This window comes from Kitasatospora sp. NPDC085879, from assembly GCF_040686255.1.
Taxonomy (GTDB): domain Bacteria; phylum Actinomycetota; class Actinomycetes; order Streptomycetales; family Streptomycetaceae; genus Kitasatospora.
Genome location: NZ_JBFBJZ010000025.1, coordinates 57,672 through 115,342 on the forward strand (window position 1 = coordinate 57,672; position 57,671 = coordinate 115,342).

44 protein-coding genes and 1 tRNA gene (2 of these 45 cut by a window edge) are annotated in these 57,671 nt (G+C 72.9%); 36 read left to right on the forward strand and 9 right to left on the reverse strand.

The annotated features are described in order from the left end of the window. The 9 genes from AB0P35_RS20380 to AB0P35_RS20420 form a co-directional block, all read left to right on the forward strand. Positions 1-2,604, forward strand: partial view of a beta-ketoacyl synthase N-terminal-like domain-containing protein gene (locus AB0P35_RS20380; protein WP_363512386.1) — the end only. Its footprint begins 4,734 nt before the window's first position; only the last 2,604 of its 7,338 coding nucleotides appear in the window; the start codon falls outside the window, past its left edge; the stop codon is at positions 2,602-2,604. A gap of 31 nt (positions 2,605-2,635) precedes the next feature. Beyond that, positions 2,636-4,267, forward strand: coding sequence for a PfaD family polyunsaturated fatty acid/polyketide biosynthesis protein (locus AB0P35_RS20385; RefSeq protein WP_363512388.1), 1,632 nt, complete (start codon positions 2,636-2,638; stop codon positions 4,265-4,267). Next, entirely contained in the window at positions 4,264-5,973 is a 1,710-nt protein-coding gene (locus AB0P35_RS20390; RefSeq protein ID WP_363512389.1) for an acyl-CoA dehydrogenase, read from the forward strand. The genes AB0P35_RS20385 and AB0P35_RS20390 overlap by 4 nt, the downstream gene beginning before the upstream one ends. A gap of 34 nt (positions 5,974-6,007) precedes the next feature. Beyond that, a complete protein-coding gene (locus tag AB0P35_RS20395) occupies positions 6,008-7,798 on the forward strand; it encodes an acyl-CoA dehydrogenase family protein (protein ID WP_363512391.1) in 1,791 nt (596 codons plus the stop codon). Between the two features lie 57 nt (positions 7,799-7,855). Beyond that, positions 7,856-8,074, forward strand: a complete 219-nt coding sequence (locus AB0P35_RS20400) for a hypothetical protein (protein WP_363512392.1) — start codon at positions 7,856-7,858, stop codon at positions 8,072-8,074. Beyond that, positions 8,061-8,765 (forward strand): 4'-phosphopantetheinyl transferase superfamily protein, encoded by a 705-nt coding sequence (locus tag AB0P35_RS20405; RefSeq protein WP_363512394.1) that lies wholly within the window; start codon positions 8,061-8,063, stop codon positions 8,763-8,765. The genes AB0P35_RS20400 and AB0P35_RS20405 overlap by 14 nt, the downstream gene beginning before the upstream one ends. 17 nt (positions 8,766-8,782) lie before the next feature. Further along, entirely contained in the window at positions 8,783-10,078 is a 1,296-nt protein-coding gene (locus AB0P35_RS20410) for an FAD-dependent oxidoreductase (protein ID WP_363512395.1), read from the forward strand. Positions 10,079-10,216: 138 nt separating this feature from the next. Beyond that, positions 10,217-10,627, forward strand: a complete 411-nt coding sequence (locus tag AB0P35_RS20415; RefSeq protein ID WP_363512397.1) for a DUF3291 domain-containing protein — start codon at positions 10,217-10,219, stop codon at positions 10,625-10,627. A gap of 140 nt (positions 10,628-10,767) precedes the next feature. Beyond that, on the forward strand, positions 10,768-12,240 hold the full coding sequence (locus tag AB0P35_RS20420; protein WP_363512398.1) for an MFS transporter: 1,473 nt from the start codon (positions 10,768-10,770) through the stop codon (positions 12,238-12,240). 84 nt (positions 12,241-12,324) lie between these two features. On the opposite strand, the gene AB0P35_RS20425 is transcribed toward AB0P35_RS20420, so the two are convergent. Then, on the reverse strand, positions 12,325-13,035 hold the full coding sequence (locus AB0P35_RS20425) for a MerR family transcriptional regulator (protein ID WP_363512400.1): 711 nt from the start codon (positions 13,033-13,035) through the stop codon (positions 12,325-12,327). Positions 13,036-13,115: 80 nt separating this feature from the next. Here AB0P35_RS20425 and AB0P35_RS20430 point away from each other — a divergent pair, with 80 nt between their 5' ends. Further along, the gene (locus AB0P35_RS20430; protein ID WP_363512402.1) at positions 13,116-14,156 is read left to right on the forward strand and encodes a UDP-N-acetylmuramate dehydrogenase; all 1,041 of its coding nucleotides are present in this window, start codon (positions 13,116-13,118) and stop codon (positions 14,154-14,156) included. Here the strand turns inward: AB0P35_RS20430 and AB0P35_RS20435 are convergent. Together AB0P35_RS20435 and AB0P35_RS20440 are read right to left on the reverse strand one after the other, a co-directional pair. After that, positions 14,061-15,200 (reverse strand): adenosine deaminase, encoded by a 1,140-nt coding sequence (locus AB0P35_RS20435; RefSeq protein WP_363512404.1) that lies wholly within the window; start codon positions 15,198-15,200, stop codon positions 14,061-14,063. The genes AB0P35_RS20430 and AB0P35_RS20435 overlap by 96 nt on opposite strands. Before the next feature lie 121 nt (positions 15,201-15,321). Beyond that, positions 15,322-16,560: a pyridoxal phosphate-dependent aminotransferase gene (locus AB0P35_RS20440; RefSeq protein WP_363512406.1), complete on the reverse strand. Its 1,239-nt coding sequence runs from the start codon at positions 16,558-16,560 to the stop codon at positions 15,322-15,324. Positions 16,561-16,828: 268 nt separating this feature from the next. Here AB0P35_RS20440 and AB0P35_RS20445 point away from each other — a divergent pair. The 13 genes from AB0P35_RS20445 (at position 16,829) to AB0P35_RS20505 (ending at position 33,340) form a co-directional block, all read left to right on the forward strand. Beyond that, positions 16,829-16,901 (forward strand) — tRNA-Trp (locus AB0P35_RS20445). A 143-nt stretch (positions 16,902-17,044) separates the two neighbouring features. Next, positions 17,045-17,404: a preprotein translocase subunit SecE gene (gene secE / locus AB0P35_RS20450; protein ID WP_095874409.1), complete on the forward strand. Its 360-nt coding sequence runs from the start codon at positions 17,045-17,047 to the stop codon at positions 17,402-17,404. A 321-nt stretch (positions 17,405-17,725) separates the two neighbouring features. Next, complete coding sequence (gene nusG, locus AB0P35_RS20455; protein ID WP_363512453.1) at positions 17,726-18,511, forward strand: transcription termination/antitermination protein NusG; 786 nt, start codon at positions 17,726-17,728, stop codon at positions 18,509-18,511. A gap of 175 nt (positions 18,512-18,686) precedes the next feature. Continuing rightward, the gene (rplK, locus tag AB0P35_RS20460; protein ID WP_095874411.1) at positions 18,687-19,121 is read left to right on the forward strand and encodes a 50S ribosomal protein L11; all 435 of its coding nucleotides are present in this window, start codon (positions 18,687-18,689) and stop codon (positions 19,119-19,121) included. Positions 19,122-19,197: 76 nt separating this feature from the next. After that, positions 19,198-19,920, forward strand: a complete 723-nt coding sequence (rplA, locus tag AB0P35_RS20465; RefSeq protein ID WP_095874412.1) for a 50S ribosomal protein L1 — start codon at positions 19,198-19,200, stop codon at positions 19,918-19,920. Positions 19,921-20,130: 210 nt separating this feature from the next. After that, positions 20,131-20,958 carry a hypothetical protein gene (locus AB0P35_RS20470; protein WP_363512409.1) on the forward strand — a complete coding sequence of 276 codons (828 nt, stop codon included), beginning with the start codon at positions 20,131-20,133 and terminating at the stop codon, positions 20,956-20,958. Positions 20,959-21,302: 344 nt separating this feature from the next. Continuing rightward, complete coding sequence (gene rplJ, locus AB0P35_RS20475; protein ID WP_095874414.1) at positions 21,303-21,857, forward strand: 50S ribosomal protein L10; 555 nt, start codon at positions 21,303-21,305, stop codon at positions 21,855-21,857. 88 nt (positions 21,858-21,945) lie between these two features. Next, complete coding sequence (rplL, locus tag AB0P35_RS20480; protein WP_095874415.1) at positions 21,946-22,332, forward strand: 50S ribosomal protein L7/L12; 387 nt, start codon at positions 21,946-21,948, stop codon at positions 22,330-22,332. Positions 22,333-23,057: 725 nt separating this feature from the next. Continuing rightward, on the forward strand, positions 23,058-26,534 hold the full coding sequence (rpoB, locus tag AB0P35_RS20485) for a DNA-directed RNA polymerase subunit beta (RefSeq protein WP_095874416.1): 3,477 nt from the start codon (positions 23,058-23,060) through the stop codon (positions 26,532-26,534). Positions 26,535-26,636: 102 nt separating this feature from the next. Beyond that, entirely contained in the window at positions 26,637-30,530 is a 3,894-nt protein-coding gene (locus AB0P35_RS20490; protein ID WP_095874417.1) for a DNA-directed RNA polymerase subunit beta', read from the forward strand. A gap of 193 nt (positions 30,531-30,723) precedes the next feature. Further along, positions 30,724-31,404 (forward strand): DUF4097 family beta strand repeat-containing protein, encoded by a 681-nt coding sequence (locus AB0P35_RS20495; RefSeq protein ID WP_095874418.1) that lies wholly within the window; start codon positions 30,724-30,726, stop codon positions 31,402-31,404. Between the two features lie 67 nt (positions 31,405-31,471). Then, positions 31,472-32,650 carry a histidine kinase gene (locus tag AB0P35_RS20500; protein WP_363512412.1) on the forward strand — a complete coding sequence of 393 codons (1,179 nt, stop codon included), beginning with the start codon at positions 31,472-31,474 and terminating at the stop codon, positions 32,648-32,650. 15 nt (positions 32,651-32,665) lie between these two features. Continuing rightward, on the forward strand, positions 32,666-33,340 hold the full coding sequence (locus AB0P35_RS20505) for a response regulator transcription factor (protein ID WP_363512414.1): 675 nt from the start codon (positions 32,666-32,668) through the stop codon (positions 33,338-33,340). A gap of 18 nt (positions 33,341-33,358) precedes the next feature. Here the strand turns inward: AB0P35_RS20505 and AB0P35_RS20510 are convergent, their stop codons facing one another. Both AB0P35_RS20510 and AB0P35_RS20515 read right to left on the reverse strand, forming a co-directional pair. Next, the gene (locus AB0P35_RS20510) at positions 33,359-35,170 is read right to left on the reverse strand and encodes a hypothetical protein (RefSeq protein WP_363512416.1); all 1,812 of its coding nucleotides are present in this window, start codon (positions 35,168-35,170) and stop codon (positions 33,359-33,361) included. Further along, the gene (locus AB0P35_RS20515; protein ID WP_363512418.1) at positions 35,167-36,231 is read right to left on the reverse strand and encodes a MoxR family ATPase; all 1,065 of its coding nucleotides are present in this window, start codon (positions 36,229-36,231) and stop codon (positions 35,167-35,169) included. The genes AB0P35_RS20510 and AB0P35_RS20515 overlap by 4 nt, the downstream gene beginning before the upstream one ends. Positions 36,232-36,427: 196 nt before the next feature. Between AB0P35_RS20515 and AB0P35_RS20520 the strand changes: the two genes are divergently transcribed. The 7 genes from AB0P35_RS20520 to AB0P35_RS20550 all read left to right on the forward strand — a co-directional run bounded on the left by AB0P35_RS20520 (position 36,428) and on the right by AB0P35_RS20550 (position 47,289). Then, positions 36,428-41,470 carry an AAA domain-containing protein gene (locus AB0P35_RS20520; RefSeq protein ID WP_363512420.1) on the forward strand — a complete coding sequence of 1,681 codons (5,043 nt, stop codon included), beginning with the start codon at positions 36,428-36,430 and terminating at the stop codon, positions 41,468-41,470. Between the two features lie 212 nt (positions 41,471-41,682). Continuing rightward, positions 41,683-43,041, forward strand: coding sequence for a hypothetical protein (locus AB0P35_RS20525; protein ID WP_363512422.1), 1,359 nt, complete (start codon positions 41,683-41,685; stop codon positions 43,039-43,041). Then, positions 43,038-43,553 (forward strand): hypothetical protein, encoded by a 516-nt coding sequence (locus AB0P35_RS20530; RefSeq protein WP_363512424.1) that lies wholly within the window; start codon positions 43,038-43,040, stop codon positions 43,551-43,553. Before AB0P35_RS20525 ends, AB0P35_RS20530 begins: the two co-directional genes overlap by 4 nt. Before the next feature lie 47 nt (positions 43,554-43,600). After that, entirely contained in the window at positions 43,601-44,257 is a 657-nt protein-coding gene (locus AB0P35_RS20535; protein WP_363512426.1) for a VWA domain-containing protein, read from the forward strand. Between the two features lie 17 nt (positions 44,258-44,274). Next, complete coding sequence (locus AB0P35_RS20540; RefSeq protein WP_363512428.1) at positions 44,275-45,495, forward strand: PP2C family serine/threonine-protein phosphatase; 1,221 nt, start codon at positions 44,275-44,277, stop codon at positions 45,493-45,495. Between the two features lie 8 nt (positions 45,496-45,503). Further along, a complete protein-coding gene (locus AB0P35_RS20545; protein ID WP_363512430.1) occupies positions 45,504-46,469 on the forward strand; it encodes a hypothetical protein in 966 nt (321 codons plus the stop codon). Positions 46,470-46,545: 76 nt separating this feature from the next. Continuing rightward, positions 46,546-47,289, forward strand: a complete 744-nt coding sequence (locus AB0P35_RS20550) for a Sir2 family NAD-dependent protein deacetylase (RefSeq protein WP_363512432.1) — start codon at positions 46,546-46,548, stop codon at positions 47,287-47,289. Positions 47,290-47,298: 9 nt separating this feature from the next. Here the strand turns inward: AB0P35_RS20550 and AB0P35_RS20555 are convergent, their stop codons facing one another. Next, complete coding sequence (locus tag AB0P35_RS20555) at positions 47,299-48,522, reverse strand: hypothetical protein (RefSeq protein ID WP_363512434.1); 1,224 nt, start codon at positions 48,520-48,522, stop codon at positions 47,299-47,301. A gap of 160 nt (positions 48,523-48,682) precedes the next feature. Between AB0P35_RS20555 and AB0P35_RS20560 the strand changes: the two genes are divergently transcribed. Next, complete coding sequence (locus AB0P35_RS20560) at positions 48,683-49,894, forward strand: cytochrome P450 (RefSeq protein WP_363512436.1); 1,212 nt, start codon at positions 48,683-48,685, stop codon at positions 49,892-49,894. A 10-nt stretch (positions 49,895-49,904) separates the two neighbouring features. Further along, positions 49,905-50,903 carry an ADP-ribosylglycohydrolase family protein gene (locus tag AB0P35_RS20565; RefSeq protein ID WP_363512438.1) on the forward strand — a complete coding sequence of 333 codons (999 nt, stop codon included), beginning with the start codon at positions 49,905-49,907 and terminating at the stop codon, positions 50,901-50,903. A gap of 7 nt (positions 50,904-50,910) precedes the next feature. Here AB0P35_RS20565 and AB0P35_RS20570 read toward each other — a convergent pair whose 3' ends face one another. The 3 genes from AB0P35_RS20570 to AB0P35_RS20580 all read right to left on the reverse strand — a co-directional run bounded on the left by AB0P35_RS20570 (position 50,911) and on the right by AB0P35_RS20580 (position 54,140). Next, on the reverse strand, positions 50,911-51,630 hold the full coding sequence (locus AB0P35_RS20570; RefSeq protein WP_363512440.1) for a VWA domain-containing protein: 720 nt from the start codon (positions 51,628-51,630) through the stop codon (positions 50,911-50,913). A gap of 4 nt (positions 51,631-51,634) precedes the next feature. Continuing rightward, complete coding sequence (locus AB0P35_RS20575) at positions 51,635-52,762, reverse strand: ADP-ribosylglycohydrolase family protein (protein ID WP_363512442.1); 1,128 nt, start codon at positions 52,760-52,762, stop codon at positions 51,635-51,637. Between the two features lie 73 nt (positions 52,763-52,835). Further along, on the reverse strand, positions 52,836-54,140 hold the full coding sequence (locus AB0P35_RS20580; protein WP_363512444.1) for a DUF2786 domain-containing protein: 1,305 nt from the start codon (positions 54,138-54,140) through the stop codon (positions 52,836-52,838). Positions 54,141-54,384: 244 nt separating this feature from the next. On the opposite strand from AB0P35_RS20580, the gene AB0P35_RS20585 reads away from it, so the two are divergent. The 4 genes from AB0P35_RS20585 to fusA all read left to right on the forward strand — a co-directional run. Further along, positions 54,385-54,942 (forward strand): DUF1707 and DUF4190 domain-containing protein, encoded by a 558-nt coding sequence (locus AB0P35_RS20585; RefSeq protein WP_257019163.1) that lies wholly within the window; start codon positions 54,385-54,387, stop codon positions 54,940-54,942. Positions 54,943-55,351: 409 nt separating this feature from the next. Continuing rightward, positions 55,352-55,723, forward strand: a complete 372-nt coding sequence (gene rpsL, locus AB0P35_RS20590) for a 30S ribosomal protein S12 (protein WP_014144289.1) — start codon at positions 55,352-55,354, stop codon at positions 55,721-55,723. Between the two features lie 2 nt (positions 55,724-55,725). Continuing rightward, positions 55,726-56,196, forward strand: coding sequence for a 30S ribosomal protein S7 (gene rpsG, locus AB0P35_RS20595; RefSeq protein ID WP_030263556.1), 471 nt, complete (start codon positions 55,726-55,728; stop codon positions 56,194-56,196). Positions 56,197-56,235: 39 nt separating this feature from the next. Then, a protein-coding gene (fusA, locus tag AB0P35_RS20600) for an elongation factor G (protein WP_095874436.1) crosses the window boundary here: on the forward strand, positions 56,236-57,671 show its 5' portion. 670 nt of this gene lie beyond the right edge of the window; 1,436 of the gene's 2,106 nt are visible here — the first part of the coding sequence; the start codon lies at positions 56,236-56,238; its stop codon lies beyond the right edge, outside the window.

Below are 57,671 nucleotides of genomic sequence, written 5' to 3' on the forward strand. Positions count from 1 at the left end.
ACCCAGCGCGTCCTGCAGGACAGCACCCTGGCCCGCACCGAGGCACTGCTCGCCGCCCCGCCCGCGGACACCGCGGCGCTGCCGGCGCCCGAGCCGCAGGCCATCGAGGTCGCGCCCCGGCTCGAACTCCCGCCGGCGCCCGAGCCGACGGCACCCGTCCTGGAGCCGACCGCACTGCAACCCGCCGCGGTGGCCCCGGCGAAGGAGCCCGGCGTGATCTGGGACGAGGCCGATCTGCTGGCATTCGCCACCGGCCGGATCGCCGACGTCTTCGGACCCTCCTTCGCCGAGATCGACGGCTACGCCAAGCGCGTCCGGCTGCCCGCACCGCCGTACCACTTCGTCACCCGGGTCACCGAGCTGCGCGCCGAGACCGGCGTGTACAAGCCGTCCTTCATCCGCACCGAGTACGACGTGCCGAAGGACGCCTGGTACACCGTCGACGACGGTGTGCCGCCGGCGGTCGCCATCGAGGCCGGCCAGTGCGACCTGCTGCTGATCAGCTACCTCGGCATCGACTTCCGCAACAAGGGCGAGCGGGTCTACCGGCTGCTCGACTCCACCCTGGTCTTCCACGGCGACCTGCCGCGGGCCGGGCAGACCCTGCGCTACGACATCTCGATCAACCGGTTCGTCACCCAGGGCGACACCACGCTCTTCTTCTTCAGCTACCTCTGCTACGCCGACGGCGAGCTCATCCTCGAACTCAAGGACGCCTCCGCCGGGTTCTTCAGCAAGGCCGAACTCGACACCCCGCTCGGCGTGGTCGTCACCGCCAAGGAGAAGGCCGCCCGCGCCGCCCTCACCAGGACCTGGTTCAAGCCGCTCGCCGGGACGGAGCGGAACCACCTCACCGCCGCCGACCTCGAACTGCTCGCCCAGGGCCGGCCCGGCGAGGTCTTCGGCCCCGAACACGCCCAGGACGAGGGCCTCAACCCCGCCCTGCGCCTCCCCGACGCCCGGCTGCGGATGATCGACGACCTGCGGATCGACCGCACCGGCGGCCCGCGCGGCCTCGGCGCCCTCACCGCGACCAAGCGACTGCAGCCCGACGCCTGGTACTTCGAGTGCCACTTCCCCGACGACCCGGTGCTGGCCGGCTCGATGGTCGCCGAGGGCGCCGTCCAGGCCCTGCAGGCCTACCTGCTGCACCAGGGCATGCACCTCGTCCTGCCGGACGCCCGCTTCCAGACCATCATCGGTCTGCAGACCGAGGTGCAGGTCCGCGGCCAGATCACCCCCGAGCACCGGGAGATCCGCTACGAGATCGAGGTCATGGAGCTGACCCTGCTCCCACGGCCCTCGGTGATCGCCGACATCCTGGTGTACCTGGGCGACAAGCCGGTCATCCGGATGCGCAACTTCGGCATCCAGATCCGGGAGAAGGAGGGCACCCCGTACCGCCCGGAGACCGGTGGCGTCCCCGTCTTCCTCGGCCGCCGCAACCGCTCCGGCGAACCCGCGATGATCAACGAGCTGCACCTGGCACACGCCGCCAAGGGCGACCTCGGCACCGCCATGGGCCCCGAGTTCGACGTCTACCGGAACGGTCGCGCGCCCTACATCCCCAACGGGGACTTCCAGTTCGTCGACCGGATCATGCAGCTCAAGGGCGTCCGCGGCGACCTCGGCCCCGGCTCCGAGATGGTCACCGAGTACGACTCCCCGGCCGACGCCTGGTACTACACGCAGAACGCGCACCCCCACATGCCGAACTGCGTCTACATGGAGACCTCGCTGCAGGCCGCCATCCTGCTCGGCTACTACCTCGGCGCCACCCTCAAACGGCCGGACACCGAGTACGCCATCCGCAACCTGGACGGGCGGGCCACCCTGGTCAAGGACCTCGACCTGCGCGGGAAGACCGTCCGGCACCGCTCCAAGCTGCTGATGACCAGCGCCGTCCAGGGCGCCGTGCTGCAGAACTTCAGCTACGAACTCTCCGCCGACGGCGAGGTGTTCTACACCGGCGAGTCCCTCTTCGGGTACTTCAGCGACGCCGCGCTCGCCAACCAGGCCGGTCTGGACGCCGGACAGTACGCCGCCCCCTGGATCGAGCAGGAGAAGCCCGCCGCCGAACGCGTCCACCGGATCGAACTCCCCGACGACGCACCCGCGTTCACCGACCCGGCAGGCGGCCGGCTGCACCTGCCCGGCGGCCACTTCCACCTCGTCGACCGGGTCGACCTGGTCCGCGACGGCGGCCGGTACGGCCGCGGCTACGTGCACGGCCACCGCGCGGTGCGCCCCGACGAGTGGTACTTCGACTGCCACTTCCACCGCGACCCCGTGATGCCCGGATCGCTCGGCGTCGAGGCCGTCCTGCAGGCCCTGCGGCTGTACGTACTGGAGGAGGGCATCGCCGAGGGCATCGAGCGGCCGCACTTCGCCCTCGCCACCGACATCGAACTCGGCTGGAAGTACCGCGGCCAGATCCTCCGCCACGACGAGGAACTCCGCTTCGACGTGCACATCCGCGAGGTGCGCCGCGAGGACGGCCGGCTCCTGGTGGTCGCCGACGCCGACCTGTGGAAGCCCGGCCTGCGGATCTACGAGCTCACCGGCGTGGCCGTCGAGGTCCGGTCCCAGCAGGCCACCCCCTGACCCCGCCCCGCCCGAGGAGACGGAACCCACCATGAACCACCCCCAGACCCCACTGCTCTGGCAGGGCGAGCAGTACCCGAGCACCGACCCGGCCGGGATCTACCAGGCCCTCGCCGACCTGGAACACCCCTGCTTCGTCGTGCGCACCCCGCAGGGCATCGGCGCCGCCGCCGGCGGCCGCGCCGTGCCCTCCGGGGGCCGCGCCGGCGGCCTGCCGCTGCTCGCCGCCGCCGCGCCGCTGCCCCCACAGCGCCTCGGCTCGGCCGCCTTCCTCGCCGCGCACGGCGTCCGGCAGCCGTACCTGGCCGGGGCGATGGCCGGCGGCATCGCCTCCGCCGACCTGGTGATCGCCCTCGCCCGGCAGGGCTTCCTCGGGTCCTTCGGCGCCGCCGGCCTGCTGCCGGAGAGCATCGAGAAGGCGCTCGCCCGGTTCGCCGCCGAGATCCCCGGCCTGCCGTACGCCGTCAACCTGATCCACAGCCCCAGCGAGGAACGGCTGGAGCGGGAGGCCGTCGAGCTGTTCCTGCGGCACGGCGTGCGCTGCGTCGAGGCCTCCGCCTTCATGGCGCTCAGCCCGCACATCGTCCGCTACCGGCTGGCCGGGCTGCGCCGCGGCCCGGACGGCCGGCCGGTCGCCGACCACCGGGTGATCGCCAAGATCTCCCGCACCGAGACCGCCGAGCGCTTCATGCGCCCGGCCCCGGCCGCCGCCGTCAGCGCGCTGCTGGAGCAGGGCCTGATCACCGCGCTCCAGGCCGACCTGGCCAAGTACGTGCCGATGGCCGACGACATCACCGTCGAGGCCGACTCCGGCGGCCACACCGACCGGCGGCCGCTGCCCGCCCTGCTGCCCAGCATCCTGCGGCTGCGGGACGCCGTGCAGCGCGAACACCGCTACCCGGCGCCCGTCCGGGTCGGCGCGGCCGGCGGGCTCGGTACGCCGGCCGCGGTGGCCGCCGCCTTCGCGATGGGCGCCGCGTACGTCGTCACCGGCTCGGTCAACCAGTCCTGCGTCGAGTCCGGGGCGTCCAAGGCCACCAGGGCGCTGCTCGCCGAGGCCGGCATCGCCGACTGCGAGATGGCACCCGCCGCCGACATGTTCGAACTCGGCGTCGAGCTCCAGGTGCTGAAGAAGGGCACGCTCTTCCCGATGCGCGCCAAGAAGCTCTACGAGCTCTACCAGGCGTACGACGGACTGGAGTCGCTGCCCGAGGCCGAGCGCGCCCGCCTGGAGGCCCAGGTCTTCCGCCGCCCGCTCGCCGACGTCTGGCAGGAGTGCGTCGGCTACTTCGAACGCCGCGACCCCGAGCAGCTGGCCCGCGCCGCCGGCAACCCCAAGCGCCGGATGGCCCTGGTCTTCCGTTGGTACCTCGGGATGTCCTCCCGCTGGGCCGTCACCGGCGACCCCGACCGAACCCTCGACTACCAGATCTGGTGCGGCCCGGCGATGGGCAGCTTCAACGACTGGGTGACCGCCAGCTACCTCAAGGCCCCCGGCAACCGGCGGGTCGCCGAGGTCGCCCACCACCTGATGCGCGGCGCCGCCTTCCACACCCGGATCGCCCAGCTGCGCACCGCCGGCGTGCACATCCCGGCTGCCGCAGCCGACTACCGGCCGGTGCCGCTGGAGTCCGCGGTCACCACCCTGGAGGGCGCCAGATGACCGGCCCGCTCGACGGACTCGGCTCCGCCGCCGCACGGCTGGAGCAGGTGCTCGGCCCCGCCGAGGACCCGGCCAACCCGAACGGCTTCGCCGCCGCCGTCCGCCGCGACGAGGCGGGGGCCTACCCCGAGGAGCTGGCCGCCGCCCTGCGCGCCGCCGGCTTCCACCTCGACTACCTGCCCGCCGACTGGGGCGGCACCTTCAGCTCCTTCGACCGCAGCCTGCTGCTCGTCCGCGCGGCCGCCCGGCGCGACCTCAACGCCATGCCGGCCACCATGTTCTCCATCACCGCCGCCACCTGCGTCCTGCTGCACGGCTCACCCGCCCAGCAGCAGGAGGTCGCCGAACTCCTGCGCGGCGGCGGCGCGGTGGCCTTCGCCCTGTCCGAGGCCGGGCACGGCAGCGACCTGCTCGCCAACACCGCCCGCCTCGAACGCGACCCGGACGGGCCGGGACTGCGGCTCACCGGCGAGAAGTGGATGGTCGGCCTCGGGCAGCGCTGCGAGGCCGCCTACGTGGTCGCCCGCACCGGCGAGCGCGGCCCCGGCGCCTTCACCGCCGTCCTGCTCGACCTCGCCGCCGCCGGGCCGGAGCTCGACCGCGGCCCGGCCGTGCCCACCGGCGGCATGCGCGGCATCGACTTCGCCCACCTGCGGTTCGACGGACTCCCCGTCGCCGGAGGCCGCGTCGTCGGCCGGCCCGGCGAGGCCCTGGAGGCCGCCGTCAAGGCCCAGCAGGTGGTCCGGCTGATGTCCACCGCCGGCAGCCTCGGCTGCGCCGACACCGCCCTGCGGCTCACCCTCGGATTCGCCGCGGACCGCCGCACCGGCCGCAGTCGGCTCCTCGACACCCCCTACCAGCGGCGCGAGTCGGCGATCGCCGCGGCCGCGCTGCTCGCCGCCGACGCGGTCGCGCTGAGCGCCGCCCGCGGCATCCACCTCGCCCCCGAACAGTTCAGCGTCTGGGGGTGCGCCGCCAAGCACGTGGTCGCCGAGGCCGTCGAGGACGCGATCGCCCGCTGCGGCGCCACCCTCGCCACCCGCTCGGTGCTGCGCACCGAAGGACCCGGCGGCGGCATCTTCCAGAAACTCCAGCGGGACGCCGCCCTCGTCCGGGTCGTCGACACCAGCACCCTCGCCAACCTGCGCTCCTTCACCGGCCAACTGCCCGCCCTCGCGCAGGCGCCCGCCGGCCCGCCCGAGGACGCCGCGACCGTCTTCGCCCTGGACGAGCCGCTGCCGCCCTACGACCCGGCCCGGCTCGACCTCAACGCCCGCGGCCGCGACCTGCCCACCGGCACCCTGGCCGCGATCGCCGGACCGGCCGCCGCGGCCCTCGCCGAGACCGGCTCCCCGGCGGCGGCCGTCCTCGCCGGACGGCTGCACGACGCCCTGCGGGCCCTGCCCAAGGAGACCGAGCAGGCCGGCACCGGACTCGGCCTCGTCGACCTCGCCGAACGCTTCGCCTGGCTGCACTCCGCCGCCTGCTGCCTCCAGCTCTGGTGGGCGAGCCGCCACCTGCCGCTGTACGGGCAGCCGCCCGGCTCGGCCGGCTGGGTCGGCGCCTGCCTCGCCTACCTGCTGGCCCGCGCCGACGGCACCGACCCGCGCCGCGGCGCCGAGCCGCTCGCGCCCGCCCTCGACACCGTGCTCGCCCTGCACGGGGAGCACCGGATGTTCTCGGCCGTCCCCGTCCCGCTGGCCTGACGAGCCCCTGCACCCACACGACCGGAGGAGACCGGTGCCGAAGCCGGAACTCGACAAGCTCGCCGCCGAGCTGGAGGCCCACCTGGGCGATCCGCACGACCCGGCGAGCCGCATGCCGTACCAGCGGATCCTCGACCACGACGAGCGCGAGGAGTACCCCTACCCCTTCGTCAACCTGCTGCAGCGCTGGGGCGTCCACGAGTACAACATCCCCGCCGCCCAGGGCGGCCGCGCCGGCGACGTGGAGACCGGCTTCAACCTGCTGCGCCTCATCGCCCGCCGCGACCCCACCACCGCCACCGCCCTGATCATCACCAGCCTGGCCTTCCTGCCCGCCTGGATCGCCGGCACCGACGAGCAGAAGCAGTACCTGGTCGACGCCATGAAGCAGGGCAGCCGCTACGCCTGGGGCCTGTCCGAGCGCAACCACGGCAGCGACGTGCTCGGCAACGAGATGCGCGCCGAGAAGGTGGACGGCGGCTACCTGCTCACCGGCGAGAAGTGGCTGATCGGCAACGCCCGCATCGCCGACGGCCTCACCGTCTTCGCCCGCACCAAGGAGTCCGGCGGCCCCGCCGGGTACTCGATCCTGCTGCTGGAGAAGCGCCGCACCCCGGCCGGCTCCGTCGAGGAACTGCCCAACGAGCGGCTGCACGGCCTGCGCGCCATCGACATGAGCGGCATCCGGACGGACGGGGTCTTCGTCCCCGACTCCGCCCGGCTCGGCGCGGAGGGCGCCGGCCTGGAGATCGCCCTGCAGACCTCGCAGGTCGCCCGCACCCTGATCGGCTCCATCGCGCTCTCCGCCGTGGACACCGCGCTGCGGGGCACCCTCGACTTCACCGAGCACCGGGTGATCTTCGGCCGCACGGTGACCGACATCCCGTACTCCCGGCGGCAGTTGGCCGAGTGCTTCGCCGACCTGATGGTCGCCGACGCGGTCAGCCTCGGCGCCGTCCGCAGCCTGCAGCTCGTCCCGGAGCAGGCCAGCGTCTGGTCGTCCGTCGCCAAGTACCTGGTGCCGACCATGCTGGAACGCACCATGTCCCAGCTCAACGTGGTGCTGGGCGCCCGTTTCTACCTCCGCGCCGAGCCGCACTTCGGCATCCACCAGAAGATGCTCCGCGACCTGCTGGTGGCCAACTTCGCCGACGGCAACACCGTGGTCAACCTCAAGAACCTCGCCCTGCAGCTGGACGGACTGCTCGCCGCCGCCGTCGAGCCGCCCGCCGGCGCCGTCACCGAGGCCGAGGAGCACGTCCGCACCCTCTACGGCATGGACCGGCCACTGCCGCTCTACCGCCCCTGGGACCAGGAGCTGTTCAGCCGCGGCAAGGACGACGCCCTGCTCGCCGCGCCCGCCTCGCTGGCCGCCCTGCGCCGCCTCGCCGCCGACGCCGGGGGCGAGGAGCGCGACCGCCTGGAGCGCGCCGCCGGCACCGCCGCCGAACTCCTCGGCCGCGCCCCCGCCTTGCGCGAACGCAGCCGCAGCCTGAAGGCCCGACTCGGCCGCGACTACGGCCAGTCCGCCGAACTCTTCGACCTCGCCAAGGAGTACTGCTTGCTGCACGCCGTCGCCGCCTGCGTGCACACCCACATCCACTCCGCCGACGCCCTGGAGGACCCGCTGCCCAGCGGCGCCCTGCTGCTGCTCCAGCTGGAGCGGCTGCGCCGGCACTGGTACCCGCACGAGGCGGTCACCGACGCCGCCGACGTGGACGAGGTGACGGCCGTGCTGCGCCGCCTCCACCGCGGCAACCGGCTGTTCTCGCACTGGCAGTTCCGGCTGGCCGAGCGCACCGCGCCCGTCCCCGGCACGCAGTGATCCACACGATTCCGGCCACCCCGATCACCCCCGACACCGCACCGGAAGGAGCGGCCCGTGCCACGGAACCCGGGCGCCCGAGCGCTCTGCCCGTCCTGCCACCGCGGCGGCCGACCGGACCGCCTCGACCCCGACCTCAAGGTCTGCCCTCCGTGCCGGGAGCGGCTGCGCTGGGAGATGTCCGAATGGCTCAAGCAGCTCGTCGGCATGGGCGTCCTCGGCACCGTCCCGGAGCCCCCGGCGCACCGCGGCCGGAGGCGTGATGCCCGCGCGTGACGGCCACCTCTGGCTGCTCCCGGAGACCGCCGCCGACGCCTTCGCCGACCGGCACGGTGGAGCGGCGCTGCTCGGCCCCGAGGAGCGGGCGCAGCTGGCCCGGCTGCGCGGCGAGGGCGCCCGGCGGCGCTTCCTCGGCGGCCGGGTGCTCGCCCGGTACGCGCTGAGCGCCCGCTCCGGCCGCCCGCTCGGCGGCTGGCGGGTGCGCACCGGTCCGGACGGCCGCCCGGAGCCCGAACCGGCCGCCGGCGGCCTGCGGTTCAACCTCTCGCACACCGACGGCATGGTCGCCTGCCTGGTGACGGCCGGCCGCAGCTGCGGGGTGGACGTGGAGCCCGCCGCGGCCGGCGCGGACGCCGTCCGCCACCTGCCCCGCTGGTTCGCCCCCGCCGAGCGGGCCGCCGTGGACGGCGCCCCCGCGGCCGAGCGGCCGGCCCGGGTCGCCGCCTACTGGGTGCTCAAGGAGGCGTACCTCAAGGCGGTCGGCACCGGGCTGCGCCGGGAGCTCGGCGGCTTCTCCTTCACCCCGCCGGCCGAGCGGCCGATCCGGCTCACCGACCCGGCCGCGACGGCCGCCGAGAACGCCGGCTGGCACTTCGAACTGATCCACCCCGCACCGGGATTCGTCCTCGCCGCCGCCGTGCAGGACGGCCGGGGCGGCCGCATCCACCGCACCCTGATCGCCCCCTGACCAGCTAAGGACCCCTCATGTCTGCAACCGCCAAGCCCCGGGTCGCGGTCGTCGGCGCCGGCGTGGCCGGCCTGTCCGCCGCGTACCGGCTCCGCGAGCACGCCGAGATCACCCTCTTCGAGCAGGACGGCCGCCCCGGCGGGCACGCCAACACCGTCGAGGTCGAGGACGACGGGCGGGTGCTCGGCATCGACACCGCCTTCGTCGTCTTCAACAAGCCCAGCTACCCCAACCTCAGCCGGTTCTTCGACGAGCTGGGGGTCGCCACCCGCCGGCACGAGGGCGGCTTCAACTTCTTCGACCTGGACAGCGGACTCCAGTACGGCACCGCCGAGATGGCGCTGCCCGAGGAGGAGGTGCTGGCCCGCTACCCGGTGGAGTTCCGCACCATCTGGCGCGAGGCGCGCCGCTTCCACCAGGAGGGCCGCAAGGACTTCCTGCGCAAGCGCACCGACCTGCCGCTGGGGGAGTACCTCGACCGCGGCGGCTACAGCGCCGAGTTCCGGTACGGCTACGTCATCCTGCTGTGCACCGCCGTCTGGTCGGTGCCCGCGGAGCTGATCTGGGAGATGCCGGCCACCACGGTGATCGCCTTCTTCATGGCGCACGACGAGGGCGGCCTGGGCGGGCAGCGGGTCGACTGGCAGACGGTGGAGGGCGGTTCGATCCGCTACGTGCGCGCGGCGCTGGCCGCGATCGACCCCAAGCTGCGGCTCGGCGAGCGGGTCCTCGCGGTCACCGAGCAGCCGGACGGGGTCACCGTCACCACCGCCTCCGGCGCAGAGCGCTTCGACCACGCGGTGGTCGCCGCCCACGGCGACCAGGCCCGTGAACTCCTCACCGAGCCGAGCGCGGTGCAGCGCGAGACGCTGGCGAAAGTCCGCTACAACTCCTCCGTCGCGGTGCTGCACACCGACCCCTCGGTGATGCCCGCCGACCGCTCCCGCTGGGACAACTGGAACTACGGCAAGGTCGCCGTGGACGGCGAGGTCCGCCCGTACGTCGCCTACTTCATGAACCGGCTGCACGGCTTCGACTCGGCGCAGGACTACTTCGTCACCCTGGACTGCCCGCTGCCGGTGCGGGAGGAGTCGGTGATCCGCGAACTGCACTACGAGCACCCGGTGATCGACCTGGACCTGCGCACCCTGCAGAAGACCATCTACCGGGTGAACGAGGGCACCCGGATCAAGCTCGCCGGCTCGTACTTCCACTCCAAGCAGCTGCACTGGGACCAGATCGGCTCGCACGAGGCGGCGTTCTCCTCCGGCCTGGAGGCGGCGGAGCAGCTGCTGCGGGAGCTCGGCCGCTGACGCCCCGGCGCCACTCCCGGAAAAAGCTGGCATTGGAAAGCGCCACTCTCTATAGTGGATAGCGCAAGGTTCCACTATCGGTTTCGGCGGACCTCCGTGCGGGGGTTCGCCGAACGGCGGCCGAGGAAGGCTGACCCCATGCCTACGCTCCCCTGGACCACCCCCAACCCTGCTCGGCCGCAGACCCGGGCCCTGGTCATGGCCTCCCGCCTGGAGGTCCGCTCGCTCGCCGACGTCCCGCGCTTCTTCTGGAAGTCGCTGGCCGCCTGGCGGCAGGTCCGCACCGCGCCCGGCGCCCTCGGGGCCTCGCTCATCGCCCAGCCGCTCAAGCGCACCTTCTGGACCCTCTCCGCCTGGGAGACCAGGGAGGCGCTCTACACCTACGCCAAGGCCGAGCCGCACTACTCGATCATGACCTCGCTGCGCCCGACCATGGCCGACTCCACCTTCACCTTCTGGGAGGTGCCGGTGGAGGAGCTCCCGATCACCTGGCCCGACGCCAAGCGCCGGCTCGCCGAGCAGCAGCAGGCCGACGCCGCCGCGAGCTGACCCGACCGGCCGGCCGGCCCCCGGGGAGTGCGGTACCGAGCGCTCCCCGGCGGGCCGCCCGCGCACGCCCCGCCGCAGCCCCCGCCCCGGTCCTCCGCCCCGCGGGCCCCCTCGCACCACGACCGAAGGAGATAGCTGCCATGTCCTCGACTGGATTGGCGTCCGTCCCGGCCGGGGACCACCCCGGCGGCGGCCGCACCGTTCCGCTCTGGCTGTCGATCGTCGCCTGCAGCGTGCCGATGTTCATGGTCGCGCTCGACAACCTGGTGGTCTCCACCGCTCTGCACACCCTGGCCGTCGACCTCAAGGCCGACACCCGCGACCTCCAGTGGTTCGTCAACGCCTACGTGCTCAGCTTCTCCTGCCTGCTGCTGATCGGCGCCGCGCTCGGCGACCGCTTCGGCCGCCGGAAGATCTTCGTCCTCGGCATCACGATCTTCACGCTCGCCTCGATCGCCTGCGGCCTCGCCGACACCAGCGCCGAACTCATCACCGCCCGCACCGTCCAGGGCTTCGGCGCCGCGGCCGTCATGCCGCTCTCGCTCACCCTGCTCTCGCACGCCGTCCCCGAGCGGCTGCGCAGCCTCGCCCTCGGCCTGTGGGGCGCGGTCAGCGGCCTCGCCATCGCGCTCGGCCCGGTGGTCGGCGGCGCCGTCGTCGACGGCCTCGCCTGGGAGTGGATCTTCTGGATCAACGTGCCGGTCGGCCTGATCGCCGTGCCGCTCGTGCTCAAGGTGCTCAAGGAGAGCCGCGGCGAGCGCGCCGCCCTCGACCTGGCCGGCATGCTCCTCGCCTCGGCCGGCCTGCTCGCCCTCGTCTGGGCCATCGTCAACGGCAGCGAGGACGGCTGGGCCTCCGCACGCATCCTCGGCGCCTTCGCCGCCGCCGTCGTCCTGCTGGCCGCCTTCGTGCTCTGGGAGCGCCGGGTCGAGCACCCCCTGCTCCCGCTCGGCTTCTACCGGATCCGCGCCTTCACCCTGACCAACATCGTCTCGGCCTCGATGTACTTCGGTGTCTTCGGCTCGATCTTCTTCCTCTCCCAGTACCTGCAGGTCGCGCCCTACCGCACCCCGCTGCACGCCGGCGTGCTCACGCTGGCCTGGACGCTGATGCCGATGTTCATCGCGCCGGTGGCCGGTGCCCTCACCGACAAGGTGGGCGGCGGACGGCTGATGGCGCTCGGCCTCTTCCTGCAGGCCGCCGGCCTCGCCTGGATCAACCTGGCCGCGACCGACGACACCCCTTACTCCCGGCTGGTCGGCGCCATGCTGCTGGCCGGCGCCGGCATGGGCTTCGCGATCGCCCCGACCGCGGCCGTGGTGCTCGGCGCGGTCGGCCCCGAGCACCGCGGCAAGGCCTCCGGCGCCAACACCACCGTCCGCGAGATCGGCGGCGCGCTCGGCATCGCCGTGCTCAGCACCGTCTTCCTGGAGTACGGCGGTCCGGCGAACGCCCAGGAGTTCGTCAAGGGCCTGCACCCGGCGGTCTGGGTCGGCGTCGCGGTCGTGGTGTTCGGCGGTGTCTGCGCCCTGTTCATCCCGCGCCCGCCCCGCCCGGCCGTGCAGCCCCTGGAGACCGTCCCCGAGGACGAGCCCGCGCCGGCCAGCGCCTGACCGGCCCCACACGCGCCGAAGGCCCCCGGGAGCTCCCGGGGGCCTTCGGCACCGGTCCGCGCGGTCCGCGCAGTCGGTCGACGGTCAGCCGCGGTCGGCCCCGGGCGCCTCGAAGGCGCGGTGCGAGGCGTCCGCCTGCGCCAGCCGGCGCATCGCCCCGATCAGCGCGTCGCCGAGGACGGTGCCGAGCACCGCCCCCTCCACCTTGCTGTCCAGACCCTCGCGCCGGCCGATCAGTGCCAGCTCCGCGACGGAGAGCCGCTCGGCGGCGACCGCGTAGTCGTCGAAGATGTCCAGCAGGTCGTCCTGGCCGAGGTCGCGGAAGGTCACCACCAGCTGGGCCAGCGCCTGCCGGGCCGGATTGCCCGGCTTCACCTGCCAGCCGTGCCGCTCCACCAGCTCCGTGACCAGCTTCTCCGCGCTCTCCCAGGCCTCCGGGTCGGCCGCGGTCACCGAGGGGGTGACGGCGGCCGAGGCGACGCCCAGCACCGCGTGCAGGCTGTTGCCGGGCTCGTCGATCGCCTGAAGCACGTCCCGGGTGGCGGCCACCGGGAGCTTGCCGACGTCGACCATCGCCCGCACCAGCTTCAGCCGGTGCACATGGGCCTCGCCGTACTGCGCCTGGTTGGGGCTGGTGAGCTCGCCACCGGGCAGCAGGCCCTCCCGCAGGTAGTACTTGATGGTCGGGACCGGCACCCCGGTCCGGCGGCTCAGCTCTCCGATGCGCATGGCGTCCCGTCTGTTGGAGGTCGGGGCGGTCCGTCCGGGCGGGTCGCGGACCAATATGGATAGCATACGTCTCCACTATCAGTGTCCGCCCGGGAAGCGCGGGCACCGGCACCGGCACGGCGGCCGTCCCGTATACCGTGGTGGGCGTGCAGGTACTCCAGAACGCCCCGCTCGCCCCGCTGACCACGCTCCGGCTCGGCGGTCCCGCCCGCCGGCTCGTCACGGCCACCACCGACGAGGACGTCGTCGCGGCCGTCCGCGAGGCCGATGCGGCCGGCGAGCCGCTGCTCGTCCTCGGCGGCGGCTCCAACCTGGTGATCGGCGACGCGGGCTTCGAAGGCACCGTGCTGCGGGTCGCCACCCGGGGCTTCGACCTGGACGGCACCCGCCTGGAGCTCGCCGCCGGCGAGGTCTGGACCGAGGTCGTCGCCCGTACCGTCGAGGCCGGCCTGGCCGGTATCGAGTTCCTGTCCGGCATCCCCGGCTCGGCCGGCGCCACCCCGGTGCAGAACGTCGGCGCCTACGGCCAGGAGGTCGCCGAGACCGTCACCGAGGTCGTCGCCTACGACCGGCGGGCCGGCGAGACGGTCGTCCTCACCAACGAGGAGTGCGGCTTCTCCTACCGGCACAGCCGCTTCAAGGCCGACCCGGCCCGCTACGTCGTCCTGCGGGTGCGCTTCGCCCTGGAGGACGCCGCCGGGCAGTCCTCCCCGGTCAAGTACGCCGAGGTCGCCCGGACCCTGGGCGTCGCGGCGGGGGAGCGGGTCGACCTCGTCACCGCCGCCGACACCGTGCTCAAGCTGCGGGCCGGCAAGGGCATGGTGCTGGACGCCGAGGACCACGACACCTGGTCGGCCGGCTCCTTCTTCACCAACCCGGTGCTCACCGCCGAGCAGTACGCGGCCTTCACCGCCCGGCTCGACGGCCTGGCCGCCCCCGCCTACCCCGCCCCGGACGGCTGCACCAAGACCTCCGCCGCCTGGCTGATCGACAAGGCCGGCTTCACCAAGGGCTACGGCACCGGCCCGGCCACCCTCTCCACCAAGCACACCCTGGCCCTCACCAACCGCGGCTCGGCCACCACCGCGGACCTACTGGCGCTGGCCCGCGAGGTCCGCGACGGCGTCCGCGCCGCCTTCGGCGTGGAGCTGGTGAACGAGCCGGTGATGATCGGCGTCGCCCTCTAGCCCGGACGGGCCCGGCGGGGTGGCCAGCCAGCCGTCGATGTCGGCCAGCAGCTCCTTGCGGACGGACTCCGGCGCCACCGAGCCGCGCACCGACTGCCGGGCCAGCTCGGCGAGTTCGGCGTCGTTGAAGCCGTGCACCTCGCGCACGAGGTCGTACTGGGCGGCCAGCCGCGAGCCGAAGAGCAGCGGGTCGTCCGCGCCCAGGGCCATCGGCACCCCCGCCTCGAAGAGGGTGCGCAGCGGCACGTCCTCGGCCCGCTCGTAGACGCCCAGCGACACGTTGGAGGAGGGGCACACCTCGCAGGTGACCCCGCGCGCGGCGAGGCGCTCCAGCAGCCGGCCGTCCTCGGCGGAGCGCACCCCGTGCCCGATCCGGCCGGCGCCCAGGTCGTCCAGGCAGTCGCGGACGGACTCCGGGCCGGCCAGCTCGCCGCCGTGCGGCGCCGCCAGCAGCCCGCCGTTGCGGGCGATCTCGAAGGCACGGTCGAAGTCCCGGGCGAGGCCGCGCCGCTCGTCGTTGGAGAGGCCGAAGCCGACCACGCCGCTGTCGGTGTAGCGGACGGCCAGCCGGGCCAGGGTGCGCGCGTCCATCGGGGACTTCATCCGGTTGGCGGCGACCACCACCCGCATGCCCACCCCGGTGGCCGCGGAGGCCTCCCGCACCGCGTCCAGGATCAGCTCCAGGGCGGGGATCAGCCCGCCCAGCCGCGGCGCGTACGAGGTCGGGTCGACCTGGATCTCCAGCCAGCGGGAGCCGTCCCGCCGCTCGTCCTCCGCGGTCTCCCGGACCAGCCGGCGGATGTCGGACTCGTCGCGCAGCACCGAGCGGGCGGTGTCGTACAGCCGCTGGAAGCGGAACCAGCCACGCTCGTCGGTCGCCCGCAGTCGCGGCGGCTCGCCCGAGCTCAGCGCCTCCGGCAGCCGCACCCCGTGCTTGTCCGCCAGCTCCAGCAGCGTGGCCGGGCGCATCGACCCGGTGAAGTGCAGGTGGAGGTGGGCCTTGGGCAGGGCGGTGACGTCACGCGGGGCAGAAAGGCGATCCATCCACCGATCCTGCCGTATTCCGGAGGCGAACGGGAACCGCCCCCTGAACATCGCTCGAAAGAATGAGTTTCAACGAGGTGTCAGGGGGCGGTGCCGCACGGAGCATGCGGTCGGGCGTGCGTCAGGCGCGGGCCTCGGCCAGCAGCCGCTGGATCCGGGTCACGCCCTCGACCAGGTCGGCGTCGCCGAGCGCGTACGAGAGCCGCAGGTAGCCGGGGGTGCCGAAGGCCTCGCCGGGGACGACCGCGACCTCGGCCTCGTCCAGGACCAGCGCGGCGAGCTCGGCGGAGCTCGCCGGCCGCTTGCCGCGGATCTCCTTGCCCAGCAGCCCCTTCACCGACGGGTACACGTAGAACGCGCCCTCGGGCTCGGGGCAGAGCACGCCGTCGATCTCGTTGAGCATCTTCACGATGGTGCGGCGGCGGCGGTCGAAGGCGGTCTTCATCTCGTCCACGGCCGACAGGTCGCCGGAGACGGCGGCCAGCGCGGCCACCTGCGCCACGTTGGAGACGTTGGAGGTGGCGTGCGACTGCAGGTTGGTGGCGGCCTTCACGACGTCCTGCGGGCCGATCAGCCAGCCCACCCGCCAGCCGGTCATCGCGTAGGTCTTGGCCACGCCGTTGACGACGATGCACTTGTCGCGCAGCTCGGGCAGCAGGGCCGGCAGCGAGGTGAACTCGGCGCGCCCGTAGACCAGGTGCTCGTAGATCTCGTCGGTGAGCACCCACAGGCCGTGCTCCAGCGCCCAGCGGCCGATCGCCTCGGCCTCCTCGCGGGTGTACACCGCGCCGGTCGGGTTGGACGGCGAGACGAACAGCACCACCTTGGTGTTCTCGGTGCGGGCCGCCTCCAGCTGCTCGACCGAGACCTTGTAGCCGGTGGTCTCGTCGGTGACGACCTCGACCGCCACGCCGCCCGCGAGCTGGATCGACTCCGGGTAGGTGGTCCAGTACGGGGCCGGCACGACGACCTCGTCGCCCGGGTCGAGGATCGCGGCGAAGGCCTCGTAGATGGCCTGCTTGCCGCCGTTGGTGACGAGCACCTGGGAGGCGTCCACCTCGTACCCGGAGTCGCGCAGCGTCTTGGCGGCGATCGCGGCCCTGAGCTCGGGCAGGCCTCCGGCCGGGGTGTAGCGGTGGTTCTTCGGGTCCTGGCAGGCGGCGACGGCGGCGTCGACTATGTAGCCCGGGGTCGGGAAGTCGGGCTCGCCCGCGCCGAAGCCGATGACGGGGCGGCCGGCCGCCTTGAGGGCCTTGGCCTTGGCGTCCACGGCGAGGGTGGCGGACTCCGCGATGGCGCCGATCCGGGCGGACACCCGGCGGTCGGCAGGACGGACGTTGGCGGGGGTGGAAGCGCTCATGCCTGCATCGTCGCAGAGTGCGCACCGCCCGGGCAGGACGGTTCCAGCATGCGTACCGGCCGTCCCACGATGTGTCCTCGACTGTGTCGTCGCAGGCCCGCCGACAGGGGCCGTCGGGGAACCGCCGGGAAATGAGGTTCGACCAAACGCTTCGGAACCCGTATGCTCGACCACCGATGGGCCCCGCGGACCGCAACGCCGATGCGTACACCACGCACCGATCCGAATGCGGTAGGTTGGGGTCCACTCCGGGGCCGCGAGGCACCGTAGGGCACTAGCTCAATTGGTAGAGCACCGGTCTCCAAAACCGGCGGTTGGGGGTTCGAGTCCCTCGTGCCCTGCTGCTTTTTTCGTACCGAGCCCGTTCGCTCCACAGAGCGAGCGGGCTTGATGCGGAGAGGGCCCCGTCAGCAATGCACTTCGCCGGATCGGCGCGCCCACACCGGGTGCGCTCTCGGCAGGACCCGGATTCAGGTGAGGACGAGTGACGGAGACCACGGGCTCCACCGCAACGCCTGAGAGCGGCAACCCCGAGGGTGCCGACGGCGCTGCCGCCACGACTGACGGCGACGACAAGGCGCTCTCCCGCCGCGACCGCAAGCGCGCCCGCAAGGCACAGGGCGGCGACCGGAAGTCGGGCAAGCGGGCCAAGAAGGGCCTCTTCGCACGCATCGCGGTCTTCTACCGGCAGATCATCGCCGAGCTCCGCAAGGTCGTCTGGCCGAGCCGTGGCGAGCTGATCCAGTACACCACCGTGGTCGTCGTCTTCGTCGTCACGATCATGCTCCTGGTCTACGGCCTGGACACCGCCTTCGCCAAGCTCAGCCTGCTCGTCTTCGGCTGACCCGCGACCGCCCGGCGCGGCTTTCCTCCGCGGACGCCACCGGCCCGAGCGGCCGGTGCGCGCCCTGTCAGGACACCGCCCGACCCGTCCGCCGCAACCCCCGCCGCACCCCCGCCCCGCTCCGGGACGGGAGACCGGCTCGGGCTTTCGGCGCCGACCGGGCGGGCCAGCTACCGTTGACTCGGTACTGTTGAGGTATCCGTTACACATCCCAGGAAAGAAGCAGCGCCCGTGTCTGAGTCCCCCCTGTACGACGCCGACGAGACCGTCCGCGACGCGGATGTCGCGGCGGAGGCCGCCGACGCCGAGGCTGCGGAGCAGATCCTCGACGCCGTGGACGCCGACGAGGACGAGGTCGAGGCTGCGGACGAGGTGGAGGCGGGCGAGCCGGCCGAGGCCGCCGCGCTGCACGAGGTCTCCGACGCCGAGGTCTCCGACACCGAGGCCGCCGCCGACACCGAGGCCGCCGCCGAGGAGGAGTTCGCCGCCGAGGCGGAGGAGAGCGACCCGGTCGCCGAGTTCCGCGAGAAGCTCCGCATCGCGCCGGGCGAGTGGTACGTGATCCACACCTACGCCGGCTACGAGAACCGCGTGAAGCAGAACCTGGAGCAGCGCTCCGTCTCGCTGAACGTCGAGGACCGCATCTTCGAGTCGGCCGTGCCGCAGGAAGAGGTCGTCCAGATCAAGAACGGCGACCGCAAGACCATCCGTCAGAACAAGCTCCCCGGCTACGTCCTGGTCCGCATGGAGCTGGACGCCGAGTCCTGGGGCGTCGTCCGCAACACCCCGGGTGTCACCGGCTTCGTCGGCAACGCCTACGACCCGTACCCGCTGACGCTGGACGAGGTCGTCAAGATGCTCGCGCCGGACGTCGAGCGCGCCGCGGCCAAGGAGGCCGGCAAGGCCTCGCCGATCCGCCCGGTCGAGGTCCAGGTGCTCGACTTCGAGGTCGGCGACTCGGTCACCGTCACCGACGGCCCGTTCGCGACCCTGCAGGCGACCATCAACGAGATCAACCCGGACTCGAAGAAGGTCAAGGGCCTCGTCGAGATCTTCGGCCGCGAGACCCCGGTCGAGCTGTCGTTCGACCAGATCCAGAAGAACTGACACCGCACGTCGGCGGGGGGGGGGGGGGGGGCCGGCCCCCCCCCCCCCCCCCCACGCCGTTTTGGTCCCGGGCACCCTCAGCGGTTAGCCTGGTCCGATGTGTGTGTTGGCGGCCGGGTGTCGCCCCGGCTGATGCACGCACCAGCAATCGCCTCTCGGAAGGACCCGGAGAGAAATGCCTCCCAAGAAGAAGAAGGTCACGGGGCTCATCAAGCTCCAGATCAACGCCGGTGCGGCCAACCCGGCCCCGCCGGTCGGCCCCGCGCTGGGCCAGCACGGCGTCAACATCATGGAGTTCTGCAAGGCCTACAACGCTGCGACCGAGTCGCAGCGCGGCATGATCGTGCCGGTGGAGATCACGGTCTACGAGGACCGCTCCTTCACCTTCATCACGAAGACGCCGCCGGCCGCGCGCCTCATCCTGAAGGCCGCCGGCATCGACAAGGGCTCCAGCGAGCCGCACAAGACCAAGGTCGCCAAGCTCACCGGCGCCCAGGTCCGCGAGATCGCCACCGTGAAGCTCCCCGACCTGAACGCCAACGACCTGGACGCCGCGGCGAAGATCATCGCCGGCACCGCCCGGTCGATGGGCATCACCGTCGAGGGCTGATCAGCCCCGTCGTTCCCCGTGGTAGGGCCGAGCGCGGCCCGTTCCCCCACGAACTCCCTCACTTTCAGGAGACGCAGTGAAGCGCAGCAAGGCTCTCAAGGCCGCGGACGCCAAGGTCGACCGCAGCCGCATCTACGCCCCGCTCGAGGCCGTCCGCCTCGCCCGCGAGACGTCCACCACCAAGTTCGACGCGACCGTCGAGATCGCCATGCGCCTGGGTGTCGACCCGCGCAAGGCCGACCAGATGGTCCGCAGCACCGTGATCCTCCCGCACGGCACCGGTAAGACCGCTCGGGTCCTGGTCTTCGCGACCGGTGACCGTGCCGAGGCCGCGCGTGCTGCCGGCGCCGACATCGTCGGCTCCGACGAGCTCATCGACGAGGTCGCCAAGGGTCGTCTGGACTTCGACGCCGTCGTCGCCACCCCGGACCTCATGGGCAAGGTCGGCCGCCTCGGCCGCGTGCTCGGCCCCCGTGGCCTGATGCCGAACCCGAAGACCGGCACCGTCACCCCCGACGTCGTCAAGGCCGTGAACGACATCAAGGGCGGCAAGATCGAGTTCCGCGTCGACAAGCACTCGAACCTGCACCTGATCATCGGTAAGGCCTCCTTCACCGACGAGCAGCTGGTCGAGAACTACGGCGCCGCGCTCGAGGAGGTCCTCCGGGCCAAGCCGGCCGCCGCCAAGGGCCGCTACATCAAGAAGATCGCGTTCTCGACCACCATGGGCCCCGGCATCCAGGTGGACCCGAACCGCACCCGCAACCTCCTCGTCGAGGAGGACCCGGCCGCCGTCTGAGCCACCGTGCTCCGATAGCAGCCGCGTCCTGGGCGCACCGCGCAGTCCGCAACCGACGGGCCCGCACCCCTCTTACCGGGGGTGCGGGCCCGTCGGCCGTTCGCGGCCCCGGCCGCGGCGCCTTCCAGGGGCGGCCGGACGGCCCGGCGGCGGGCATGGCAGGGTAAAGGCCAGCGAACGGCGGAACGGGACGCAGGAGGGGAGACGGGGATGGCGGCACGCAGGCTGCGCCGGACGGCGGCCGCCGCGGCACTGACCGCGGTGCTGACCGCGTGCGGCAGCGGCTCCGGCGGCGCCCCGACGGCCTCGCCGAGCGCCTCCGCGGCCCCGACCGCGCTGGCCACCCCGACCGACCGCTCCCCGCACGGCGTGCTGCTCTCCGCCCAGCTGGCGATGCACAGCGCCCGGCGGGCCCGCTTCAGCGGCAACCTCGGCTCGGACACGGTCGCCGGCCTGCTGTTCTGGGCGCCCAAGACGGTGCTCCAGCTCAAGCGGCCCGGCACCACCGAGGAGGTCGTCGTGCTGGACACCACCGCCTACCGCGGCGGGGACGCCGCCACCGCCGCCCGGCTCGGCGGCCGGCACTGGGAGAAGTTCACCGGCGCGGTCGGCACCGACGGCCAGCGGGCCGTGCCGTACGCCGACACCGTCGACCGGCTGAACCCGGTGGTGGCGCTGACCGCCGCCGCGGCCGCCGCCGCGCCGGAGCGCCTCGGCGAGGAGGAGATCGACGACACCGCCGTCGAGCACTACCGGGTGACCACCACGGTCGCGGACTACGCCGACGCCCAGGCCCAGCTCCCGCCCGCCCGGCGGGCCACCCTGCGCGCCGCGCTCGGCGACGGCGGGGTGATCACCCTCGACCTGTGGCTGAACGACCGCGACCAGCCCGTCCAACTGCAGCGCACCGGCTCCGGAGCGGCCGAGCGGGTCTCGGACACCCTGCGCTTCGAGGAGTTCGCCGGCCCGCTCTCGGTGCAGGCGCCGGCCGAGTCCGACACCGCCGACGCGGGCGGCCGGAGCCTTCCGCCGCTGTAGCGTGCCGCGGCCGCTGCCCGAATTTGGTCGATGCGCCGGGTGTCCAGTACGGTGGTGGCTGCCGAAGACCGCTGGTTGTCGTCCTGCTTCCTCTGGAGGTAAGGCGGCCGAAGGATCTGCGATTCGTCGCAGGCAGCCCGCGCAGGAGTGTTTGGAGCTTGGACTTCCGCCCACCGTGATTCGTCGCGATGGACGTCGAGGTCTTTCAGAGCCCCGTGCGCCTGCGCACCGGGGCTCTCATCGTTTTTGCTGAGGTTTCCTTCCAGCCGGTGTGTCGAGGCGTTGAATGGTCGACTGCTCCAAGGTCGGCCCGACTTCGACATCACGGAAGGAGGCGTACGCCTATGGCAAGGCCCGACAAGGCTGCTGCCGTCGCCGAGATCACGGACAAGTTCCGTGGCTCCTCCGCGGCGCTGCTGACCGAGTACCGCGGTCTCACGGTGAAGCAGGTCAAGACCCTGCGTCGCTCGCTGGGTGAGAACGCCGAGTACGCCGTGGTGAAGAACACGCTGACCAAGATCGCGGCCAATGAGGCCGGGATCTCCGAGCTGGACGACCTGTTCGCTGGTCCGACGGCTGTCGCCTTCGTCACCGGTGACCCGGTGGAGTCGGCGAAGGCTCTGCGTGACTTCGCCAAGGAGAACCCCGCTCTCATCATCAAGGGCGGTGTCCTTGACGGCAAGGCGCTGTCCGCCGATGAGATCAAGAAGCTCGCGGACCTCGAGTCCCGCGAGGTGCTGCTCGCCAAGCTCGCGGGTGCCCTGAAGGCCAAGCCCTCCCAGGCTGCCGCGGTCTTCCAGGCCCTGCCGTCGAAGCTCGTCCGCACTGTGGACGCGCTCCGCGACAAGGTCGAGCAGGGCGGTGCCGGTACGCCGGCTCCCGCCGAGGACGCGGAGTAATCACTCCCGCCCTCTAGCGGGCCCGTAGTACGCCCGCCATCCCGTACATCCGGCACCACCTGCCGATTTAGTGGAAGGACGCCACATCATGGCGAAGCTGACCCAGGACGAGCTGCTCGCGCAGTTCGAGGAGATGACCCTCATCGAGCTCTCCGAGTTCGTGAAGGCGTTCGAGGACAAGTTCGACGTCACCGCTGCCGCCCCGGTCGCCGTGGCCGCCGTTGCCGGCGGTGTCGGTGGCGCCGAGGCCGCTGTCGAGGAGCAGGACGAGTTCGACGTCATCCTCGACGGCGCGGGCGACAAGAAGATCCAGGTCATCAAGGAGGTGCGCGCCCTGACCTCCCTCGGCCTGAAGGAGGCCAAGGACCTCGTCGACACCGCCGGTGCCAAGGTTCTCGAGAAGGTCAACAAGGAGGCCGCCGAGAAGGCCAAGGCCCAGCTCGAGGGCGCGGGCGCCAAGGTCACCGTCAAGTGACTTTCCGCCCCCTCTGAGGGGGCAGGAGGCCGGGCCGGCCACCCACACGGGTGGCCGGCCCGGCCTTTTCGCATTCCTGCACAGAGCCCGCCCGCTGTGCCCTCGGCCACTGTCGGTGGCGGCCGGTAGGGTGATCACTGTCGTCGCGGGCGCTCCTCACCACGGGATCTGTAACGCTCCCGGGGCGGCGGACGATGAGGCAGGCGAGGTCCGCACTCCGGTGGGGGCCTTGACGAACGGCAGCGGGCGCGCGATTCTCAAGGCGCGCGCCGTGCTCGGCACGTCCGCCCCGGTTGGAGCGGCTCCGGATGCATATTCGGTGGCCCCAGCGGGAAGTGACTCCGAGTAGAGGTGCGGTGGCCCGGGAGTGCCCGGGCCGTCGGTTGTACGAGGGCAGGGCACCCCCTGCGGCACGGCTCCCCGGCGGGGGCCGGGGCGCACGGGATGCGACCGGAGGGAGTGTCCGATTCGGTCTCCGAATCAGGGCTTGTCAACAGTGTCGCCTTTGGCTACACTGTCCCTTTGCGCTGCCTGTTAGCTGCTCCGTGACTCGTCGCCCGGAGTCTGCGCTGCCCTGAAGGGGTCTGGCTCCGCCTCCGTGAACCGGCTCCGACCTGGGGATTCGTCCTCCTGGTCGGCGGTGGTCCCCGGTGGTGGCACCGGTCTCGTCATGGCCCGGCCGGTACGCGCGTAGTGAGCTCCGAGCCCTCGGAAGGACCCCCCTCTTGGCCGCGCCGCGCAACGCCTCGAACAATTCCGCCGCATCCACCGCCCCGCTCCGCGTTTCGTTCGCGAAGATCAAGGAGCCCCTCGAGGTCCCGAACCTCCTGGCCCTGCAGACCGAGAGCTTTGACTGGCTGCTCGGCAATGCGGCCTGGAAGTCCCGGGTCGAGGAGGCGCTGGACAACGGTCAGGACGTCCCCACCAAGTCCGGTCTGGAGGAGATCTTCGAGGAGATCTCGCCGATCGAGGACTTCAGTGGGTCGATGTCCCTGACCTTCCGCGACCACCGTTTCGAGCCGCCGAAGAACTCCATTGACGAGTGCAAGGACCGCGACTTCACCTACGCGGCCCCGCTCTTCGTCACCGCCGAATTCACCAACAACGAGACCGGCGAGATCAAGTCCCAGACGGTCTTCATGGGCGACTTCCCGCTCATGACCCACAAGGGCACGTTCGTGATCAACGGCACCGAGCGCGTCGTCGTGTCGCAGCTGGTCCGTTCCCCGGGCGTCTACTTCGACTCCACCCTGGACAAGGTGTCCGACAAGGACATCTTCTCCGCCAAGATCATCCCCTCCCGCGGTGCCTGGCTGGAGATGGAGATCGACAAGCGCGACATGGTCGGTGTCCGTATCGACCGTAAGCGCAAGCAGTCGGTCACCGTGCTGCTGAAGGCCCTCGGCTGGACCAACGAGATGATTCTCGAGGAGTTCGGCCAGTACGAGTCGATGCGCGCCACCCTGGAGAAGGACCACACCCAGGGCCAGGACGACGCGCTGCTCGACATCTACCGCAAGCTGCGTCCGGGCGAGCCGCCGACGCGTGAGGCCGCGCAGACGCTGCTCGAGAACCTCTACTTCAACCCGAAGCGCTACGACCTGGCCAAGGTCGGCCGCTACAAGGTCAACCGCAAGCTCGGCAACGGCGAGTCCCTGGACTCCGGCGTGCTCACCGAGCCGGACATCATCAACACCATCAAGTACCTGGTGAAGCTGCACGCCGGCGAGTCCGACTGGCGTGACGACGAGGGCCGCGACATCGTCATCGAGGTCGACGACATCGACCACTTCGGCAACCGGCGCCTGCGCAACGTCGGCGAGCTCATCCAGAACCAGGTCCGTACGGGTCTGGCCCGTATGGAGCGCGTCGTGCGCGAGCGCATGACCACCCAGGACGTCGAGGCGATCACGCCGCAGACCCTGATCAACATCCGGCCGGTCGTCGCCTCCATCAAGGAGTTCTTCGGCACCAGCCAGCTGTCGCAGTTCATGGACCAGACGAACCCGCTGTCGGGCCTGACCCACAAGCGTCGTCTGTCCGCGCTCGGCCCCGGTGGTCTGTCCCGCGAGCGGGCCGGCTTCGAGGTCCGTGACGTGCACCCCTCGCACTACGGCCGCATGTGTCCGATCGAGACGCCGGAAGGCCCGAACATCGGTCTGATCGGCTCGCTCGCCTCGTACGGCCGGGTCAACGCGTTCGGCTTCATCGAGACGCCGTACCGCAAGGTCGTCGACGGTGTGGTCACCGAGCAGGTGGACTACCTCACCGCCGACGAGGAGGACCGTTACGTCATCGCCCAGGCGAACGCCCCGCTGACGAACGACCTGCACTTCGCGGAGCCCCGCGTCCTGGTCCGCCGCCGTGGCGGCGAGATCGACTACATCCCGGGCACCGAGATCGACTACATGGACGTCTCGCCGCGCCAGATGGTGTCGGTCGCGACCGCCATGATCCCCTTCCTCGAGCACGACGACGCCAACCGCGCGCTGATGGGCTCGAACATGATGCGCCAGGCGGTGCCGCTGCTGAAGAGCGAGGCCCCGCTGGTCGGCACCGGCATGGAGTACCGCTGCGCCGTCGACGCCGCGGACGTCATCACCGCCGAGAAGGCCGGTGTGGTGCAGGAGGTCTCGGCCGACTACATCACCGTGGCCAACGACGACGGCACGTACACCACGTACCGCGCCGCCAAGTTCACCCGCTCCAACCAGGGCACCGCCTTCAACCAGAAGGTGCTCGTGGACGAGGGCGCCCGCGTCGAGGCCGGCCAGGTGCTGGCCGACGGCCCGTGCACCGACGAGGGCGAGATGGCCCTCGGCAAGAACCTCCTCGTGGCGTTCATGTCCTGGGAGGGTCACAACTACGAGGACGCGATCATCCTGTCGCAGCGCCTCGTGCAGGACGACGTCCTCTCCTCGATCCACATCGAGGAGCACGAGGTCGACGCCCGTGACACCAAGCTGGGCCCCGAGGAGATCACCCGGGACATCCCGAACGTCTCCGAGGAGGTCCTCGCCGACCTCGACGAGCGCGGCATCATCCGGATCGGCGCGGACGTCGTCACCGGCGACATCCTGGTCGGCAAGGTCACGCCCAAGGGTGAGACCGAGCTGACCCCGGAGGAGCGCCTGCTCCGCGCGATCTTCGGTGAGAAGGCCCGTGAGGTCCGCGACACCTCGCTGAAGGTGCCGCACGGCGAGTCCGGCAAGGTCATCGGCGTCCGCGTCTTCGACCGCGAAGAGGGCGACGAGCTGCCCCCGGGCGTCAACCAGCTGGTCCGCGTCTACGTGGCCCAGAAGCGCAAGATCACCAACGGTGACAAGCTCGCCGGCCGTCACGGCAACAAGGGTGTCATCTCCAAGATCCTGCCGGTCGAGGACATGCCGTTCCTGGAGGACGGCACCCCGGTCGACATCATCCTGAACCCGCTGGGTGTCCCGTCCCGAATGAACCCGGGACAGGTCCTGGAGATCCACCTCGGCTGGCTCGCCAAGCAGGGCTGGGACGTCTCCGGCCTCGCCGACGAGTGGGCCCAGCGCCTCCAGGCGATCGGCGCCGACACGGTCGAGGGCGGCACCAACCTCGCCACCCCGGTCTTCGACGGCGCCCGCGAGGACGAGATCACCGGCCTGCTGGACCACACCACCCTCACCCGTGACGGTGAGCGCCTGGTGAACTCCACCGGTAAGGCCCGTCTGTACGACGGCCGCTCCGGCGAGCCGTTCCCGATGCCGATCTCGGTCGGCTACATGTACATCCTGAAGCTGCACCACCTGGTCGACGACAAGCTGCACGCCCGTTCGACCGGCCCGTACTCGATGATCACCCAGCAGCCGCTCGGTGGTAAGGCGCAGTTCGGTGGTCAGCGATTCGGTGAGATGGAGGTGTGGGCCCTCGAGGCGTACGGAGCTGCGTACGCCCTGCAGGAGCTCCTCACCATCAAGTCCGACGACGTTCTCGGCCGCGTGAAGGTCTACGAGGCCATCGTCAAGGGCGAGAACATCCCCGAGCCCGGCATTCCCGAGTCCTTCAAGGTCCTCATCAAGGAAATGCAGTCGCTCTGCCTCAACGTGGAGGTGCTGTCCTCGGACGGCCAGTCCATCGAGATGCGGGACTCCGACGAGGACGTCTTCCGTGCGGCCGAGGAGCTCGGCATTGACCTGTCCCGGCGCGAGCCGAGCAGCGTCGAAGAGGTCTGACGGAGGCCGGGCCGGCTGCCCCGCGTGAGCAGCCGGCCCGCCCCCAGGCCCCCCTCAGACCACAGACAAACTCTCGAATCACGAAAGAGGGCTTGACGACCAGTGCTTGACGTCAACTTCTTCGACGAGCTCCGTATCGGCCTGGCCACCGCCGACGACATCCGCCAGTGGTCGCACGGCGAGGTCAAGAAGCCGGAGACCATCAACTACCGCACCCTGAAGCCCGAGAAGGACGGCCTCTTCTGCGAGAAGATCTTCGGCCCGACCCGGGACTGGGAGTGCTACTGCGGTAAGTACAAGCGCGTCCGCTTCAAGGGCATCATCTGCGAGCGCTGCGGCGTCGAGGTGACCCGCGCCAAGGTGCGCCGTGAGCGGATGGGCCACATCGAGCTGGCCGCCCCGGTCACCCACATCTGGTACTTCAAGGGTGTCCCGTCCCGTCTGGGCTACCTGCTCGACCTGGCGCCGAAGGACCTCGAGAAGGTCATCTACTTCGCCGCCTACATGATCACCTGGGTCGACGACGAGCGCCGCCAGCGCGACCTGCCGTCCCTGGAGGCGCACGTCTCGGTCGAGCGCCAGCAGATCGAGAACCGCCGCGACGCCGACCTCGAAGGCCGTGCCAAGAAGGCCGAGACCGACCTGGCCGAGCTGGAGGCCGAGGGCGCCAAGGCCGATGTCCGCCGCAAGGTGCGCGAAGGCGCCGAGCGCGAGATGAAGCAGCTGCGCGACCGCGCCCAGCGCGAGCTGGACCGCCTCGACGAGGTGTGGTCCCGCTTCAAGAACCTCAAGGTCCAGGACCTGGAGGGCGACGAGCTGCTCTACCGCGAGCTGCGCGACCGCTTCGGCACGTACTTCTCCGGCTCGATGGGCGCCGCGGCGCTCAAGGACCGCCTGGAGTCGTTCGACCTGGCGGAGGAGTCCGAGCGCCTGCGCGAGATCATCCGCACCGGCAAGGGCCAGAAGAAGACCCGTGCGCTCAAGCGCCTCAAGGTCGTCTCCGCGTTCCTGCAGACCACCAACAAGCCCAAGGGCATGGTGCTGGACTGCGTGCCGGTCATCCCGCCGGACCTGCGTCCGATGGTGCAGCTGGACGGTGGCCGCTTCGCGACCTCCGACCTGAACGACCTGTACCGCCGCGTCATCAACCGCAACAACCGCCTGAAGCGCCTCCTCGACCTCGGTGCCCCCGAGATCATCGTGAACAACGAGAAGCGCATGCTCCAGGAGGCCGTCGACGCGCTCTTCGACAACGGCCGCCGCGGCCGCCCGGTCACGGGCCCCGGCAACCGTCCGCTGAAGTCGCTGTCCGACATGCTCAAGGGCAAGCAGGGCCGTTTCCGCCAGAACCTGCTCGGCAAGCGCGTCGACTACTCGGCCCGTTCGGTCATCGTCGTCGGCCCGCAGCTCAAGCTGCACCAGTGCGGCCTGCCCAAGGCCATGGCGCTGGAGCTCTTCAAGCCGTTCGTGATGAAGCGCCTGGTCGACCTGAACCACGCGCAGAACATCAAGTCGGCCAAGCGCATGGTCGAGCGCGCCCGCCCGGTCGTGTGGGACGTCCTCGAAGAGGTCATCGCGGAGCACCCGGTTCTGCTGAACCGTGCGCCCACCCTGCACCGCCTCGGCATCCAGGCCTTCGAGCCGCAGCTGGTCGAGGGCAAGGCCATCCAGATCCACCCGCTCGTCTGCACCGCGTTCAACGCGGACTTCGACGGTGACCAGATGGCCGTCCACCTGCCGCTCTCCGCGGAGGCGCAGGCCGAGGCCCGCATCCTGATGCTGTCCTCGAACAACATCCTCAAGCCGGCCGACGGTCGCCCCGTCACCATGCCGACCCAGGACATGGTGCTCGGCCTGTTCTTCCTCACCTCGGACCGCGAGGAGGTGAAGGGCGGTGGCCGTTCCTTCTCCTCCACCGCCGAGGCGATCATGGCCTTCGACGCCCGCGAGCTGGACGTCCAGGCCCCGATCGACCTGCGCATGCCCGCCGGCACGGTTCCGCCGCGCGGCTGGACGGCGCCGGTGGACGAGGAGGGTCAGCAGACCTGGTTCGAGGGTGAGCCCTTCCGCATCACCACCACCCTGGGCCGCGCGCTCTTCAACGAGCTGCTGCCCGAGGACTACCCGTTCGTCGACTACGAGGTCGGCAAGAAGCAGCTGTCGGCCATCGTCAACGACCTGGCCGAGCGCTACCCGAAGGTCGTCGTCGCCGCGACGCTCGACAACCTGAAGGCGTCCGGCTTCCACTGGTCGACCCGTTCCGGTGTCACCGTCTCGATCTCGGACGTCATCGTCCCGCCGAGCAAGCCCCAGATCCTCGAGGGCTACGAGGCGCAGGCGGAGAAGGTCCAGAAGCAGTACGAGCGCGGTCTGATCACCAACGACGAGCGCAAGAGCGAGCTGGTCGGCATCTGGACCCGCGCGACCAACGAGGTCGCCGAGGCCATGTCCGCGAACTTCCCGAAGACGAACCCCATCTTCATGATGGTCGACTCGGGTGCTCGTGGAAACATGATGCAGATGCGTCAGATCGCCGGTATGCGTGGTCTGGTGTCGAACGCCAAGAACGAGACGATCCCGCGTCCCATCAAGGCGTCCTTCCGCGAGGGCCTGTCCGTGCTGGAGTACTTCATCTCCACCCACGGTGCCCGTAAGGGTCTCGCCGACACCGCCCTCCGTACCGCCGACTCCGGTTACCTCACCCGTCGTCTGGTCGACGTCTCCCAGGACGTCATCATTCGCGAGGAGGACTGCGGCACCGAGCGCGGCCTGAAGCTGTCGATCGGCTCGGTGGGCGCCGACGGCGTGCTGCGCAAGGCCGACGACGTCGAGACCAGCGTCTACGCCCGCATGCTGGCCGAGGACATCACGGTGGACGGCAAGCTCCTTGCCACCGCCAACACCGACCTCGGCGACGTGCTGATCGACGAGCTGATCCGGCACGGCATCGGCGACGTCAAGACCCGCTCGATCCTCACCTGTGAGTCGGCGGTCGGCACCTGCGCCATGTGCTACGGCCGTTCGCTGGCCACCGGCAAGCTGGTCGACATCGGTGAGGCGGTCGGCATCATCGCCGCCCAGTCCATCGGTGAGCCCGGTACCCAGCTGACCATGCGTACCTTCCACACCGGTGGTGTGGCCGGTGACGACATCACCCAGGGTCTGCCGCGTGTCGTCGAGCTCTTCGAGGCCCGCACCCCCAAGGGTGTGGCCCCGATCTCGGAGGCCGCCGGTCGGGTCCGGGTCGAGGACACCGAGAAGACCCGCAAGATCGTCGTCACCCCGGACGACGGCAGCGACGAGATCGCCTACCCGGTCTCCAAGCGCGTCAAGCTCCTGGTGAGCGAGGGCGAGGCGGTCGAGGTCGGCCAGAAGCTGACCGTCGGTGCCACCAACCCGCACGACGTCCTGCGCATCATGGGCCAGCGTGCCGTCCAGGTCCACCTGGTCGCCGAGGTCCAGAAGGTCTACAACTCGCAGGGTGTGTCGATCCACGACAAGCACATCGAGATCATCATCCGGCAGATGCTCCGCCGCGTGACGATCATCGAGTCGGGCGACGCCGAGCTGCTCCCGGGCGAGCTCGTCGAGCGCGGCCGCTTCGAGACCGAGAACCGTCGTGTGGTGTCCGAGGGCGGCCACCCCGCCTCCGGCCGTCCGCAGCTGATGGGTATCACCAAGGCCTCGCTGGCCACCGAGTCCTGGCTGTCGGCCGCCTCCTTCCAGGAGACGACCCGGGTGCTCACCGACGCGGCGATCCACGCCAAGTCGGACCCGCTGCTGGGCCTCAAGGAGAACGTCATCCTCGGTAAGCTCATCCCGGCCGGTACGGGTCTGCCCCGCTACCGCAACATCCGGGTCGAGCCGACCGAGGAGGCCAAGGCCGCGATGTACTCGGCCGTCGGCTACGACGACTACGACCTGTCGCCCTTCGGCGCCGGCTCCGGCCAGGCGGTCCCGCTGGACGACTACGACTACGGCCCGTACACCGGCTGAGTTCCACGGTCCTGAACGCCGCAGGGCGGTCACCCCGAGAGGGGTGGCCGCCCTGCGGCGTTCTGCCGTTTCCTCCCTCGTACGGGGGAGGGGCCGGGACCGCTCCGGCGGGGGATCCGGGCCGGCGGGTACGACGGGCAGGCTGGTCCCCGGGCGGTCCGGAGGGTCCGGGCCGGCCGAGGGGGAGGACCGCATGAACCGTCCACTGGCCAAGGTGCTGCTCTACACGGGCGTGACCGCACTGGCGGGGGCCGCCCTGTCGGGCTGCCTCGGGGAGGACCACCGGCGGGACGTGGGCTACGGCATGACCGAGCAGGTCCGCACCCTGGTGATCGAGGGGGAGACCGGGGACGTCGAGGTCACCGGCGGCGGCGCCGGGATCGAGGTGACCGAGCACCAGACCTACCGGGAGACCGCCCCCGAGACGACCCACACCGTGGCCGACGGCACGCTGACCCTCTCCTACCGCTGCCCGGACGGCGACTGCGGGGTCGGCTACCGGGTCCGGGTGCCGGCCGGCACCGTGGTGAAGGTGCACAACTCCACCGGCGACATCCGCCTGACCGGGCTGAGCGGCGAGGTGGAGGCCCGGACCGGCACCGGCGGGATCAACGCCGCCCTGAGTTCGCCCGTGGTCCGGCTGGCCGCCGACACCGGGAACGTCACGGCGGCCGTCGACGGCGACGCACGGCGGGTGGAGGCGGTCAGCGGCACCGGCGACGTCCGCGTCCGGGTGCCCCGGGGCCGCCCGTACGCGGTGGACACCGCCAGCGACACGGGCACGGTGAAGGTCTCGGTGGATCGGGCGGCGGGCACGGACCGCAGCATCACGGCCCGCACCGAGACCGGCGACGTGACGGTGGACGGTGTCTGAGCAGCCGCCGGTACGACATGATCGTCCCGGAACGGGTGACGGGGCGGGACACGGGGGAGGTTCGGCGGTGGGGGAGCGGACGGCACACGTCCTGGAGCGGGCGGCCGCGGTCGTCGACCGGTGGCGGGCGAGGCCCGGCCGGGTCGATCCGTACGTGGTGGACACCGGCCTGGCCCTGGCCGCGGCGGCGATCTCCGTCTGGGCGGTGTTCTGCGACGACCGCGGCTGGCCGTGGTGGGTGTACCTGCTGGTGGTGGCCGCGGCCGCGCCGCTGCCCTGGCGCCGCCGGGCGCCGTTCACCGTCTGGCTGGTCAGCGGAGCGTTCTCGCTGACGCAGTCGATCGTCGCGCACTCGGTCGCGCCGCAGATCCCGCTGCACCAGGTGCTGACCGTCTACACGGTCGCCGACCGCGGCCGGGACTGGCAGCGCTGGCTGATGCTGGCGATCCTGGTGCCGGCCAACATCCTGGGCACCCGCTCGCCGAACGGCATGCTGTTCAGTCTGCTGATGTCGGTGGGCAGCTTCATCCTGGGCTCCCTGGTCCGCGAACTGCGCCGGCTGGCCCGGGCGGAGGCGGAGCGCGCCCACGAGGCCGCCCTGCGCGCCGCCGGCGAGGCCGGCCGGGCGGTCGCCGAGGAGCGCGGCCGGATCGCCCGGGAGATGCACGACATCCTGGCCCACGCCGTCTCCCTGATGGTCATCCAGGCCGAGGCCGGCCCGCTGGTCGTCCGCAGCGACCCCGACCGGGCGATCCGGACCTTCGACACCATCGCCGACTCCGGACGCGACGCGATGGTGCAGCTCCGGCGGGTGCTCGGCGTCCTGAAGGAGGACGGGGCCCGGCCCGTCCTCGCCCCGCAGCCCACTCTGGCCGAGCTGCCGGCCGTGGTCGACCGGGTCCGCGACTCGGGCATCGCCGTCCGGGCCAAGATCGAGGAGCACGGGCCGGCCGACGTGCAGTCCGCCGCCTACCGGATCGTCCAGGAGGCGCTGACCAATGTGCTCAAGCACGCCGAGGCGCGGCACGTCAGTGTCCGGGTCGGCGTACGGGGCCCGGTGCTGGAGGTCGAGGTCGCCGACGACGGCCGGGGCGTGCCCCCGGCCCGGGCCGAGGCGCCGGCCGGCGGCCGCGGACTGCTCGGCATCCGCGAGCGGGCCGCCGCCTGCGGCGGCAGCGCCGAGGCCGGGCCGGGGCCCGGCGGGCGCGGCTTCACGGTGAACGCCCGGCTGCCGCTGGGCGCCTGACGAAGGGGGAGAGCAGTGGTGATCCGGGTGGTCGTCGCGGACGACCAGGAACTGGTCCGGGCCGGCTTCGGGATGATCCTGGACGCGCAGCCGGACATCGAGGTGGTCGCCGAGGCCGCGGACGGCGCCGGGGCCGTCGAGGCCGTCCGGCAGCACCGCCCCGACGTGCTGCTGCTGGACGTCCGGATGCCGGTCATGGACGGGCTGGAGGCGGCCCGCCGGGTCTGCGCGGAGCACCCCGCCACCCGGGTCGTCATGCTGACCACCTTCGACATCGACGACTACGTCTACGACGCGCTGTACGCCGGGGCCAGCGGTTTCCTCCTCAAGGACGTCCGACGGGACGACCTCGTGCACGGCGTGCGGACGGTCGCCGCCGGCGAGGCCCTGCTCGCGCCCTCCGTCACCAGGCGGCTCATCGGCGAGTTCACCGCCCGGAAGGCGGGGGCGGCCGGCCCGGCCCGCCCGCGTTCGCGGCTGCTCGACCGGCTGACCGGCCGTGAGACACAGACGCTGCGGCTGCTCGCCCGCGGGTTCTCCAACGCCGAGATCGCCGCCGACATGGTCGTCAGCGAGCACACCGTGAAGACCCACGTCTCCAACGTCCTCGCCAAGCTCGGGCTCCGCGACCGCGTCCACGCCGTCGTCTTCGCCTACGAGTCCGGAGCGGTGGTCGCCGGGGAGACGTGAGCTCCCCGAAGAGGGGTGCTACCGCATGCGGAAGACCGGACCGCGGGGGGTGAAGGGCAGCCCGGCGCCGCGCGGGACGAGGAAGGCGTGCTCGCGGCGGATCCGCAGGACGTCGCACTCGCCGTCGGTGATCACGAGCAGCGGCGCACCCGGCGGGAAGTCCTCGGCGCGTTCCAGCAGGTCGATCCCGGGCTGCAGGACGGTGCCGCCGCGGCCCCGGACGCGGACCCGCCCGGCGATCTCCTCCGGCGGCAGGTAGCCGGCGTCGTGCGGGGCGGCGTCGCAGAACACCACCCGGGCGGCCGCCACGTCGCGGGCCGCCGCATAGGAGGCGATGGCGCCGAGGGCCTTGCCGAGCAGCGGCCGGCTCATCGAACCGGAGGTGTCCAGGACGACACCGAAGGTGCAGCGGGGGACCTCCTCCTCCGGCCGCCACCGCCCGGCCCGCGGGACGTCCGGGGTGGCCGACTGCCGGCGCGAGGGCCGGGCCCAGCTGCGCACGGTCTCCGGGGACGGCACGAACTCGTCGAACCAGCGGGCGAGCCGCGCGTCCCAGGGCAGCGGGGGGTGGGCGAGCGCGCGGATCTCCTCGACGAGGCCGGCCGGCAGGGTGCCGCGTTCCCGGGTGTGGAGGTCGAAGCCCTGCTGCAGGCCGCGCCGGTAGAACTCGTCCAGGTCGACGTAGTCCCGCGGGTCGCCGAGCGGCTCGCCCAGCACGTCCGGCCGGCCCTTGCCGGCGAGGGTGGCGAGCCGCCGCAGCCGCCGCTGGTCGCGGACGATCCGGTCGTAGACCTCCTCGGCGGAGAGGCCCTTCAGCTGCGGGTCGTGCAGCAGCCCCTCCGGCAGGTCGCCGACGCCCATCTCGACCAGCCAGCCGTTCACCACGTAGTCGCAGGCGACGTTGAACAGGTACGGGTCGCGGGCGCCCGTCCGCTCGCCGTGGCGCAGCGCGGCGTGCAGCATCTCGTGGCCGAGGACGAACCGCCACTCCTCGTCGGTGAACCGCAGCAGCGGGTTGACGTAGATCTCACCGGCCGCGGCGTTCACCGCGGCGACGGAGATGCCGTGGGCGCGGGCGAGTTCGGCGTCGGCGACGAGGGTGATGCCGGCCGCGATGCCGCCGAGCAGCGGGTAGGACGAGACGAACCAGTTGAGCGCCCTCGTCCACGGCCGCACCGGCTCGCGGGCGTCGGTCATGCCGGCCCGCCGGCCGCCGGCGACGTCCATCGCGGCGGAGACGGTGCGGGAGAGGGCGGCGGCGAAGGCGGCCGTCCAGTCCGGCGGGTCGACCTGCCGCTGCCACGGCACCAGCAGCTGGTCGGCGAGGCCAGGGCCGCAGGCGGTCGGGATGTCCGGCACCCCGTCGCGTCGCCAGCGGGCGGCGAGGTCGTCCTCGTCGCCGGCGGGCAGCAGCGGCGGTACGTCGAACGGGCAGCGGCCGACCTGGAAGGTGGCCTGGAAGCGGTGGACGGCGGTGCAGCGGGCGGCCCGCAGGGCCTCGTCCGCGGGGGTGCGCCGGCCGTTGGCGGCGGGCACGTGGCCGAAGCCGAGGTGCAGCAGGCAGTGCGTCAGCACCCAGGCCCACTCCGCGGGTTCGGCCCGCCGCCGGATGTCGGCGTGCACCGTGCCGTTGGAGTCGACGACCGCCCAGCCGCCGGGCGGGACGGCCTCGCATTCGGGGTCGGTGCAGATCGCGGCACCGATCGCGGCCAGCGCGTGGTTGCCGCGCACCAGTTCGGCGCCCGCCGCGAAGGCCGCGGCGGCGGGGTCGGTCGGGCGCTCCGCGTCCCGGCCGGCCGGCCGGCGCTTCGCCGCCGCAGTGCGGCTCACCGGCGGGCCTCGACCAGCCGGGGCATGTCCCGGGCGGCCTCGACCAGGAACCAGGAGGGCAGCACCGGGTTGCCGTCCGCGCCGTCCGCGATGACGACCTGCGCGACCTCGACGGAGATCTCGGCGAGCTGGACGAGCAGCGACTTCGCCCGGTACGCGGTGCGCCGCAGCTGCTCGGAGGCGTGCTCCTTGCGGGCCGGGAGCTCCTTGACCAGCCGGCCGCGGAAGGCGTCGGCCAGGTAGTAGAGCAGGTCGCGGTCCTCGGGCCGGGCCGGCCAGCGGGCGTCGCCCTTGAGGATGGCGTCCAGCCCGTACGCATTGCGGACGATCTTGACGTAGCCGCAGAAGGCCACCGCGTGCTGCGGGGTGAGCAGGCCGTGCGCGAGCACCTGCAGGGAGCCCTCGTCGAGGCCCGGGCCGAAGGAGTGCAGCGCGTCGGAGAGCATGTGCCAGGACCGCGGAGAGGAGAACGGCTCCTCCGTCTTCGGCGGCGCCGACCACAGGTGGTCCGGCCGGTCGGTGAGGTGGTCGACCACCCACGGGTGGACACCCGCGCCGGCCGCCCAGGCCAGCCAATCCGTGGCGCTGGCCCGCAGATGCACGTGGACCATCCGGTTGACCAGCGCGGACGCCATCGGCCTGGCCAGCGCGCCGTCGGTCGCCCGGTTCCCGGCGCCGATCACGATCGAGCCCGGCGGCAGCTCGTACGAGCCGATCCGGCGGTCCAGGATCAGCGAGTAGAAGGCCTTCTGCACGTCCGGCGAGGCCGCGTTCAGCTCGTCCAGGAACAGGCAGTACGGCTCGTCACGGGCGATCGACTCCGGCGGGCAGAACCGCGACCGGCCGTCCGCGGTGAGCTGCGGCACGCCCACGAGGTCCTCCGGCGCCAGCTGGGTGCCGAGCAGGCTCACGCACTCCAGACCGAGCGACTCGGCGAACTCCTTCACCAGGGAAGACTTTCCGATACCGGGTGCGCCCCACAGGAAGACCGGGCGGACGGTCGCCAGACCCAGCAGCAACTCGGGCACCCGGGACGGCGAGACGGTGACGGCACCCTGCACAGGACTCCTTCGACACACGGTGGGGATCGCCGCCAGTGTGCGCGGCCGCCGCAGCCCGGCGCACCCGGTTTTCCGGTCGGCCGTGCCCGACTCGGGCGGATATCGACCTGGTCTCAGGATCCGCGTCCGATCACGCGTCGCGGACGACATCCCTAGCCTCGACGAAGGCACCCCGTTCTCTTCTGTCGAGTGAGGCATGTTGTCCAGCTCCCGGCCGAGCACCCCTGACACCGACGCGCTGAGGGTCCAGCAGATCTTCCGCTACCTGGCCGAGGCGGGGGAGAGCCGGGTCAAACCCGTCCGCACCCTCGACCAGGCCCGGCAGGTGCTCTGGCTGGCCGACCTGCCGTACGAGGCGGCCGAACTGCAGTGCTTCCTCGCCGCGCCGGTGCGGGGGGACGACCCCGGCTGGCTCACCGTCGAACGCCCCGTCCATCGTGAACCGCCGCAGCCCGGGCCCGAGTTCGCCGCCCTGCTGGACACCGCCGACCCGTCGGCGCACGAGCCCGAGGACCCGCCGGCGCTGCGTCCGCCGGCCGACGACGACCCGGCGGAGCCGCCCCGCGAGGCTGTGGAGGCCGAGTACCGGGGCTGGCTCGCGGAGTGGACCGCCTGGGCGCACTGGCGCCGGCAGACCCGTCCGCTGCGCAGCCTCTACGAGGCGCTCTACCGGATGCACGAGGACGCGACCGCGCTGGGCGAGAGCTACGAACTGGTGCTCTGCTTCGGCTACCTCACCTGGTCCGCGGAGGCGGAGCCGATCCGCCGCCACCTCCTCGCCGCCCGGGCCGTCCTCGAACTCGACACGGCGACAGGCATCCTGACCCTCCGCCCCGACCCGGACGCACCGGGCCCGGAACTGGAGGAGGGCATGCTCGACGCGGGGCAGAAGGTCCGCGGCGACACCCGGGAGGCGATCCGGCACCACCTGGAGGAGGCCGGTTCGGTCGCCGGCCCCGACGACCTCGACCGGCTCCACCGGGCCCTGGAGGTCTGGGCGATCGCCGCTCACCCGAACGGCCGCTACCTGCGGCAGGACGCCCCGCACCGGCCGGTGTCGCTCGCCGAACCCCGGGTGGCTTTCGCACCCGCCGTCGTGCTCCGCGAACGCAGCCGCCGCACCAACGTGGAGGCCCTGCACGGGATCGCCCGCGCCATCACCGGCGGCGCCGAACCGACCGCCCTGCTCCGCTTCGTGGCCGGCGGCGACGGGCCCGCCGAGGACTCCGCCCCGGCGGCGGACTCCCGCGGTGACGTCGACGAGGACCCGCAGACCTACTTCGCCCTGGCCTCCAACGAGGAACAGCGGACCATCGCCGAGCGGCTGCGGACCAGCCGCCTCGTGGTCGTCCAGGGGCCGCCCGGCACCGGCAAGACCCACACCATCGCCAACCTGGTCACCGATCTGCTGGCGCACGGGCAGCGCGTCCTGATCACCAGTCACACGGCGCGGGCTCTCAAGGTGCTCAAGGACAAACTGCCGCCCAGCATCCGCGAGCTGTGCGTCAGCCGTACCGACGACGGGTTGGCGGCCCAGCAGGAGCTGCGCGGCTCCGTCCAGGCGATCCTGGAACGCCAGGGCGGCTACGACCGGCGCGACTACGAGCGCCGGATCTCCGACAACGAGCACCGGCTGCGCCGGGCCCGCGCCGCCCAGGCCACCGCCCTCACCGAACTCCGCGCCATCCGCGAGCAGGAGACGTACCGCCACCCGCAGGAGATCGGCGACTACCGGGGCACCCTCCAGGAGATCGCCCGACGCCTCGCCGACGAGCGGGCACGGCTCGGCTGGCTCGGGCCCGTCCCCGAAGCACAGCCGCAGGTGACGGGCGAGCAGGTCCGGGCCCTCCGGTCGGCCGCCGCCCGGTTCGGCCCGGCCGAGCGCGCCGCGGTGGCGGCGGTCGAGGTGCTGCCCGCCGCGGACGACCTGCCGGGCGCCGCCGCCTTCGAGCAGGCCGTCCTGGCCGTGCGGAGCGCCGAGCAGGGGCTGGCGGCCCTCCGCGGCAACGAGCTGGCCGACCGGATGGACGCCGCCGTGTCCCGTCTCCCCGCCGGGATCCAGCAGTCCGCCGCGGCCGCCCTTGAGGCGTTCGCCGCGGCCAGGGCCGGCGCCGAGGCCGTCCTCCTGCCGTGGGCCGAGCCCCTGCTGCAGGAGGCGCTCACCGGACAGGTCTGGCAGTTGCGGGGACGGCACGCCGCCACCGCCCAGGCCCTCGCCGGCGTGCGCGCCGCCACCGCCGCCCTGGGCGGGAGCCGGGTCGACGGACTGGACGGCTACGACGTCGCCGCGGCGCACGGCCTGGTGACCGCGCTGCGGGACGGCCTGGCGGGCGGCGAGAAGCTGCGCGGCCCGCTCGGCATGAAGACCAGGCTGCGCAAGGCGGTCGGCGACTTTCCCGAGAAGGCGCGGGTCGACGGCGCCGCCACGGACACCCCCGAGACGGCCGCCCGACTCGCGGCCCGGGTCGAGATCGAGCGCCACCTGCAGGACGTCGAGCGGGAGTGGGGCCGGGCCGTGCCGCCCTGGCAGGCCCTGGCCCGGCGGACGGCCGCCCTGGAGGCCGAGGCCGCGACGCTGGACGCCCTGGTCGCGCTGGCGGCCCGCCGGAGCGACCTCGTCGCCGCCCTGGCAACCGTGCCCGAGCTGACCGTCCAGCCCTGGCACCGGACCGACACCTGCGACGCCCTGCGCGACCTGCTGCGGGCCCGCGCCACCCTGCGCGCGGCGGAGGAACCCCGCATCCGACTGGCCGAGGCCGAAGCCGCCCTGGTCGCCTGGGCGGACCGGCCGGGCACCGCGACCGGGCCGGTCGGCGAGCTGCTGGCGGCGGTCCGTGCGGGGCGGGCCGACCGGTACGGCGAGCAGCTGAAGGAACTCGCCGAGCTGCGCGAGGCGCTCGCACTCAAGAACGCGTTCACCGCCGCGAAGGCACCCGTCGAGCAGGTGCTGCCCGGGCTGGCCGCCCGCCTGGCGGAGGAGCCGGACGACGCCCGCTGGGAGACCGCGCTCGCCGCCTTCGAGCAGGCCTGGGCCTGGTCCGCCTGGTCGGCGCGGATGCGGGACCTCACCGACCCGGGCGCCGAGCAGAAGCAGAGGACGCTGCTGGCGGAGGCCGACGGCGACATCAGGATCGCCCTGGAGAAGCTGGCCGCGGACCGCTCCTGGTACGGCTGCCTGAAGCGGCTGACCGACGCCGAGGCGGTCGCCCTGGCCTCGTACCAGCAGAGCGTCGCACGGTTCGGCAAGGGCACCGGCAAGTACGCGTACCGCTACCGCCGGCAGGCGGTCGAGAGCCTGCGGGAGTGCCAGGCCGCCGTACCCGCCTGGATCATGCCGCTCCACCAGGTCACCGCCACCGTGCCGATGGACCGGCCGGGCCGCTTCGACGTGGTCATCATCGACGAGGCCAGCCAGTCCGGCCCGGAGGCCATGCTGCTGGCCTGGCTCGGCCGGAAGATCATCGTGGTCGGCGACGACAAGCAGGTCAGCCCGGCCAACGTCGGACTGGACCAGGACCAGCTCTTCCAGCTGCAGAACCGGCTCCTGGACGGCCTCCCGGCGGTGCGCCGCAACCTGTTCAGCCCGATGGCCAGCTTCTTCGACATCGCCACCGGCCTGGCGGGCGGCCGTGGCCGGCTCATGCTCCAGGAACACTTCCGCTGCATGCCGGAGATCATCGGCTTCTCCAACGAGCTCTCCTACCACGGCCGGCTGCAGCCGCTGCGGCAGTACGGCGCCGACCGTCTGCCGCCGATCAGAACCGTGTACGTCCCCAGCGCGACCCTCCTCGGGACCGGCCAGAAGCAGCGGAACCCCGAAGAGGCCGAACGGCTGGTGGCCGAAGTGGTGCGATGCTGCGCCGATCCGGCCTACCAGGGGCGCACCATGGGTGTGATCACCATGCTCGGCAGCGGCCAGCGGCACCTCATCGAGGACCTGCTCGCCGAACGGCTGCCCCTGGAGGAGCGGCAGCAGCGCAGGATCCGGGTCGGCGACGCGGAGGACTTCCAGGGCGACGAGCGCGACGTGGTGTTCATCGGGCTGGTGGTCAGCCTGGCCGGAGAGGACGGCCCCCGGCGGCCCGGCCCGTTCTCCAGCGAGGCGATGCAGCAGCGGCTGAACGTCGCCGCCTCCCGCGCCCGCGACCAGGTGTGGCTGTTCCACAGCGTGGCCACCACCGATCTCGGCGCGACCGACCTGCGCCGCCGCTACCTGGAGTACTGCACCCGGCCGGCCGAGGAACAGGACGGGACCGGACTCGACGACGTCCTGCCCGACGTGCGGCACGAGGCCTTCGACAGCCTCTTCGAACAGCGGGTGTTCCTCGCCCTGCGGGCCCGCCGCTACCGGGTGCGACCGCAGTACCCGGCCGGCCGCTACCGGATCGACCTGGTGGTGGAGGGCGGCACCCGCCGGCTCGCGGTCGAGTGCGACGGCGACGCCTTCCACAACGAGGAGAACGCCGACGCCGACGCCGCCCGACAGCGCGAACTCGAACGTGTGGGCTGGACGTTCGTCCGGATCCGGGGCAGCCGCTTCTTCCTCGACCCGGAGCGGGCGCTGCTCCCGCTCTGGGCGGAACTCGACCGGCTCGGCATCACGCCCGGTCCGGACACCGCGACACCGTCGGCGGTGGAGCCGCCGGAGGCGGGCGGGCCCGCCGGTGCCGCGGCGTCCGGACCGGTGTCCGTTGCCGCTGCCGCGGTGGTGCCCGCGCCGGTCCCGATCCCCGCGCAGGTGCCCGCGCCGCGGCAGGCCGATGTGGCCGCCGCCCGCAGGCCGTCCTTCCCCGTCACCGCCGTCTCGGTCAACTCCTACCGCCGCGCCCAGCGCGAGCTGAACCACCTGCAGGACCGGCTCGGCGCTCCGGACGAGGCCGGTCCGGCGGTCGACGCGGCGGCGCTCGCCGCCCGCCGGACGGCCCGGGAGCAGGCCCGCAAGCGGGACGAGGCCCGCCGGGACTTCCTGCGCGCCTACCTGGACGGGGTCACGCCCGACCCGCGGCTGCCGGGGGCCGGGCTGGTGGTGCCCGGCACGCTGGTCGGCGTCGAGCACGAGGGCAGCCCGGAGATCGTCCTGTACACCGTGTCGGCGATGCCGAGCACCGAGGCGCAGCGGGTGTCGCCGAGTTCGGACCTCGCCCGGATGCTGCTCTGGAGCGAGGTCGGCGAGCACTTCTCGTTCGCGGTGGGGCGCGACGGGCAGGAGCAGGCGGTGGTGCGGTTCATCGAGGATTGACCGGGCCGCGTCATCGCATGGTCTCGAACTGCGTTGCAATTGTTCGGAGTTGGGCGTGATGCCGGATCGGCTGCGCTACGCTCGCGGCGCGAGGTGGGGGCGCCGAATCGACCAGCGGTCACGTGCGTGTCTCCCTGCCGCCACGACTCCTGCCGCAGCCGGCCCGGTCCCGGGCTGTGCGCACACCGGCAGCAGCGAGAGGGAACGGTGCCATGGCCCGGGGCGGGCTCCTTGATCACGTCACGATCGCGTCCGAACTGCGCGCGCTCGCCGGACGGCCGGAACTCGGCGGCCGCCAGGCGGAACTGGACGCACTGGCCACCGTCCTCGACGGCCGGGGCGACCCCGGTCCGTGGGCCGAGCTCGACCTGCTCCACTCCTTCGTCCGCCCGGAGAGCATCACGCCGGCCGGGCGGCGCGAGGCAAGGGTCTGGTCGCTGATCGAGGTGGGCATCGGCGCCCTGGTCTTCGTGCCGCTGCTGGTCACCTGGTTCGGCCTGATGCGCGCCACCAGCGCGTACCAGGCCCTGATCGGAAGCGACCCGCGGCAGGCGGGGCGCCCCTTCCTCCAGCTGTGGCAGACCGGCTTCGATGGGCGGCTCGGCTCCTGGGCGACGTTCGGCCACGTGGCCGCCGGCGCCAGTGCCGTGATCGGGCTGCTGCTGGTGCTGTCGGTGGTGCACGGCCTCAAGCGGAGCGGCGCCGAACGACGGGAGGCCGAGTCCGCCCGCGCGGCGGACGCGCTCCTCGGCGGCCTCGCCCCGCTGCTGACCCGCGCCCAGGTCGCCCTGTACGAGTACCGGCGGGCCTCGCCGCAGCGTTTCGCCGCCGAACTCACCGGCGCCGCACAGACCCTGGAGCGGCTCGGCGAGCAGGCGGTGCGGGTCCAGCGGGAGCTCGGCAGCGCGGCGGACACCGTGCGCGACACCGTCACCGTCGCCCGGGAGCAACTCGCCGATGTGGACGCCTCGGTGGCCCCGCTCCGGGCCGCGGTCGGCGACGTCGAGCGGGCCGCCGGCCGGGTGGAGCAGGCGGTGGCCGCCGGGGCGGAGAAGGTGGCGGGGTCCGTCCGCGACGGCGCTGCCGCCACCGACAGCCTGGTGGACCGCAGCGGCCTGCGAATGGCCGAGGCGGCCGACGCCGTCCGGGACTCCACCCGGGCGGTCGGCGCGGAACTGGCCGATGCCGGTGAGCGGGTCGAGGAGGCCGTCCGCGACCTGGCGGCGGCGCAGCGGGGTTTCACCACCGGGACCGAGATCGCCGCCGACGTGAGCGGACGGGTGCTGGAACGCCTCGACGAACTCGCCCGGCACGTCGCCGACCTGGGCGAGCAGGTCGGCCGTGCGTCCGCGGCGGCCCTCACGGCCGCCCGGCACGCCGACGACACCGCCCGCCGGGCGGCCGACCACCTCCGCGAGCGGTCCGCAGCGCCCGCAGCGCCCGCACCGGCCGGGCCGGCCGCCGCGCCCACCACCGACGCCGGCGCCAGGGCACACCCCGCCGGCCCGGCCGGGGCCGGCACCTCCCTGCTCGACGCGGAACCGCTGACGCTCCGCAAGGCGGCCCGGTGACCCGCCGGCCTCACCCCGGACGCGCCCGGACGGGCCTGGGCATGGCGGGCTGGCTGTTCGCCGACATGCTGCTGGTGCTGGCCCTGGTGGCGATGGGCGACCAGGGCGATCCGGTCGCCGCCGAGCGGTCCGCCCACCCCTCGGCCGCGCCGAGCGAGAGCCCGAGCGCCAGCCCGAGTGCCGGAGCCCCGGCGAGCCCGTCTCCGACGAGCACGGGACCGCGCGGTGTCGAGCACGACCCGGTGACCGTCCAGGTGTCCGGCGACGAGACGGCGGCCACCGCGCAGATCCGCACGGCCACCGAGGCGTACCCGGGCCGGCAGGCCGCCGCCGTCCTCACCTTCGGCAGCAACCGCGACCCCGGCCTCGGCCAGGCGTACGCGCACACCGTCAACGGGCTGCTGCCGCAGGCCCGGCCGGAGATGTTCGCGGCGACCACCACCCGGGACTTCATCTCGCTGGAGGACAACCCCCGGCACGCGTCCCTGGAGATCTACTTCTACACCCGGTGAGCCCCTCCGGCTCCCGACCAGTCCCTCGACCCTGGAGACACAGCGCAGTGCAGATCCTGCCCTTCTACCTGGTGTGCGACGAGTCCGGCTCGATGTCCGGCGAGATCGACGTGCTCAACGACGCGCTCGTCGCGCTGCACCACGAGATCAGCACCAACCCGACGATCTCCGACAAGACCCGCTTCGCGCTGATCGGCTTCTCCGACGAGGCCACGGAGCTGCAGCCGCTGGTCGACCTCGGAGGGGTGAGTGAGCTGCCGAGGCTGGAGGCAGGCGGGTTCACCTCCTTCGGGGCCGCCTTCCGGGTGCTCCGCTCGGCGATCGAGCGGGACGTCCCCGCGCTCAAGACCGAGGGCCACGACGTCTACCGGCCGGTGGTCTTCTTCCTCTCCGACGGCGTCCCCACCGACGGCGACTGGGAGACGGCCCACGAGGCACTGCTCGGTTCGGCGTACCGGCCGCACATCATCGCGTTCGGCATCGGCACGGCGGACCGGGCCGTGATCGGCCAGGTCGCCACGTTCAAGGCCTTCATGCAGCAGGGCGACGACGTGAAGCCCGCCGAGGCGCTCAAGGAGTTCGCCGGGAGCCTCACCCGCTCGATCGTCCGCTCCGCCAGCGGGGCCCGGGCGGGCGAGGGCATGAGCCTGCAGGTCGACGACCACGTGCCCGGGTTCACCAGCGTCTCCCTCGACAAGCTGTGAACGGGGGCGACCAGTCGATGAACGAGGAGCACGCCGGCCGGGCCGAATCCGTCCACCCGGCCCCGCACGGCACCGTCCCCGCGGGGGATTGGCCCTGGACGCAGCCGCCGGACACCCGGCGGACCGACCGGCCCTGGGAGCAGCAGTCGGCCCCGCTGTACGTCGACCACCTGGCCGGATACCCGACGGACCCCGACCCGCGGTTCTGGGGGGCCGGACCGGTCGAGGCCCCGGCGGCGGCTCCCGCCGGGTACGCGCCGCCGGCGGCGGGCCGGCGGCAGTCGGCCGCGGTGGAGGAGACCATGCCCATCGCCGTCCTGCGGGCGGACCCGGACCGCCCCGGCGTGCAACCCGCCCCCGGCCCCGCCGCGCACGCCGGTGCCCGCCCGCCCGCCTACCCGGCCGAGCCGGGCGAACTGACCGAGGTGGGTTCGGACCCGTTCGCCGTCATGGTCCCCGACAGCGTGGTCGACGGCGGCACCGTCGGCGCCGCCACCGTCCGGGCCGCCTCGCTCCGCGGGGACTCCCACCGCTACGCGAGGGAGTGCCGGCAGGACTCGGTGCTGCTCGCCCGGGTGGGCGCCCTCGCCGTGCTCGCGGTGGCCGACGGTGTCGGCTCGGCCCGCTACGCGCACCGCGGTTCGGCCGGCGCGTGCCGACTGCTGGTCAGTTGCCTGGCCCCGCAGGCCGACCGGCTGTCCGCGGCGCTGCTCGCCGGGGACCGCGACGCCTTCGCCCGCCACGCCGGCGTCGTCATGGGCAGGGTGGCCGCGCGGCTGCAGGAGGAGGCCGACAAGCAGGGCCACGCCCCGGCCGACTACTCCACCACGCTCCGGGCGCTGCTGGTGCCGACCGACCCGCAGTCCCCGGTCCGCGGATTCCTCGCCGTCGGCGACGGCGGACTGTTCAGGCTGCGCGGCGGCCACTGGGTGCTGCTGGAGCAGACCGCGGGCGATGGCGCCGTCTTCGACACCGGCACCGAGGCGCTGCCGGTGAACTTCGGCGCCCCGGTCGCCGAGCTGATCACCGACGGGCAGCCCGGCGACCTCCTGGTGATGTGCACCGACGGCCTCGCCAACCCGCTGACCAAGGAACCGGCCGTGGCGGACTTCCTGGCCCGGCAGTGGGGCACCGGCCAGGTGCCCGGACTCGCCGACTTCCTCTGGCAGGCCCAGATCCGGGCCCGCAGCTACGACGACGACCGCAGCGTGGTCTGCCTCTGGGAGGGCGCGCAGTGAGGGGGGCGGTGACCGCCGCCGTCGCCGACGGACGGGACGTCGACCGGGCCGACCTCGCCCTCGACGGGATCGTCGGCTCCGGCGGCCAGGGCCGGATCCACCGGCTCCACGGCGGCTTCGACCTGCTGTACAAGGAGTACCTGGAGCCGTCCCGGGTGCAGGGGGCCGCACTGGCCGACCTGGTGGAGCTGCGCCGCGGCCTCGACGAGACCGGACGCGGGGCGCTGGACGCCCGCTCGGCCTGGCCGCTGGCCCGGGTGCTCGAGGGCGGCCGGTGCACCGGCTTCCTGATGCGCGCCGCCCCGGAGACCATGCGCTGGCAGACCGGAGCCGGCAGCCGGAAGCTGATCGAGCTGCAGTACCTGCTGCACCCGGAGCGGCCGGCGACCGCCGGTGTGGTGCGGCCGGCACCCGCGCAGCGCCTGGCACTCGTCAGGGCGATCGTGGACCTGCTCGCCGGACTCCACCGCCACGGCCTGGTCGTCGGGGACCTCTCGCAGGCCAACATCCTCTGGACGGTGGTGCCCGAGCCGGAGGTGTTCCTGATCGACTGCGACGGCATCCGGCGGGCCGGTGCCCGCCCGGTGCTGGAACAGGCGGAGACCCCGGACTGGGACGACCCGCTCTCGCCGTTCGGCAGCGACGCCACGGTGGACAGCGACCGCTACAAGGCGGCGCTGGCCGTCGGCCGGGTACTGGCGCAGAACGCCTACCTGGCGCCGGGCACACCGCTGGTGCCGCTGCCCGGCGTGCTGAACGACCGGCAGGATGCCGCGGTGCGACGGCTCTGGCAGCAGGCCGCCGGCCCGTTCGGCACTCGCCCCGAGCTGCGCGCCTGGTCGGCGGCCCTGGACGAACGAGGCGTCATCCCGGTGCCGCGGCTGCGGCCCGCGCCGCCCCGGCCCGTCGACACCTCGCTCTTCGGCAACCGCCGCGGCCCCCGCGGCAGCATCCTGACCCCTCCCACCCCCTGAAGGACACCCACGAGGCGGCCCGGCACGGCAGGTAATCAGTGGCGGCCGCGTCGGGCGCCCGCGTAGCGTCCCGGCCATGAACGCCAAGCGGCCCCTGATCGCCGTCCTCACCGGCGCGGGCATCTCCACCGACTCCGGCATCCCCGACTACCGCGGCCCCAACGGCCTGTGGCAGCGCGATCCGAAGGCGCAGGAGCTGGTCACCATCGGCCCCTACCTCGCGGATTCGGACGTCCGCCGGCGCTCCTGGCAGCTGCGGCGGGAGACCGGCGCGCTCGGCGCCGAACCCAACGCCGGGCACCTCGCCCTGGTCGAACTGGAGCGGTCCGGGCTGCCGGTGCGCGTCCTCACCCAGAACGTCGACGGCCTGCACCAGCGTTCCGGCGTGCCGGAGCGCAAGGTCCTCGAACTCCACGGCACCGCCCACCGGGTGCAGTGCGTCCGCTGCCGGGTGCGCACCCCGATGGCGGAGGCGCTCGCCCGCGTCGAGGCCGGCGAACCCGACCCGGCCTGCCTCGACTGCGGCGGCGTGCTCAAGCCCTGCACCGTGATGTTCGGCGAGATGCTCGACGAGCGGGTCCTCGCCCAGGCCGCGGCGATCGCCCAGAACTGCGACCTGTTCCTCGCCGTCGGCACGCTGCTGCAGGTCCACCCGGCGGCCGGCCTCGCCCAGGTCGCCGTCGACCACGGCGCCACGCTGATCGTCGTCAACGCCGCCCCGACGCCGTACGACGAGGCCGCGGCCGAGGTGATCCGCGAACCCATCTCGCAGGCGCTGCCGCCGCTGGTCCGCCGGATCGTCGCCGGCGACCTGGGCTGACCGCCGCCGTCACAGCCAGGCGATCAACCGCGGCGTGCCGCGGTCCGTCCCCGGCAGCACCGCCCGGCCGCGGACCGGCGCGGTGAACGGGAGGCCGACGACGGCGACCGGCCGGGCACCCGGCGCCAGGTCGAGCCGGTACAGGGCCGCCTCGCCGTAGCGGACGCCGAGGAAGGCGAGCGCGTGCCCGTCGGGGGAGAGAACCGCGTCGGTCGGCCGCGGCCCGTCGGCGGGCAGCAACTGCTCCACCCGTTCGACGGCGGTGAAGTCCGCCGTGAACACCACCCGGTCGAGGTTGTCCTCGGAGGCGCAGAGCAGCGTCCGCCCGTCCAGCCAGAGCCGGGGCGTGCACCACGGCACCCGCTCGGACCCGGGCAGCGCGCCGCCCCGGTCGCCCCGTCCGATCCGCACGGGCTCGACGTACCGGGGGCCGTACGAGGACGCCGGATCGCCGCGGTGCCAGAGCACCGCGCCCCCGTCGGCGAACCCGGCCGCGACCTCGCCGCCCGGCGCGACCACCACCTCGTCCGCCTTGGTCTCCAGCGGGCGGGCCGGCCAGATCCGGTCGCCGTCCAGCGCGAAGTCCGGGCCGGGCACCGCACCGCGGTCGACCGGCGCGGCCGCCGGCGCCGCCAGGTCGTGCGAGGCGGCCCTGCCGTCGGCGGTCGCCCACCAGAGCACGGAGCTGCCGGTGCGGAAGAGCGCCCCGCGCCCGTCCGGCACGGCGCCCGGCTCGGCCGCGGTGGCACGGCCGTCCGCCAGGGCGAAGGCGGCCGCGGCCCGGCCCGAGCCGCCCGGGCCCGGGACCGTTCCCGCCAGCAGGGTGAAGTCGGCGTTGAACCGCTGCCGTTCGGCGGCGGCCGCGGTGTAGCGCGGCGGACCGCACAGCCCCGGCGCGGTCGCACCGTCCGGCAGCACGGCCGCCCGCTCGTCCGAGACCCGGCCCTCGGCCGCCACGACGGCCTGGACGGTCACCAGGTCCGCCTTGCCGTCCGCGGTGGTCGGCGAGGCCACACCCCACCGGTCGCACCAGGCGACCAGCAGCCGGCCGGGTCCGGCGATCGAACCGCCGGCACCGGGCACCACGGGTGCGAGCGGCGCCGCCGCACCGCCGGGCCCGCTGCCCGATGCGGCGGGCGCCGCCCCACCGTCGGCCCGGCAGGCCGGCACCGCGGCCAGCAGAACGGCGACCGGCAGCACGGCCAGCCGGACGCCCAGGAATCGACGACGCATCAGTCCCCCTTCGGCGCGCGCCTGGGCACCCGACGGCCCACCCCCGAACGCGCCCGCTCGATGTGCGGCCCGCACGCTACCAGCCGGGCCCGAGCACCCCGGCCGCCCCGTCCGGGTGCCGCGCGTAGCATGGCAGCGCCCGAGCAGCAGGGAGGTCACCGTGCCGACAGCAGCCTTCGACCCGTGGTCCACGGCCTTCGTCGCCCACCCGTACGACGCCTACGCCGAACTCCGCGCGAAGGCGCCCGTCAGCTGGTACGAGCCCAGCCGGCAGTGGCTGGTCGCCCGGCACGCCGACGTCTCCGCCCTGCTGCGCGACCGCCGGCTCGGCCGCACCTACACCCACCGCTACACCCACGCCGAGTTCGGCCGGCCCGAACCCGACCCCGCGCACGAGCCCTTCCACACCCTCAACGACCACGGCCTGCTCGACCTGGAGGCCCCCGACCACACCCGGATCCGCCGGCTGGTCGCCAAGGCCTTCACCCCGCGCCGGGTCGAGTCGCTGCGCCCCACCGTCGCCCGGCTCGCCGACGACCTCGTCACCGGCCTGCTCGCCGACGGCGGCGGCGACCTGATCGCCGCGGTCGCCGAACCGCTGCCGGTCGCCGTCATCGCCGAAATGCTCGGCGTCCCCGAGGGTGACCGCCACCTGCTCCGCCCCTGGTCCGCCGACATCACCGGCATGTTCGAACTCAACCCGAGCGAGGAGACCGCGCAGCGCGCCGTCCGCGCCAGCACCGAGTTCTCCGACTACCTGCGCGCCCTGATCCGGCAGCGCCGGACCGACCCCGGCGAGGACCTGATCAGCGCCCTCGCCCTGGTCGCCGACGACGGCGACGTGCTCAGCGAACAGGAGGTCGTCTCCACCTGCGTCCTGTTGCTCAACGCCGGACACGAGGCCACCGTCAACACCACCGGCAACGGCTGGTGGGCGCTGTTCCGCAACCCCGGCGAACTCGCCCGGCTGCGCGCCTCGGTGGACGAACTGCTGCCCACGGCCGTCGAGGAGCTGATGCGCTGGGACACCCCGCTGCAGATGTTCGAACGCTGGGTGCTGGAGGACATCGAGGTCGGCGGCGTCCGCATCCCGCGCGGCTCCGAGGTCGCCCTGCTCTTCGGCTCCGCCAACCGCGACCCCGAGCGGTTCACCGACCCCGACCGGCTCGACGTCGGCCGCACCGACAACCCGCACATCACCTTCGGCGCCGGAATCCATTTCTGTCTCGGCGCCCCGCTCGCCAGACTGGAGCTCAACGAGTCCTACGGAGCACTGCTCCGCCGGGCGCCGGGCCTGCGGCCGGTCCGCGAGCCCGACTGGCGCCCCGGGTACGTGATCCGCGGACTCGACGCGTTGGTGGTCGAAGTCTGAGGAGGGTGCCGTGGGAGCGGCGACAGGGGCACTGCTGGGCTTGGCGATCGGCGACGCCATGGGACATCCCACCGAGTTCGACACCATGGCGGGCATCACCGCCGGCTGCCCCGAGTGGCGCCGGCTGCCGCTGCCCGACCCGGCCCGGGTCACCGACGACACCCAGATGACCCTCGCCCTCGGCCGGGCCCTGCGCACCGCCCTGGAGCGCGGCCCGCTCACCCCGCTGCGCCTGGAGCGGCCGCTGCGCGAGGAGTTCGTCGACTGGTGGCGCTCGCCGGAGAACACCCGCGCGCCCGGCCGGACGTGCATGCGCTCCTGTTGGCGGCTCAGCCAGGACGGCCTCCGCTGGCAGGAGGCGAGCGACACCGGCTCCAAGGGCTGCGGCGCCAACATGCGGGTCGCCCCGCTCGGCCTTGTCCGCGAACTGACCCCGGCCCAGCTCCACGGAGCCGCCCAGCTGCAGTCCGGCCTCACCCACGGCCACCCCACCGCGCTGGCCGCGAGCGTGCTCACCGCGTACACCGTCCGGCTGCTCGTCGACGGCGCCGCCCCCGCCGAACTGCCGCGCCTGCTGCGCGCGTACGCCACCGAGCACCGCACCCGCTACGACGAGTTCTGGCTCGGCGACCTCGCCGCGCACGCCCAGGACCGCTCACCGCAGGAGTTCGTCACCCGCGGCTGGGACGAGTGCCTCTTCGTCCTCGACCGGCTGGACGCGGCCCTCGCCCGGCCCTCCCTCGACACCGACCCGTGCGAGATCACCGGGGCCGGCTGGATCGCCGAGGAGGCCTTCGCCACCGGCCTGCTGTGCTTCCTGCTGCTGCCCGACGACCCGGTCGCCGCGGTGCGCCGGGCCGCCTTCTCCTCCGGCGACTCCGACTCCATCGCCTGCCTCACCGGCGCCTTCGCCGGCGCCCGGCACGGCGAGGCCGCCTGGCCGGCCGAGTGGGCCGGGCGGATCGAGTACCGCGACGAACTCCTCGCCCTCGGCGCACTCTGGGACTGACTCCTGCTCAGTCCGACACGATGCCCGCCGCCCGGGCCGCCGCCAGCCACTCGGGGAAGCCGTCCAACAGTCGGTCGTACAGCTCGGCGTCCGGGACGGCCCCCGGGTCCCGGCCGGCCGGGAAGAAGCCCGCGTTGTCGACCGGCCGCGCGGCGGGGACGGGGAGCTCGTCCAGCCGGTGCAGGAAGGCGAACTCCTGGTCGGCCGGATCGCCGAAGCCCACGAACTGCCAGTAGATCGGCAGTTCGGCCGCCAGGCACAGCAGCTCCCGGGCCGCACCGCGTGCGGTCGGGCCGCCGTCCGTCTGGAACACCACCAGCGCCGGCACCCCGGCTCCGGACAGCTGGTGGTGCCGGACCACCGCCTTCATCGCCAGGTGGTAGTTGGTGCGGCCCATGTGTCCGAGCCCGGCGTGCAGTTCACCGATCCGGCCGTCGTGGCGGCCGAGCACGAGCTCGGCCACGCCGTCCACCTCGGTGGAGAAGAACACCACCGGCACCCGCCCGTCCTCGTCCAGGTGCGCGGAGAGCGCCAGCACCTGCTCGGCGAACCGCTGCACCGCGCCGGACCGGTAGAACGGCCGCATCGACCCCGACCGGTCCAGCACCAGGTACACCGCGGCCCGCGCCCCGCCCAGCCCGGACTTCTCCAGGCTCACCCGCGCCGAGCCGTAGTGGCCGACCAGCCCGGGCGCCGCCGCCGCCACCTTCTCCAGGCTCAGGCCCACCGGATCAGTCCCTGGTCCGGAACCGCGACCGGCCCGCCGGCGGAACCGGGGGAGCGGCCGGCGCCGCAGGAGCGACGGGCACCGCGGCCGGCTCGGCGACGGGCTCCGGCAGCGGATAGCGGTCGCCCAGGGCGGACCGGTCGCCCTCCGCGAACGCCGCCACCAGGTCGTCCGCCACCCGCAGCACCACCTGCACGCCCTCCACCTCGGCGACCCAGTCCGCCGGCAGACCGGCGACGCCGTACATCGCGCCGACCAGATTGCCGCAGACCGCGCCGGTGGAGTCGCTGTCCCCGGAGTGGTTCGCCGCCAGCACCAGCGCCTCGCGCGCGTCGGCACCGACCAGCGCCGCGTACACCGCCATCGCCAGGCACTCCTCGGCGATCCAGCCAAGCCCGACCTGCTCCACCCGCTCGGGGCACGCCGGACCGAGCCCGGCCACCCGGACCGCCCGCCGCAGCGCCGCCACTGTCTCCTCACTGCCCGGGTACGCCGCCGTCTGCTCCACGGCCTCCTCGACCGCCTGTCGCAGCTCCGCCCCGTGCACCAGCCGCTCGACCAGCGCCGCGAACGCGCCCGCCGCCAGATAGCCCGTCGGGTGCCCGTGCGTCAGCTGCGCGCAGTCCGCCGCCAGTTCGAAGGCCCGCCGGACACCCAGCCCGGCCAGCCCGAACGGCGCCGACCGCATCACCGTGCCGCAGCCCTTCGACTGCGCGTTCACCTCGCCGTGCCGGCCGTACGCCACCGCCGGCAGGTATCCGTACCCGGCGAGCCCGCTCGTGCAGGCCGTCCCCGGCGCCCGCGAGGCGTACAGGAAGTCCTGCGCGAGCAGCCAGCCGTCGGGGTGGCGCTCCGGCCCCGGCAGCCGCTGGGTCAGCATCCAGCGCCGGTACGCCCGGTGGACGTCCTCCCGGGAGCCGCCGCGCAGCAGGCCCTCGGCGGTGAATAGCGTCATCTGGGTGTCGTCGGTGACCTCGCCGCCCCGGCCGCCCGCGGCCGGCGACCGCAGCCCCTGCGGCCCGAAGCGGTCCCTGATGTCGTCCAGCCGCTTGAACTCCACCGGCCAGCCCAGCGCGTCGCCGAGCGCCCCGCCCACCAGCGAGCCGCGCACCCGGTCCCGGTACTCCGCCACACTCTCCCCCTCCGTCGAACCTCGTGTCGGCCCCGTGTCGGAACCCGGATCGGGACCCGGGCCGAGACCCGCCTCAGCCCTCGATCGCCCCGGCGCGCCCGTCGAGCGCCGCACGGTCCGCGGCGGCCCGGCCGGCCGCCCAGCCCTCGCCGTCGCTCACCCGCACCCGCTGCGAGACCAGCTTCGGGAACATCCGTCCCACCGTGTCGTCCACCGCCTGCCCCCGGGCGGCCAGCACCGGCAGCAGGCGCTCGTCCGGCACCAGCTGCTCCGAGGTGCCGTCCTCGCGCAGGTGCCGGCCGGCCGCGGCCTCCGCCGTCGCCCGCTCGGTCGCCTCGGTGAGCCGCTCCCGGATCCGCGCAGCATAGGAGATCAGGAAGGACTGACGGAACGCCTTCGTCCGCGGCGCGCCGTCCTGGTGCCGGCGGCTGCCCGCCCGGCTCATCGCCGTCGTCGCCTGCACCAGCAGCGAGGTGTACAGCAGCTCCACCGCGTCCAGGTCGGCGTCGAAGCCGACCACCGTGCAGAACCCGAACTCCTTCGCCCACACCACCCGGCACCGGTTGGCCGCCGCCACCGCGTCCAGCAGCATCGCCTTCGGGCTCTCGTACGGCTGGTCGACCCCGATCCGCAGCGCCGCCGGCGCGTCCTTCGCCGCGCCGCCCGCCGCCAGCAGCGCCTCGTCGATGGAGTGCTGCGCCATCAGCTGCTGGGCCTTCGCGGTCAGCGCCTCCGCCTCGTCCGGGTACTCGGTCGACTCGGCCTTCGCCAGCAGTGCCCGGATCCGCCCGAGCATCCGCGGCTCGCCCGCCGACCGCGCTCCGGCCGGGGCAGCGGCCCGAGCGGCGCCCGGCCGCCCCGGCGCCGGCCCGACCGGCTCGACCGGTGGCAGCAGCGCCCAGGCGCGCAGCAGCTCCAGCGCGGCCGTCGCCACCGCGAACCGGTCCAGCCGGTGCCGGCCGGCGAACTCCGGCAGGTACGCCTCGTCCGTCCCCCACCACACCTCGACCGCCAGCTCCCGCAGCTGTTCGTGCCAGCGCCGGTCCAGCGAGGCCGCCGGATGCCGTCGGCCCTCCGCCGCGATCAGGTCCACCGCGAGCGCCAGGTGCACCGGCCCCAGCTCGCGCCGGACCACCCGCGCCAGGTCGGCGGGCCGCCAGCCGGCCGTCCAGCACCGGCCGACCGCGCTCTCCGCGAACGCCAGCAGCGCCCGGCCGACCTCCGGCCACTGCTCGGCCGACGCGGCCAGCAGCGAGGCGCCGCCGTCCAGCGCGTACTCCAGCGTGCCGGCGGGTGCCGCCACGACCTGCTGCACCGCCCGGGCCAGCAGCCCTTCGACGGCGGACTCCTGCCCGCCCCTGCTGCTGCGCCTGCCCACGATGCCTCTTCCGTCCACGTCCGTCGGCGATGTCCGTCGACGTTTTCCGTCGGCGGTCGACCGCACCCGCCGTCCATGATGCCGGAGCGCCGACGGCGGCGGCCGGGCCCGCGGACGGGCCCCGGGCCACCGCGGAGTGAATCACGCAGTTCTCCGGCAACTACTCGGGACCGCCACTCGTCCTGCATTCTGTAGGGGCAGCACGCGCAGCCGATGCGCGACGGGGTGTCAGGGAGGTGGCCGCATGGCCGTAGAGCCGTGGAGGCAGCCGCAGCAGCCGTTCGGGCCGCCGCCGCAGCCCTGGCAGCCGGCCCAGACCCCGCAGTCGGCGATGCGCGCCGCCCACGCGGACCGCGAGCGGACGGTGGACGTGCTGAAGGCCGCCTACGCCGAGGGCCGGCTGACGGCGGAGGAGTACTCGCAGCGCTTCGACGTCGCGCACCGTGCGCAGACGTACGGTCAGCTCGCCCAGCTGGTCGCCGACCTGCCGTCCGGGCCGATGGTGGCGCCGATGGGCGCGGCCGTGCCGGTCGTCCCGCCGACCTTCATGCCCCCGCCGGTGTACGCGCCGCCGCGCACCAACGGCATGGCGATCGCCTCGATGGTGCTGGGCCTGCTCTGTGTGCCGACCTTCGGCGCGCTGGGCATCCCGGCCGTGGTGACGGGGCACATCGCGAAGTCGCAGCTGCGCTCCGGCCGCGAGGAGGGCGACGGCATGGCGACCGCAGGCCTGGTGATCGGCTGGCTCTCGGTGGCCGGCTGGGCGATGATGATGCTGCTGGCCGTGGTGTCCACCGCCTGACGCGGCGTGTCCGATTCGCCCCGAGGGGGTCGGGACGCCGGGCGTGAGAAGTGGCGGCCGTCACGGATGTGTGGTACGACCTCCGGACGTTCCCGCACCGTTCAGGTGATCCCAGGCTCGCCCGGGTGAGCAGCGGCGTTGCATTTGTTTTGACCGCCGCCGATGCGCTAGGTACGCTCTGATTCGTGCCTGGGGTGTCCCCGGGTCCTTGTGCGTGCCAGTAGACCGGCCGCCGTAGCAGAGCGCTGATCCCGCTCTCGCCGTGCGAGCGCCGTCGCTGTTCATCAGCTCATGGGATTCCGCGATTCCTCCGCCAGAGGGTTCAACACGCCCGACCGCGTGGGTCGGAGCGTCGAGGGCGCCGCAGGTTAGTTTTACGCAGCCTTGGCACACAGAAAACGGAGAAACGGTGCCTACGATCCAGCAGCTGGTCCGAAAGGGCCGGCAGGACAAGGTCGAGAAGAACAAGACGCCCGCTCTGAAGGGCTCGCCCCAGCGTCGCGGCGTTTGCACGCGTGTGTACACGACCACCCCGAAGAAGCCGAACTCGGCGCTTCGTAAGGTCGCCCGTGTGCGCCTCACCAGCGGGATCGAGGTCACCGCCTACATCCCGGGCGAGGGCCACAACCTGCAGGAGCACTCCATCGTGCTGGTCCGCGGTGGCCGTGTGAAGGACCTTCCTGGTGTCCGCTACAAGATCATCCGCGGCTCCCTTGACACCCAGGGTGTCAAGAACCGCAAGCAGGCCCGCAGCCGCTACGGCGCCAAGAAGGAGAAGTAAGAATGCCTCGTAAGGGCCCCGCCCCGAAGCGCCCGGTCATCATCGACCCGGTTTACGGCTCCCCGCTGGTGACCTCGCTGGTCAACAAGATCCTGCTGCACGGCAAGCGCTCCACCGCCGAGCGGATCGTGTACGGCGCCCTCGAGGGCGTTCGCGAGAAGACCGGCGCCGACCCGGTGGTCGCGCTCAAGCGCGCCCTGGAGAACGTCAAGCCGACCCTCGAGGTCAAGTCCCGCCGTGTCGGTGGCGCGACCTACCAGGTCCCGGTCGAGGTCAAGCCCGGCCGTGCCAACACCCTGGCGCTGCGCTGGCTCGTCGGCTACTCCCGCGCCCGTCGCGAGAAGACCATGACCGAGCGTCTGCTCAACGAGATCCTCGACGCCAGCAATGGCCTGGGTGCGTCCGTGAAGCGCCGCGAGGACACCCACAAGATGGCCGAGTCCAACAAGGCCTTCGCGCACTACCGCTGGTAGTCCGAACCCCGTCACTAGACAGAGAGAGAACGAGCCACCATGGCTGCAACCTCCCTTGACCTCGCCAAGGTCCGCAACATCGGGATCATGGCGCACATCGACGCGGGCAAGACCACCACCACCGAGCGGATCCTGTTCTACACCGGTGTCTCGTACAAGATCGGTGAGGTCCACGACGGCGCTGCCACGATGGACTGGATGGAGCAGGAGCAGGAGCGCGGCATCACCATCACGTCGGCCGCGACGACCTGTCACTGGACGCTCGACGGCGTCGACAACACCATCAACATCATCGACACCCCCGGCCACGTCGACTTCACCGTCGAGGTGGAGCGCTCGCTGCGCGTGCTCGACGGTGGCGTGACGGTGTTCGACGGCGTCGCCGGCGTCGAGCCCCAGTCCGAGACCGTGTGGCGGCAGGCTGACCGCTACGGTGTCCCGCGCATCTGCTTCATCAACAAGCTGGACCGCACGGGCGCCGACTTCTACTTCTGCGTGCAGACCATCGTGGACCGCCTCGGCGCCACCCCGCTGGTCATGCAGCTCCCGATCGGCGCGGAGTCCGACTTCGTCGGCGTCGTCGACCTGGTGAAGATGAAGGCCCTGGTCTGGTCGCCGGACGCCCCCAAGGGCGAGATGTACGAGACCGTCGACATCCCGGCCGACCTCGCCGACAAGGCCGCCGAGTACCGCGAGCAGCTGATCGACACCGTGTCGAACGTCAGCGACGAGGTGATGGAGATCGCCCTGGAGGGCGAGGACATCCCCGAGGAGCTGCTGATCGCCGCGATCCGCAAGGGCACGCTGGCCTCGAACTTCACCCCGATCTTCTGCGGCTCCGCGTTCAAGAACAAGGGCGTTCAGCCCCTGCTCGACGCGGTCGTGAAGTACCTGCCGTCGCCGCTGGACATCGAGGGCATCGAGGGCACCAAGCCGGGCAACGACGAGGAGAAGATCGTCCGCCAGGCTTCGGACGACGAGCCGCTCGCCGCCCTGGCGTTCAAGATCATGTCCGACCCGCACCTGGGCAAGCTCACCTTCGTCCGCGTGTACTCCGGCCGCCTGGAGTCCGGCACCTCGGTGCTGAACTCCGTCAAGGGCAAGAAGGAGCGCATCGGCAAGATCTACCGCATGCACGCGAACAAGCGTGAGGAGATCGACTCGGTGGGCGCCGGCGACATCATCGCCGTCATGGGCCTGAAGCAGACCACCACCGGTGAGACGCTGTCCGACGAGAAGCAGCCGGTCATCCTGGAGTCCATGGACTTCCCGGCCCCGGTCATCCGCGTCGCGATCGAGCCCAAGTCCAAGGGTGACCAGGAGAAGCTGGGTGTCGCCATCCAGCGTCTCGCCGAGGAGGACCCGTCCTTCCAGGTCAACACGGACGAGGAGACCGGCCAGACCATCATCGCGGGTATGGGCGAGCTGCACCTCGAGGTGCTCGTCGACCGTATGCGCCGTGAGTTCAAGGTCGA

What these genes read in the sequence shown, in the direction of transcription:
- AB0P35_RS20520 (WP_363512420.1), top strand. Translation starts at nt 36,428, where the DNA reads ATGTTGTCCAGCTCCCGGCCGAGCACCCCTGACACCGACGCGCTGAGG.
- rplL (WP_095874415.1), top strand. Translation starts at nt 21,946, where the DNA reads ATGGCGAAGCTGACCCAGGACGAGCTGCTCGCGCAGTTCGAGGAGATG.
- AB0P35_RS20525 (WP_363512422.1), top strand. Translation starts at nt 41,683, where the DNA reads ATGGCCCGGGGCGGGCTCCTTGATCACGTCACGATCGCGTCCGAACTG.
- rplJ (WP_095874414.1), top strand. Translation starts at nt 21,303, where the DNA reads ATGGCAAGGCCCGACAAGGCTGCTGCCGTCGCCGAGATCACGGACAAG.
- rpsG (WP_030263556.1), top strand. Translation starts at nt 55,726, where the DNA reads ATGCCTCGTAAGGGCCCCGCCCCGAAGCGCCCGGTCATCATCGACCCG.
- AB0P35_RS20540 (WP_363512428.1), top strand. Translation starts at nt 44,275, where the DNA reads ATGAACGAGGAGCACGCCGGCCGGGCCGAATCCGTCCACCCGGCCCCG.
- AB0P35_RS20470 (WP_363512409.1), top strand. Translation starts at nt 20,131, where the DNA reads ATGGCGGCACGCAGGCTGCGCCGGACGGCGGCCGCCGCGGCACTGACC.
- AB0P35_RS20415 (WP_363512397.1), top strand. Translation starts at nt 10,217, where the DNA reads ATGCCTACGCTCCCCTGGACCACCCCCAACCCTGCTCGGCCGCAGACC.
- AB0P35_RS20495 (WP_095874418.1), top strand. Translation starts at nt 30,724, where the DNA reads ATGAACCGTCCACTGGCCAAGGTGCTGCTCTACACGGGCGTGACCGCA.
- AB0P35_RS20390 (WP_363512389.1), top strand. Translation starts at nt 4,264, where the DNA reads ATGACCGGCCCGCTCGACGGACTCGGCTCCGCCGCCGCACGGCTGGAG.
- AB0P35_RS20435 (WP_363512404.1), bottom strand. Translation starts at nt 15,200, where the DNA reads ATGGATCGCCTTTCTGCCCCGCGTGACGTCACCGCCCTGCCCAAGGCC.
- AB0P35_RS20420 (WP_363512398.1), top strand. Translation starts at nt 10,768, where the DNA reads ATGTCCTCGACTGGATTGGCGTCCGTCCCGGCCGGGGACCACCCCGGC.
- AB0P35_RS20405 (WP_363512394.1), top strand. Translation starts at nt 8,061, where the DNA reads ATGCCCGCGCGTGACGGCCACCTCTGGCTGCTCCCGGAGACCGCCGCC.
- rplK (WP_095874411.1), top strand. Translation starts at nt 18,687, where the DNA reads ATGCCTCCCAAGAAGAAGAAGGTCACGGGGCTCATCAAGCTCCAGATC.
- AB0P35_RS20555 (WP_363512434.1), bottom strand. Translation starts at nt 48,522, where the DNA reads ATGCGTCGTCGATTCCTGGGCGTCCGGCTGGCCGTGCTGCCGGTCGCC.
- AB0P35_RS20550 (WP_363512432.1), top strand. Translation starts at nt 46,546, where the DNA reads ATGAACGCCAAGCGGCCCCTGATCGCCGTCCTCACCGGCGCGGGCATC.
- AB0P35_RS20585 (WP_257019163.1), top strand. Translation starts at nt 54,385, where the DNA reads ATGGCCGTAGAGCCGTGGAGGCAGCCGCAGCAGCCGTTCGGGCCGCCG.
- AB0P35_RS20440 (WP_363512406.1), bottom strand. Translation starts at nt 16,560, where the DNA reads ATGAGCGCTTCCACCCCCGCCAACGTCCGTCCTGCCGACCGCCGGGTG.
- AB0P35_RS20410 (WP_363512395.1), top strand. Translation starts at nt 8,783, where the DNA reads ATGTCTGCAACCGCCAAGCCCCGGGTCGCGGTCGTCGGCGCCGGCGTG.
- AB0P35_RS20385 (WP_363512388.1), top strand. Translation starts at nt 2,636, where the DNA reads ATGAACCACCCCCAGACCCCACTGCTCTGGCAGGGCGAGCAGTACCCG.
- AB0P35_RS20425 (WP_363512400.1), bottom strand. Translation starts at nt 13,035, where the DNA reads ATGCTATCCATATTGGTCCGCGACCCGCCCGGACGGACCGCCCCGACC.